The organism is Vibrio coralliirubri (assembly GCF_024347375.1).
In the GTDB taxonomy this organism is placed as follows: domain Bacteria; phylum Pseudomonadota; class Gammaproteobacteria; order Enterobacterales; family Vibrionaceae; genus Vibrio; species Vibrio coralliirubri.
On the sequence record NZ_AP025471.1, the window covers coordinates 1,211,104 to 1,268,774 of the forward strand.

The 57,671-nt window shown below is 43.8% G+C and carries 52 protein-coding genes (1 of these 52 running past the window's edge); 26 read left to right on the top strand and 26 right to left on the bottom strand.

Going from position 1 to position 57,671, the window contains the following annotated elements; translation table 11 throughout:
* Positions 1 to 568: the beginning of a cytochrome c oxidase subunit II gene (coxB, locus tag OCV20_RS22045; RefSeq protein ID WP_086774404.1), read on the bottom strand. The gene continues 635 nt to the left of window position 1, outside the view; only the first 568 of its 1,203 coding nucleotides appear in the window; the start codon lies at positions 566 to 568; its stop codon lies beyond the left edge, outside the window.
* Positions 569 to 1,038: 470 nt separating this feature from the next.
* On the opposite strand from coxB, the gene OCV20_RS22050 reads away from it, so the two are divergent.
* Positions 1,039 to 2,745 (top strand): phospho-sugar mutase, encoded by a 1,707-nt coding sequence (locus tag OCV20_RS22050; protein WP_086774403.1) that lies wholly within the window; start codon positions 1,039 to 1,041, stop codon positions 2,743 to 2,745.
* Positions 2,746 to 2,851: 106 nt separating this feature from the next.
* On the opposite strand, the gene OCV20_RS22055 is transcribed toward OCV20_RS22050, so the two are convergent.
* The 4 genes from OCV20_RS22055 to yegD all read right to left on the bottom strand — a co-directional run bounded on the left by OCV20_RS22055 (position 2,852) and on the right by yegD (position 7,443).
* Positions 2,852 to 3,484 carry a LysE family translocator gene (locus tag OCV20_RS22055; RefSeq protein WP_004730073.1) on the bottom strand — a complete coding sequence of 211 codons (633 nt, stop codon included), beginning with the start codon at positions 3,482 to 3,484 and terminating at the stop codon, positions 2,852 to 2,854.
* Positions 3,485 to 3,634: 150 nt separating this feature from the next.
* Positions 3,635 to 4,267, bottom strand: coding sequence for a fumarylacetoacetate hydrolase family protein (locus tag OCV20_RS22060; protein ID WP_086774402.1), 633 nt, complete (start codon positions 4,265 to 4,267; stop codon positions 3,635 to 3,637).
* Positions 4,268 to 4,556: 289 nt separating this feature from the next.
* Positions 4,557 to 5,597: a porin gene (locus tag OCV20_RS22065; RefSeq protein WP_086774401.1), complete on the bottom strand. Its 1,041-nt coding sequence runs from the start codon at positions 5,595 to 5,597 to the stop codon at positions 4,557 to 4,559.
* Between the two features lie 493 nt (positions 5,598 to 6,090).
* Positions 6,091 to 7,443, bottom strand: a complete 1,353-nt coding sequence (gene yegD, locus OCV20_RS22070; protein ID WP_086774400.1) for a molecular chaperone — start codon at positions 7,441 to 7,443, stop codon at positions 6,091 to 6,093.
* A 159-nt stretch (positions 7,444 to 7,602) separates the two neighbouring features.
* On the opposite strand from yegD, the gene OCV20_RS22075 reads away from it, so the two are divergent.
* Positions 7,603 to 7,911: a DUF1289 domain-containing protein gene (locus OCV20_RS22075; protein WP_082242941.1), complete on the top strand. Its 309-nt coding sequence runs from the start codon at positions 7,603 to 7,605 to the stop codon at positions 7,909 to 7,911.
* A 133-nt stretch (positions 7,912 to 8,044) separates the two neighbouring features.
* Here OCV20_RS22075 and OCV20_RS22080 read toward each other — a convergent pair whose 3' ends face one another.
* On the bottom strand, positions 8,045 to 8,395 hold the full coding sequence (locus OCV20_RS22080; RefSeq protein WP_050644050.1) for a HopJ type III effector protein: 351 nt from the start codon (positions 8,393 to 8,395) through the stop codon (positions 8,045 to 8,047).
* Between the two features lie 195 nt (positions 8,396 to 8,590).
* On the opposite strand from OCV20_RS22080, the gene OCV20_RS22085 reads away from it, so the two are divergent.
* On the top strand, positions 8,591 to 9,250 hold the full coding sequence (locus OCV20_RS22085) for a PilZ domain-containing protein (protein ID WP_086774399.1): 660 nt from the start codon (positions 8,591 to 8,593) through the stop codon (positions 9,248 to 9,250).
* Between the two features lie 59 nt (positions 9,251 to 9,309).
* Here the strand turns inward: OCV20_RS22085 and luxQ are convergent, their stop codons facing one another.
* From luxQ to OCV20_RS22110, 5 genes are all read right to left on the bottom strand, one after another.
* On the bottom strand, positions 9,310 to 11,883 hold the full coding sequence (luxQ, locus tag OCV20_RS22090) for a quorum-sensing autoinducer 2 sensor kinase/phosphatase LuxQ (protein WP_086774398.1): 2,574 nt from the start codon (positions 11,881 to 11,883) through the stop codon (positions 9,310 to 9,312).
* The gene (locus tag OCV20_RS22095; protein WP_048608893.1) at positions 11,883 to 12,977 is read right to left on the bottom strand and encodes an autoinducer 2-binding periplasmic protein LuxP; all 1,095 of its coding nucleotides are present in this window, start codon (positions 12,975 to 12,977) and stop codon (positions 11,883 to 11,885) included. Before OCV20_RS22095 ends, luxQ begins: the two co-directional genes overlap by 1 nt.
* Before the next feature lie 308 nt (positions 12,978 to 13,285).
* Entirely contained in the window at positions 13,286 to 13,600 is a 315-nt protein-coding gene (locus OCV20_RS22100) for a GIY-YIG nuclease family protein (protein ID WP_086774397.1), read from the bottom strand.
* Positions 13,601 to 14,257, bottom strand: a complete 657-nt coding sequence (locus OCV20_RS22105; RefSeq protein WP_050633162.1) for a YceH family protein — start codon at positions 14,255 to 14,257, stop codon at positions 13,601 to 13,603.
* Positions 14,258 to 14,313: 56 nt separating this feature from the next.
* Complete coding sequence (locus OCV20_RS22110) at positions 14,314 to 14,514, bottom strand: hypothetical protein (protein WP_017068647.1); 201 nt, start codon at positions 14,512 to 14,514, stop codon at positions 14,314 to 14,316.
* 195 nt (positions 14,515 to 14,709) lie between these two features.
* Here OCV20_RS22110 and OCV20_RS22115 point away from each other — a divergent pair, with 195 nt between their 5' ends.
* The 3 genes from OCV20_RS22115 (at position 14,710) to OCV20_RS22125 (ending at position 16,259) form a co-directional block, all read left to right on the top strand.
* Positions 14,710 to 15,024 (top strand): DUF496 family protein, encoded by a 315-nt coding sequence (locus OCV20_RS22115; RefSeq protein ID WP_004742367.1) that lies wholly within the window; start codon positions 14,710 to 14,712, stop codon positions 15,022 to 15,024.
* A 205-nt stretch (positions 15,025 to 15,229) separates the two neighbouring features.
* On the top strand, positions 15,230 to 15,856 hold the full coding sequence (locus tag OCV20_RS22120; protein ID WP_048612896.1) for a D-Ala-D-Ala carboxypeptidase family metallohydrolase: 627 nt from the start codon (positions 15,230 to 15,232) through the stop codon (positions 15,854 to 15,856).
* A 166-nt stretch (positions 15,857 to 16,022) separates the two neighbouring features.
* The gene (locus tag OCV20_RS22125) at positions 16,023 to 16,259 is read left to right on the top strand and encodes an SMP domain-containing protein (RefSeq protein WP_048608901.1); all 237 of its coding nucleotides are present in this window, start codon (positions 16,023 to 16,025) and stop codon (positions 16,257 to 16,259) included.
* A gap of 32 nt (positions 16,260 to 16,291) precedes the next feature.
* On the opposite strand, the gene OCV20_RS22130 is transcribed toward OCV20_RS22125, so the two are convergent.
* Entirely contained in the window at positions 16,292 to 18,856 is a 2,565-nt protein-coding gene (locus tag OCV20_RS22130; protein WP_086774396.1) for an ATP-binding protein, read from the bottom strand.
* An 893-nt stretch (positions 18,857 to 19,749) separates the two neighbouring features.
* Here OCV20_RS22130 and OCV20_RS22135 point away from each other — a divergent pair.
* A complete protein-coding gene (locus OCV20_RS22135) occupies positions 19,750 to 21,186 on the top strand; it encodes a glyceraldehyde-3-phosphate dehydrogenase (protein ID WP_048612894.1) in 1,437 nt (478 codons plus the stop codon).
* A gap of 239 nt (positions 21,187 to 21,425) precedes the next feature.
* Here the strand turns inward: OCV20_RS22135 and OCV20_RS22140 are convergent, their stop codons facing one another.
* Together OCV20_RS22140 and hcp are read right to left on the bottom strand one after the other, a co-directional pair.
* Positions 21,426 to 22,481, bottom strand: coding sequence for an FAD-binding oxidoreductase (locus tag OCV20_RS22140; protein ID WP_086774395.1), 1,056 nt, complete (start codon positions 22,479 to 22,481; stop codon positions 21,426 to 21,428).
* A gap of 101 nt (positions 22,482 to 22,582) precedes the next feature.
* Positions 22,583 to 24,244 (bottom strand): hydroxylamine reductase, encoded by a 1,662-nt coding sequence (gene hcp / locus OCV20_RS22145; protein ID WP_050649169.1) that lies wholly within the window; start codon positions 24,242 to 24,244, stop codon positions 22,583 to 22,585.
* Between the two features lie 273 nt (positions 24,245 to 24,517).
* On the opposite strand from hcp, the gene OCV20_RS22150 reads away from it, so the two are divergent.
* Together OCV20_RS22150 and OCV20_RS22155 are read left to right on the top strand one after the other, a co-directional pair.
* Entirely contained in the window at positions 24,518 to 24,748 is a 231-nt protein-coding gene (locus OCV20_RS22150; protein ID WP_017061777.1) for a hypothetical protein, read from the top strand.
* A gap of 53 nt (positions 24,749 to 24,801) precedes the next feature.
* On the top strand, positions 24,802 to 25,965 hold the full coding sequence (locus tag OCV20_RS22155; protein ID WP_086774394.1) for an alpha/beta hydrolase: 1,164 nt from the start codon (positions 24,802 to 24,804) through the stop codon (positions 25,963 to 25,965).
* A 392-nt stretch (positions 25,966 to 26,357) separates the two neighbouring features.
* Here OCV20_RS22155 and OCV20_RS22160 read toward each other — a convergent pair whose 3' ends face one another.
* The 3 genes from OCV20_RS22160 to OCV20_RS22170 form a co-directional block, all read right to left on the bottom strand.
* The gene (locus tag OCV20_RS22160) at positions 26,358 to 26,972 is read right to left on the bottom strand and encodes a LysE family translocator (protein ID WP_017061779.1); all 615 of its coding nucleotides are present in this window, start codon (positions 26,970 to 26,972) and stop codon (positions 26,358 to 26,360) included.
* A 127-nt stretch (positions 26,973 to 27,099) separates the two neighbouring features.
* On the bottom strand, positions 27,100 to 28,020 hold the full coding sequence (locus tag OCV20_RS22165) for a LysR family transcriptional regulator (protein ID WP_017070979.1): 921 nt from the start codon (positions 28,018 to 28,020) through the stop codon (positions 27,100 to 27,102).
* Positions 28,014 to 28,475 (bottom strand): Lrp/AsnC family transcriptional regulator, encoded by a 462-nt coding sequence (locus tag OCV20_RS22170; RefSeq protein ID WP_086774393.1) that lies wholly within the window; start codon positions 28,473 to 28,475, stop codon positions 28,014 to 28,016. Before OCV20_RS22170 ends, OCV20_RS22165 begins: the two co-directional genes overlap by 7 nt.
* 254 nt (positions 28,476 to 28,729) lie before the next feature.
* Here OCV20_RS22170 and yjeH point away from each other — a divergent pair, with 254 nt between their 5' ends.
* Entirely contained in the window at positions 28,730 to 29,995 is a 1,266-nt protein-coding gene (gene yjeH, locus OCV20_RS22175; protein WP_086774392.1) for an L-methionine/branched-chain amino acid transporter, read from the top strand.
* 16 nt (positions 29,996 to 30,011) lie between these two features.
* On the opposite strand, the gene pdxR is transcribed toward yjeH, so the two are convergent.
* Positions 30,012 to 31,469 carry a MocR-like pyridoxine biosynthesis transcription factor PdxR gene (gene pdxR, locus OCV20_RS22180; protein WP_086774391.1) on the bottom strand — a complete coding sequence of 486 codons (1,458 nt, stop codon included), beginning with the start codon at positions 31,467 to 31,469 and terminating at the stop codon, positions 30,012 to 30,014.
* 90 nt (positions 31,470 to 31,559) lie between these two features.
* On the opposite strand from pdxR, the gene OCV20_RS22185 reads away from it, so the two are divergent.
* Positions 31,560 to 32,219 carry a pyridoxamine 5'-phosphate oxidase family protein gene (locus tag OCV20_RS22185; RefSeq protein WP_086774390.1) on the top strand — a complete coding sequence of 220 codons (660 nt, stop codon included), beginning with the start codon at positions 31,560 to 31,562 and terminating at the stop codon, positions 32,217 to 32,219.
* Positions 32,220 to 32,301: 82 nt separating this feature from the next.
* Positions 32,302 to 33,246 carry an urea transporter gene (locus OCV20_RS22190; protein WP_086774389.1) on the top strand — a complete coding sequence of 315 codons (945 nt, stop codon included), beginning with the start codon at positions 32,302 to 32,304 and terminating at the stop codon, positions 33,244 to 33,246.
* 10 nt (positions 33,247 to 33,256) lie between these two features.
* Here OCV20_RS22190 and OCV20_RS22195 read toward each other — a convergent pair whose 3' ends face one another.
* Positions 33,257 to 34,264: an AraC family transcriptional regulator gene (locus OCV20_RS22195; protein ID WP_050621737.1), complete on the bottom strand. Its 1,008-nt coding sequence runs from the start codon at positions 34,262 to 34,264 to the stop codon at positions 33,257 to 33,259.
* Between the two features lie 133 nt (positions 34,265 to 34,397).
* Here OCV20_RS22195 and OCV20_RS22200 point away from each other — a divergent pair, with 133 nt between their 5' ends.
* The 6 genes from OCV20_RS22200 to OCV20_RS22225 all read left to right on the top strand — a co-directional run bounded on the left by OCV20_RS22200 (position 34,398) and on the right by OCV20_RS22225 (position 41,216).
* Positions 34,398 to 34,748 (top strand): MFS transporter, encoded by a 351-nt coding sequence (locus OCV20_RS22200; protein ID WP_017066493.1) that lies wholly within the window; start codon positions 34,398 to 34,400, stop codon positions 34,746 to 34,748.
* Entirely contained in the window at positions 34,742 to 35,965 is a 1,224-nt protein-coding gene (locus OCV20_RS22205) for an HlyD family secretion protein (protein ID WP_086774388.1), read from the top strand. The genes OCV20_RS22200 and OCV20_RS22205 overlap by 7 nt, the downstream gene beginning before the upstream one ends.
* Positions 35,966 to 36,645: 680 nt before the next feature.
* On the top strand, positions 36,646 to 37,884 hold the full coding sequence (codB, locus tag OCV20_RS22210; protein WP_032546874.1) for a cytosine permease: 1,239 nt from the start codon (positions 36,646 to 36,648) through the stop codon (positions 37,882 to 37,884).
* Positions 37,885 to 37,893: 9 nt separating this feature from the next.
* Complete coding sequence (locus OCV20_RS22215; protein WP_017064864.1) at positions 37,894 to 39,171, top strand: cytosine deaminase; 1,278 nt, start codon at positions 37,894 to 37,896, stop codon at positions 39,169 to 39,171.
* A 358-nt stretch (positions 39,172 to 39,529) separates the two neighbouring features.
* The gene (gene cspE, locus OCV20_RS22220) at positions 39,530 to 39,742 is read left to right on the top strand and encodes a transcription antiterminator/RNA stability regulator CspE (protein WP_004740083.1); all 213 of its coding nucleotides are present in this window, start codon (positions 39,530 to 39,532) and stop codon (positions 39,740 to 39,742) included.
* Between the two features lie 457 nt (positions 39,743 to 40,199).
* Positions 40,200 to 41,216 (top strand): GGDEF domain-containing protein, encoded by a 1,017-nt coding sequence (locus OCV20_RS22225; RefSeq protein ID WP_086774387.1) that lies wholly within the window; start codon positions 40,200 to 40,202, stop codon positions 41,214 to 41,216.
* Positions 41,217 to 41,343: 127 nt separating this feature from the next.
* Here OCV20_RS22225 and OCV20_RS22230 read toward each other — a convergent pair whose 3' ends face one another.
* Positions 41,344 to 41,940, bottom strand: coding sequence for an aldolase/citrate lyase/malate synthase family protein (locus OCV20_RS22230; RefSeq protein ID WP_048617024.1), 597 nt, complete (start codon positions 41,938 to 41,940; stop codon positions 41,344 to 41,346).
* Between the two features lie 268 nt (positions 41,941 to 42,208).
* Here OCV20_RS22230 and OCV20_RS22235 point away from each other — a divergent pair, with 268 nt between their 5' ends.
* Positions 42,209 to 43,639 (top strand): DUF3612 domain-containing protein, encoded by a 1,431-nt coding sequence (locus OCV20_RS22235; protein ID WP_048612879.1) that lies wholly within the window; start codon positions 42,209 to 42,211, stop codon positions 43,637 to 43,639.
* Positions 43,640 to 44,156: 517 nt separating this feature from the next.
* Here OCV20_RS22235 and OCV20_RS22240 read toward each other — a convergent pair.
* Both OCV20_RS22240 and OCV20_RS22245 read right to left on the bottom strand, forming a co-directional pair.
* On the bottom strand, positions 44,157 to 45,842 hold the full coding sequence (locus OCV20_RS22240; RefSeq protein ID WP_086774386.1) for a DEAD/DEAH box helicase: 1,686 nt from the start codon (positions 45,840 to 45,842) through the stop codon (positions 44,157 to 44,159).
* 162 nt (positions 45,843 to 46,004) lie between these two features.
* A complete protein-coding gene (locus OCV20_RS22245) occupies positions 46,005 to 47,360 on the bottom strand; it encodes a diguanylate cyclase (protein WP_086774385.1) in 1,356 nt (451 codons plus the stop codon).
* Between the two features lie 283 nt (positions 47,361 to 47,643).
* On the opposite strand from OCV20_RS22245, the gene OCV20_RS22250 reads away from it, so the two are divergent.
* The 3 genes from OCV20_RS22250 (at position 47,644) to OCV20_RS22260 (ending at position 50,253) form a co-directional block, all read left to right on the top strand.
* Positions 47,644 to 48,792, top strand: coding sequence for a DUF3541 domain-containing protein (locus OCV20_RS22250; RefSeq protein WP_086774384.1), 1,149 nt, complete (start codon positions 47,644 to 47,646; stop codon positions 48,790 to 48,792).
* 112 nt (positions 48,793 to 48,904) lie between these two features.
* Positions 48,905 to 49,414: a helix-turn-helix domain-containing protein gene (locus tag OCV20_RS22255; RefSeq protein ID WP_086774936.1), complete on the top strand. Its 510-nt coding sequence runs from the start codon at positions 48,905 to 48,907 to the stop codon at positions 49,412 to 49,414.
* The gene (locus tag OCV20_RS22260) at positions 49,411 to 50,253 is read left to right on the top strand and encodes an IS3 family transposase (protein ID WP_108721729.1); all 843 of its coding nucleotides are present in this window, start codon (positions 49,411 to 49,413) and stop codon (positions 50,251 to 50,253) included. The genes OCV20_RS22255 and OCV20_RS22260 overlap by 4 nt, the downstream gene beginning before the upstream one ends.
* 95 nt (positions 50,254 to 50,348) lie before the next feature.
* On the opposite strand, the gene OCV20_RS22265 is transcribed toward OCV20_RS22260, so the two are convergent.
* The 3 genes from OCV20_RS22265 to OCV20_RS22275 form a co-directional block, all read right to left on the bottom strand.
* Complete coding sequence (locus OCV20_RS22265; RefSeq protein ID WP_086775379.1) at positions 50,349 to 50,960, bottom strand: class I SAM-dependent methyltransferase; 612 nt, start codon at positions 50,958 to 50,960, stop codon at positions 50,349 to 50,351.
* A 45-nt stretch (positions 50,961 to 51,005) separates the two neighbouring features.
* Positions 51,006 to 51,275 carry a hypothetical protein gene (locus tag OCV20_RS22270; RefSeq protein WP_017064869.1) on the bottom strand — a complete coding sequence of 90 codons (270 nt, stop codon included), beginning with the start codon at positions 51,273 to 51,275 and terminating at the stop codon, positions 51,006 to 51,008.
* Positions 51,276 to 51,575: 300 nt separating this feature from the next.
* A complete protein-coding gene (locus OCV20_RS22275) occupies positions 51,576 to 52,784 on the bottom strand; it encodes a NupC/NupG family nucleoside CNT transporter (protein ID WP_017060598.1) in 1,209 nt (402 codons plus the stop codon).
* A gap of 613 nt (positions 52,785 to 53,397) precedes the next feature.
* Between OCV20_RS22275 and OCV20_RS22280 the strand changes: the two genes are divergently transcribed.
* From OCV20_RS22280 to OCV20_RS22295, 4 genes are all read left to right on the top strand, one after another.
* A complete protein-coding gene (locus OCV20_RS22280) occupies positions 53,398 to 53,874 on the top strand; it encodes a hypothetical protein (RefSeq protein ID WP_086775380.1) in 477 nt (158 codons plus the stop codon).
* Positions 53,875 to 54,158: 284 nt separating this feature from the next.
* Positions 54,159 to 54,428: a PTS sugar transporter subunit IIB gene (locus OCV20_RS22285; protein ID WP_017064872.1), complete on the top strand. Its 270-nt coding sequence runs from the start codon at positions 54,159 to 54,161 to the stop codon at positions 54,426 to 54,428.
* A gap of 10 nt (positions 54,429 to 54,438) precedes the next feature.
* Complete coding sequence (locus tag OCV20_RS22290; protein ID WP_086775378.1) at positions 54,439 to 55,695, top strand: PTS ascorbate transporter subunit IIC; 1,257 nt, start codon at positions 54,439 to 54,441, stop codon at positions 55,693 to 55,695.
* Entirely contained in the window at positions 55,692 to 56,141 is a 450-nt protein-coding gene (locus tag OCV20_RS22295; RefSeq protein ID WP_017070990.1) for a PTS sugar transporter subunit IIA, read from the top strand. The genes OCV20_RS22290 and OCV20_RS22295 overlap by 4 nt, the downstream gene beginning before the upstream one ends.
* Positions 56,142 to 56,275: 134 nt before the next feature.
* Here the strand turns inward: OCV20_RS22295 and OCV20_RS22300 are convergent, their stop codons facing one another.
* On the bottom strand, positions 56,276 to 57,541 hold the full coding sequence (locus OCV20_RS22300; protein WP_050644072.1) for an HD-GYP domain-containing protein: 1,266 nt from the start codon (positions 57,539 to 57,541) through the stop codon (positions 56,276 to 56,278).
* Between the last annotated feature and the right edge of the window lie 130 nt (positions 57,542 to 57,671).

Genomic DNA, 57,671 nt, shown 5'->3' on the forward strand with positions numbered 1-57,671 from the left:
CGTCGGAAGTCATTAAGAAACGGACTTTACGATCAACAGGCAGTACAAGCGGCTTATCAACTTCTAGCAAGTAATGCGCGCCTTTCACTTCAATGCCTTCAATCTCTTTATCACTGGTCGCTAGAAGGCTGAAAAATTCGACGTCTTCACCAAAATAGCTGTAATGCCATTTCCATTGTGAACCTGTGATTTTAACGGTCAGATCTGATTGGGAGGTATCTTCCATCGCTATCAAAGTTTTGGTGGCGGGTATCGCCATAGCGATGAGGATGATGATAGGGATGATGGTCCAAAGAATTTCGACTTTCGTGCTTTCGTGAAAATGGGCAGCAACTGCGCCCTTCGATTTCCTGTGCCTCAAAATCGAATAAAACATCACACCAAAAACCACAAAGGCAATCGCACAACAGATGTAGAAGATCAGCATATGAAGTTCATACACCTTACCACTGATCTCAGTGACGCCTTGAGTCATGTTGTAATCACTGCTTGCGTGCACTAAAGGCGATACTAAAAGCACAACAAAACTCTTCAAAAGCCACGTTAGCCTAACCAGTAATCTTTTCAAAAGATCTCTCCTTATCCTTCCTAATTGGATACTTGCGACCTAAATGTCGTTGCGAGCTATTTGTCATTCAGAGCTGGACAACATTCATTGTTATTCCGGCTACACATGAAAAGGCTGAATCTCAATCTACAACTCACATGGAACTAGCCTGTGAGCAGGCTACTGACCTCATATAACCTAAGAACTAATACGGTTCAAAAGCGTTGGAGGTTTCCATGAAAGATTCAAAAACGGCGAATTTGTTAAATTTTGTTATATTTATGTAAAAGGCTAGTTAGTGATATCCAATTGTTCAAGGTAAGTTTACTTACTAAACAGTCAATTATTTGAAGTGGCTTAATCTACGTGCCCTCTTGCCGTTGGAATTTATTTTATATCGAGTTTTACGATTGCTTTCATGGAAATGATAATCAATATCACTTAAATTAAATCAACAGTAAGTCATACAGACATTAAAAGGTTTAGTGATTATGCAAGATGCAATGAATTGGTTAGCGAGAGACCCAGACCCAAGAACTCGTGAAGAACTTCAACACCTCATTGATGAGGGAATGCACGACGAACTAGAAGACCGCTTTACTCAACGATTAGAGTTCGGAACCGCAGGGTTAAGGGGCAAAGTTGGATGCGGCCCAAATCGAATGAACCGTTTAGTCATACAGGAAACAGCAACCGGACTCGGCCACTACTTAATCGAACATGTCGCTAATGCGACCATTCGCGGTGTGGTCATCGGTTATGACGGCCGTTTAGATTCAAAGCAGTTCGCGATTGATACCGCTTCCGTACTCACGGCTTTAGGCGTTAAGGTTTATCTAACCTCGAACGTCGCGGCAACCCCTATCGTTGCCTTTGGTATTGAGCACTTCAACGCCGCCGCTGCCGTTGTGGTGACGGCCAGCCACAACCCACCGGAATACAATGGTTTCAAAGTGTACTGGGAGAATGGCGCTCAAATCATTCCACCTCATGATGCGGGCATTGCCGCTGAAATCGAGACCGCGTCAACTAAGCCGCTCCCTTTAATGAGCTTAAGTGATGCTGAAACACAAGGTAAGTTGGTGTGGTTAACTGAAGGCTATTATCAAACGTACCGCGCTGCGATCAATCAGAGCCCATACGTGAGTAAAGAGATCGAATCGGCGAAAACCACCATCACCTATACCGCAATGCATGGTGTCGGCGCACAAATGGCTGAGGATCTACTTCACGATTCTGGTTTCCATAAGGTGTTCAGCGTCGCCGAGCAAAGAGAGCCCGATGGTAACTTCCCAACAGTCAACTTCCCGAATCCGGAAGAAAAAGGCGCGATGGACCTGGTGGTTAACTTAGCAAAAAGTGTCGATGCCGACATTGCTTGTGCCAACGATCCAGATGCAGACCGATTTGCGGTTGCAGTGAGAACAGATGATGGCTCATACAAAATGCTAACAGGTGACCAAGTTGGTGTACTATTCGCGCATTACTTGTTATCAAAACGTCACACCAAAAACCAATTAGTTGGTAACAGTATCGTATCTTCAACCTTACTTGAAAAAGTGGCTCAATCTCATGGTGCGACTTATTTCCAAACGCTGACAGGTTTTAAATGGTTAGCGAATATTGGCATGCAATTGGAAGATGATCAGAACGAGTTCTTGTTCGCCTATGAAGAAGCGTTAGGCTACACAATTGGTACTCAAGTACGAGACAAAGATGGGCTGTCTGCTATCGTCGTGTTTGCTCAATTGGTTGAGGAGTTAAAATCTCAAGGCCGAACCGTTTGGGATCTTCTCGCTCAGATTTCATTTGAACATGGTGTACACACCAACGCTCAACGAAGTATTGCCCTGGACCCAGATTCACCATCGATTGGTTCTAAACTTAGATCAGCACAGCCTAAAGCAATCAACGGTGTCGCTATCTCTGTGATTGAAGATCTGCAGTCTTCTCTGCGCTTCGTCATTGGAGGCAATACGGAAGCGATTAACCTACCTGCAAGTGACGTACTCACCTATCACCTCGAAGATGGTTCACGCATTATCGTAAGACCTTCAGGCACTGAGCCAAAAGTGAAAGTCTATTATGAAACAGTGACAGAGTTTGAAGGGACAGAAACCTATGAAGACACTCGCCTGCGCGGTGAGAAGTACATGGAGAAACTGATTGAACAGCACCAACAAGAGTTGAATTCATAGCGATTTAGCGCGTTCAACATGTAACGGTTAAATATAAAAATGGACGCTCGAAGCGTCCATTTTTGTCTCAGCGGCTAACCACGAGAAGATGTCTGATTTGATTCGTCTACGAAGTAAAGAAAGAAGACAACATCCAGATAGCCAACACGATGAAGACTCCGCCCATCACTTTCTGTTGATAGGTACGAAACTTAGCATTTTCTACCAGAGACTTACCAATCGTACCCACTAAAGCCACCAGCAAAAAGTTAAACGTTAAGCCGAGAACATTCAGCAATAAACCCAGAACCAGCATCTGCTCACCGGAAGTCGCTTCAATGTTCGTCGACACGAACTGAGGCAGAAACATCACAAAGAAAACCAACGCTTTAGGGTTAAGCAGGTTACTGATTAGCGCTCTTTGATAGTAGGCTTTTGCTGCAAAGTTATCGCTTAACTCAGGCGCGTTACCCTGTTCTGTTCGAAGGCAATCCCACCCCATTTTCAATAAGTAGGTTCCGCCTAAGAGGTGAAGGGCTTTTAGAGCGACGGGGCTCATTGCGATCAATGCTGAAACACCCATCGCTGCCAATACTGTCAGGATGATTCCGGAAGTTGCATTACCTAAACTTGCGAACACACCGACTTTGCGGCCATAACTCATACTTGAGCTCGCGATGAGTAACATATCAGGGCCAGGTAAAAGAAGAAGTGCAACAACGGCTGTCAGGTAAACAGGTAAGATGGCTAAGTCGATCATGGGTTTCAGTATTGATAAAAACGGAGGCGGATTTTATATCAATTACCAACACCATTCCAGATGCAATTAGTTGTAAGGTGGTAAATTGTACGAATTAAAAACTAACTTTAACCATTCAAACCAATTTATTAACTAAACATAGAGTATTAATTAACTCGCTACCCACTCAATCTCAATCAATGTCGTTTCACCGCACTTTAGACGGCCAAGGAAGATATCACCTCGATGGACCTCACCAACACCTTTAGGTGTGCCTGTCATTACAACATCACCATCGAGCAAAGTCGTGTAAGAAGATAACTCTTCGAGAATAGTTTGTGGAGAGTAAAGCATCTGCTCTACATGCCCTTTTTGAACGCGAACACAGTTAATAAATAGCTCTAGATTTAAGTCAGAGAGATCTAAGTTATCAATGGGTACAAAACGGCTCAAGACAGCGGAACCATCAAACGCCTTGGCGCGCTCCCAAGGTAGGCCTTTCGCTTTTAAGCTACTTTGTAATTCACGTTTGGTGAGATCTAGCCCTAAACCCACAGCTGAGTAATGGCCATTTTCAACGATAAAACAGATTTCTGCTTCGTAGTGCAGCGCTTCTTGATGAAAAGAAGACAGAGATGAAGTAACACTGGTACTTGGTTTATTGAAAACCACCATTGAGTCTGGGATTGCGTTATTGAGTTCTTCGATGTGATCGACATAGTTACGCCCAACACACAGCACCTTAGTTGGGGTTGCTGTTCGTTTCGAATTCATCAACTGTTCCTGATCGACAACACTGCTCATAGTTTATCCCTGAACTATTTTTTGGAATGAAGAGTTTAACGCATCATAAAATGAGAGTCTTCGACAAGATGGTTACCAATATCTAAATTCTGATCTTTAGCTCAATTCGATGATTTGAAAGCGTTTATACGAAGGTCGCGACAGTGCGAAATAACAATTCGAGACAAAAGTCCAAAACGAAAAAAGCCCTCTCTAACCAAAAGGCTTGAGAGGGCTTAGCATGGTGTCTAGGACAGTATCCTAAAAGGTAAACTTAAGGAGTAAACACTATGCTAAATCAGTCTGCGACTTATAGGTAGTAACGAGCACCAAGTAGCCATTGGTCGTCAGCTTTTTCTTTGTACTCACCAGAACCTTGTAGGTCGAATTGGTAACCTGCGAAGCCTACGAACTGAGACGTGAAGTTGTATTCAGCTTGTAGAGCGGTTGTGCTGTACACAGTTTCGCTCTTCTTGTCGTCTTCTACAGCTTCGTAGTTAACGCTTAGGTTAAGGCTGTTAGAAAGAGCGTAAGACGCTAGTAATTCAATAGCAACTGACTCTTCAAGAATTCGATTGTTACCAGTGTTCATGTAGTTGTTCATTGCGTAAACACCAGCAAGGTATAGACCTTCAGCGCCGTATGAACCGTAAGTTGCACTTACTACGTGAGAATCAGCAGTTTTTGAACCAGCAACGCCTACGTAATCCACATCACCAGTGTTGTATGCGTAGTTTGCAGTGAAATCAGCAATTGCGTAGTTCAATGCAACTTGACCACGGTTACCGTATGTAGTTACGTCATCAATCTTACGACCTTGCCATGCAACAGCTGCGCTTAGAGAACCTGCGTTGCCGAAATCGATAGCGTTGCCGTAGCTAACCATCTCTTCACCACGACCAGTACCTAGGTTACCATGATCTTCGTAGATGAAGTCGTTCGCGAATGCGATTGGCATATCTGCAACGCCAGCAACGTTGTAGTAAGGTGCCCATTGAGTACCAACTGCAGCACGACCGTAATCGTCGTGAGAAAGACCAACGTAGCCAAGACGAGTTGTGAATGACTCTTCACCACCGTCAAGCATGTTTAGCGCCCATTCACCTTTAGCGTCAGCAGTAAAGCCGTTGCCAAGCTCGTGAGTTGCACCGAAGTTGATACGTGGAGAAACAGACTCTACACCGATGTCATCGCTGCTTTGACGGTCATCGCTGTTTACGTCACCAACTGCAACTGAAACGTGACCACCAACAGAGAATGTTGTGCCGTCTTCGTTGTAAAGTTCTACTGCAACTGCCTGTGTACCAAATACTGCACCAGAAATTGCTAGCGCTAAAAGTTTCTTATTCATTGTCATATCCATTATGTAACTGGGTGAGTTATTCACTAACAACCTCGTGCTTACGGAGAAGTTGTTACCTGCATTTAACAAGTAGCGAAACACTAATATACGAATGACAAGAAAGTTGCATTAAAATATATAAAATAAAAAAAATTGCACCATAAAAAACAAAAAATCATTTAAAAACAAGGGAGTAACTCATAAAGCACTGGTGGTTCTTTTCATTCTTTGAGATGAACACTTTGATTATTTTTGATTTTATAATCACTAAAAAAGCATTAAAAATCTAAACCCATGATAACTCATCAGACCATCTAGAGGTTAACCTTTAACCTTGAAACATTTTGTAACATACAGAACTCAACTGAAATATTTAGCTTTGTGAAACAAATCCCAATTTGAGCTAGGAAAAATCGCTCAATAGAAAGTTCATTAGAGAAAAAACAAAAAAAAGGGCAACCAATCAGCGACTGGTTGCCCTTCATAACTCATCATTGGCCTCTTATTTGAAGCAAACCTCGGCCCAACGAGCTAAACCTGCAGTTACTGAACCGAAGTAATTACCACTCACAATCGGTACGTTCGGCACAGATTGTTGTACGGCTTCACGAAGTATCGGTGAACGAGCGGAACCACCCGTCATGTAGATTACGTCTGGCTTTTTCTGGCCTTGTTGAATCGCTTCTTTAACCAACTCAACCATCTTAGACTTTGGTGTTTCAATCGCTTCAACCATCTGTTCGACTGAGATATCTACCTCGACCAGTTCAGAGGCAACATTAATCGCAGCACGATATTGAGAGGATTCTGCCAGCGCAATCTTGGCTTCTTCCGCTCTACGCACAATACCGTAGCCCAAGGTGTCGTGATAAACCTTCATCAAACGTTCTAGCTTTTGAGGCTCTGACGCTTCTTTACGAAGTAATTTCAATGCTGCTAAGTTTTCTCTTGAATAGAAATTCTTTTGAGCTTCAACATTATTAATCGCAATTGGATTCCAGAATTGCGTCAATGGCATATCGATACCCGAAATACCTTTGCTGCCCATACCAAAAGGTGACATTAGTTGTTTGAACGCGAGATAGATATCGAGGTCATTACCCCCAACCCTTTGCCCACTGTGTGCGAGCAAACTCTGGGTACGATCTGCCTTACCAGACCAAGTTGGTCCCATTTCTAATAATGAGCAATCGGTGGTACCACCGCCAATATCGACAACCAATACCGTTTGGTTTTCAGTTAATGTGCTTTCGTAATCAAGACCTGCGGCTACGGGCTCAAATTGAAAAGCGATATCAAGGAAACCGGCACGCTTAGCTGCTCGAGTGAGGATATCTTCAGCTTGTCTGTTCGCCTCTTCACCACCTCGACCGTGGAAGTTAATTGGTCGGCCGATAACAGCTTGCTTGATCTGTTCTTGAGTCGTGAGTTCGGCTTGATGCTTGATATTTGCCATCATGGCACACACTAAATCTTCGAAGAAACTCACCTGCACATCATGCAGTCCACTCGCGCCAAGGAAAGACTTAGGAGACTTAACGTAATAAACATCGCGAGGGTCTTCTAAATATAAGTCCAACGCAGCCTGACCAAATGCCATGTCTTCTGGCACTAAGTCGATACTCTCTTCTCTGTTCAGCGCAATCGCACGTCGTAAAACTTGCTCACCAATCGCATCACTCGGCTTGATATTCAAATGACGGAATAGGTGTTCAGAAACACTCTCACGAGTAGGCGCAAACACGGTTGAGGGAATATAGTGGTTGTTACCTTCGAGCGGTAACAGGCTTGGCTCTCCATTAACCATCGCCGCGACAGAACAGTTCGCTGTTCCATAATCAAATCCAATAAACATAATATCCCCCACTCAACAAAAGGGGCGAGATGCTACATGAAAAGCCTAAAAATTACGAGGTCATTTCTAAATTTAACTGAGTAATTTATTAGCCTAACGGCTCTTCAAGACTAAACAAATATGCTACATTTCAGCCCAAATGAATCACAGGTTAGATAAATGAAAACACCTTGCCGAGCGGCTTGTAAAAATAATGGCGGAATGTGTAGTGGCTGCTTTCGAACAATGGATGAGATTATAGGCTGGAAAGGCTTGTCTGAAGATGAGCGAGTCTCTGTCATGGATAATCTTAGTGGCGCGAGTTCGACTCACCAATGTCCACAGTGTAATGAGCCTGCTCAATGCGATATCAGTGCGGGCAAAGAGACGTGTTGGTGTTTTGAGCTAGAAAAACGAGATACTAGCGATATTCCAAAGGCTGGAGTTTGTATGTGTCGTAAGTGCTTATCTGCCCTGCCTGTTCAGTAGTTTAGATCCTATTCAGCCAGTTACTAGTTAACAAGTTACGAGCTGGTTCAACATAGACAAAAAAGCGAGAGGTTGTTTTCTCGCTTCAAAATACTGAGATTAAGTTTCGACCTGATCGCTACCTCGTTAGTGTCTACTTCGCTTTTGCAACCAGCGCAGGCTGAGAAAACTGGATACCATTCCAGCCATGAACCATAAAGTTACGAATATTTTGATGGTCGCTGTTATCAGGAAAACCTAACACGTCGTTACGATAAAATTGACCAAAACAAGCAAGTGTTTGCTCCGCTGATAAACCTTGCTCTAAACCAAAAGCAAAAATCTTACACGAACCATTATTCTGCCCTGCAGCGTTCACTACCTCACCATTGCGAAATTCGCTTTCAGAAAAATCATAGTGAGCTTCAATTACTTGCATTGTATCTTCAAATTGCACGGCTTCTGGGGTTTCAGCCAGAGTATTCAATAAGGTTTCCAGTTCCATTTACTATTTCTCCATCAAGTATATATCTGACAGCAGTGTATCTTGTTTTACGACAAGAGTAAGCCGTTGTTTACTTAAGACAGCGATTCACTTTTTTTGTTGTAGGCTGCTAATTACTTCAATGAAACTAATGACATAGTTTTATCAGGACGTTATATTATTTTATCAAACGATTAACATTGTTCAGTAACGAATATGCATAAAGATAAAAACTTAGAACTGTTCAGATACCTAAAGCCAGGTACAAAAACAGCAGGTGTATTGGAATTTGGCCCAGACGACTCAATCCAGATCAGTACACTTTATATCGGACACAAAGAAGATCAGTACCTTATCCTAGAGCTTACGCAAAAAGCGACAGAAGCACTGACGCTGAGAAAGCTCTCAAACGTTGATATTATTGTTCGTGCGATTACCGACACCGAACTTGGGCACATTGTCGCCTTCAAAACCAATGTACTGGCTCATATCACCTCACCGGCACATCTTATCTTCCTTCGCCCACCCTCAAACTTTGCAACCAAGCCTATTCGTGAACACGAAAGGTATAAGGTACGTCTCAGCTGTGAAGTCACCTTTGATACCTTGTCGCTGGATGCCACACTGGTCGATTTTTCAGCGTCAGGCTGCGGTATCTATCTTACCCAGCAATCAGATATCGATGTCGGCTGGAAGATAAAAGTTAATTCTGACTTAAATGAGTACTTAGATGACGATCTGGTCTACAAGGTGGTGAGTAAGAAAAGGCAAAGACAAGGCTGGCTGTTAGGTATCCAATTCCCTGAACACCTAGATATGAGTGATGAGTTGAAAACGCTACTGTTGGAACAAGCCTTTGTCGCTGGCTCGATATAAAGGCAGCAAATTAGTTACTTCTCTTCAATAGAGCCCATTTAAGAGCACTAAGTTAAAGCCTAGTGCTCTGTGTCATTCCAGTATGAGTTTTTGAAATGAACAAATGCTTGGTGTAGTGAATCTTCTTTAATCGGTTTTACAATCACGTAATTCGCCCCTGCGGCCATAAAGCTGTCTCTTGTCGACTCTTGAGCATCAGCGGTACACGCATAAATTGGGGCTGACACACCAATCTCACCTCTTAGTTGCTGAGTGGTTTCAACACCTCCGAGATTAGGGAGTTGGTTATCCATCAAGATCAGGTCATAGGTTATCGTCTTAGCCATCTCAATCGCTTCTAAACCATCTTTTGCCCAAGTGACGACCATGCCATATTTCTTACAGAAAGCCTGCGCAATAAAGGCGTTGGTGTGATTGTCTTCCACCAGCAACACATTCAAAGGTCGACTAAACAACGCCTCTGGCTCAACTTCAGCCTGTTGCTTAGCATCGACTAATAACGGCTTGGCGTGTACAACCACTGGAATTTCTATCGTGAACTCTGAGCCTTGACCTATCACGCTGCGGACTTGAATGTCCCCTTCCAGCATATCGACCAAATTTTTTACAATCGTAAGCCCTAGACCAGTACCACCATATTCACGAGTGGTGGTCTCTTCGGCTTGAACAAAAGGTTCAAAAACAGCATCAATCTTGCTTTCATCAATACCAATACCGGAATCTTTCACTCGAACGATTAAGCTCGCGTGATCAGAGTTAAAGATACTTTCGAGTTCAAAGCTGACGGAGATACCGCCTTGATGAGTGAATTTAAGAGCGTTGCTCAGCAGGTTAAACATGATCTGGTTGAGGCGCACTTGGTCGGTGTTGATTTCGATGTCATCAACCAAGTGGTTCACAATGGTAAATTCGACGGATTTATCTTCACACAGCGGGCGATAGATGCTGTCTAAGGTATTAACTAACTCCCCTAAACGGAAGTCTTTCTTTTGAATATTAAACTGCCCTTGCTCAATTTTTGAGAAGTCCAAGATATCGTTAAGTACCGCCAGTAAATGTTCCGCACTATTACACAGTACATCCACCTGCTCGCGATTATCTTCATTGTGCATAGAGCGCTTGAGCAACTGAGACACACCGAGAATACCGTTGAGCGGCGTGCGAATCTCGTGACTCATCTTAGCTAGGAAGTCTGCTCGCACATTCGCAAGATGCTCAGCTTCTTCTCTTGCTCGATCAGCCTGTCTTTCCGCCTCGATAAGCTTAGTAATATCTTGCCCTTGTACCACCACACCTGTGATGCCGTGTTCTACGCGAATAGCAGACATGTTCCAACGAAACACCTTTTCACCAATGGGTACGTTGATACCCGTGAGTTTAGAGCCTTGAACCACCATTTGAATATTAGGCAGCATACGATGCTCAAACTCTTGAGCAATTGGACCATAGTTGTCATCAGCATCGAACAGCGCCATACGTGCGGCGGGGTTCATCTGAATCAAGTCGCCTTTTTCAGACCAAACCAAGATAGGTGAATGAGCAAAGTTAAAGAGATCTTGGAACTTTTGATTCTGTTCCGATAAGCGCTCAAAGGTGTCTTCAAGGGTGCAACCAATATGGTGGAATTCGAAAATGTTAGAGCCATCAAACTTGTTGTACTCTTCACCATCACTTGCAGAGCGAGTGAAATCCATTAGCTTATCTAGCTCAGCAGCAACCCTTCTTTGAATCCAAGTTCGCGCAAAGAAAGACATCAATATAATCACCACAATCACCACGATGATCGCGCGCTGATAATTCTCTTCTAACGCAATGAAGTTATTGTTCTTTTGAACGGCTCGAATGATTAAAGGGGTTTCAACCGCGTTGATCTTAATGGTTGCGATGGTGACGAAATGACGCGGCAACTGTTCGTACATTTGGTAATTGAGGATGTCAGTAATGGTGTAGCTTTCATCACCACTGAATGTCGATGTCACCGGTGTACCGTGCGCTTCAATAACGATATTTTCGCAGTTACTACCTTGTTGGATTGACTCAGCCAAAGAGAAGTTATTATCAAGCACAATGGCGATATAGAGCTGACCAAGCACTTCCCCGGTAGCATTATCAACGATAGGAGTACGGCGAGCCAACAAGTGACGCTTACCTATATCTGTCCTCAGTTTAATAAAATGCCAATTACTGCTGAACGAAACCTCATCAGAAATATGCTTTAAGTTGGACTCATCCAAACCATAAAATTGACTGTTGCCGTCTTCCCAAGCCAAACCATCGTGGGTAGAGACAAAGCGCAAATCTGGCGCATGATCAGGTTCACGTTGGTCAACACCAAAGAAAAAGTAGCTCAGAATCTCGTCATTACCCGTATCAAAATACTCTCTGAGAGTTTCACTGTGTGAGCTGCTGTCTTGGTGGATTTGCAGCACCGACAAACGATAATCAAACATGTTTTGGATCAGGCTAGAGGTTTGCTGAACTGTTCGATTCGTCTCTTGCTGTACGATGTTACTGCTGGTTTCATAATTATGAATAAGTACGCCAAGTGCCATCACGCCTATCACCAAAATAACGATACGCGTAATGAGTCTAGCTAAAGTGTTTCTAGGTGTACTGGCGTAGCTTTTTTTCATTATTGACCTGAGTACCTAAATGCTCGCTGTTTAAGTTCTGAAATACGTTCTGGGGAATCTTCCTTGGTCACAATTTCAAATTCACCAGAGTAAACGGTAGGCACTTCCAAACCGGCTAGATCCCACTTGATAGCCTCTGCCATCGCAATGCCCGTATCGTCGTTCATACGCATGACAGTAACATCTAGGTCACCCCTTGCAATGGCTTCAAGTTCAGCAGAGCCGCCTCCCCAGCCATTCACTAAGATGTCTTGCCCCGATTCACGAATCGCTTCCATTGCACCAAGAGCGACGTCCGTTGAGCATGCATAGATAAAGTCTAGATCCTTATCGTTCTCTATGCTGATTTTAGCCGCTTGGTAGCCACTGTCTTTGTTTGATTTTGTGTAAAACGAAGACTTAAGGGTAAAGTTGGTATCCGTATTCACTTCGTGGATAAAAGTATCCCCACGCGCATCACTGATATAGCCTTGGGAGTAATACAAAACAGAATACTTACTGTCTGGTGGACTTACTTGTTTAAAATAGTCCGCCAGTTTTAAGCTGCCTGTCGCATGGTCAAAGCCCACATACATAAATGGCTGTCTATCCGCCCAAGCTCGCACTGGCGTCGTGATATTTTGAAGGATCAACTTAGTATCTGTAGAGGTCAACACGTGCTCAATAAACTTGCGGTGGCGCGTGGTATCTAACGTGAAAATCAAATAATCCGTCTTGTTTTCAATCGCTTCTTGCAATGAAATGCTCTGTTGCGCGAGATCGGCATTAATACGGGTAAACACTTGATTTATTTGATAGCGGATCTTCAGCCTATCGAGACGCTTCTCAAAAGCTTGAATATTACGAACCCAGTAATCCGAGATCTGCTGACCCGGATACACCACGGAAATCGTGATCGGCTCGTCTTGGATTCTTCTCAATGGCACAGGGTGATTTTGTACAGCCTCGACCATTTTATCGGTCAATGCTCTTTGTTCTGGAAAAGTGGAAAGATAATCTTGGTATTCCCAGTACCCATTGAGGACATGAGTACCATGGGAGAGAGCGGACGCAGAAAATACGGCAAGTCCAAACAACATCAGTAAACGTTTCATATTTTTCTCGTTTTATATGAGCTACTTTGGCTCATTTTTTAACCTAGCATGACACCATCTCTTTGTATGGCTAATGGATATTATGTAGGACAACGATGATAAATGATAGCGCCTAACACTAATTAGAACGACATTCTAAATGAGCAATATGTTAATTTGGAATGGAGATTAACAACAACGTGTTCATTCATAATTTCAGCCCATTCACGGTAAGAGTAATTACCATTTAAATTCATAAGCTTAGCTAGAATTATTATAGCCACTTACATTATTAAGATTTAATCAATAACAAACATTTTGGCTATGAATTATGAGACTTCGATATATTGAATTTTGTCTTTTTGCCACTCAATAATCAGTTTGAGTGATACCAGTTTTTCTTTGCGGGATTTAGGCAATTGCTTGATCGCGTATTCGGTTTTCAATGCTTCACTTTTTGAGCCAACATCAAAACTCCAAACCAGCTTAAGCGGGCCTTTACCTTTTAAAGCTTTGGCGCCTTTACCGGTTTGATGTTGTTCAAATCGACGTTCTAGATTGTTCGTTACGCCACAATAAAGGGCATTGTGGCGATTGCGGATCAAATACACGACCCAATCCGCATTTTTCTCAACGTCTGACATTTAAAGCAGTGATTCAACCAGAGCTTTAAGCTCTGCCACTTCTGCTCTTAGGCTTGCAACTTCAGACTCAAGTTCTTCAAACTTTTCACTCGTTGCAGAGGGGGCAGTCGCGCTTACTGATGCCGTCGCAAACGCTTCAACATCCACTTCACCGCTCAACAAGTGCTGGTAGCGTGATTCACGTTTACCCGCTTCACGTGGCAGCTTAACCACTAAGGCACCAGCTTCTCTTGCAGCTAGCTTATCTAATGTTGCTTCTACTTCTTTCACATCACTAAAGTTTGCAAGGCGACCCGTTCGAGTACGAAGTTCACCCGGTGTTTGCGCGCCGCGCAGTAACATACAACAGATGATTGCACGCTCTTGCTCTGTAAATTGCAGATCACCGAACTCAGTGTTGCAGAAACGATGCTGATACTTATTAACACGGCTATTGAAGCTGCTCTCATCGCTCACCATGCGACGTCCGATTAAACCATCAACCGCATCTAAAACATCTGACTCAGAAAGAGAGAGAACAGGTTCACGGTTACTCTTTTGATTACATGCCGTGGTTAAACTGTTCAGTGTCAGTGGGTAATGATCGGGAGTAGTGACTTCTTTCTCGATCAAACAACCGATAATTCTCGCTTCAATTGGGGAAAGTACTGTGTTCATCGTTTTTCCTTTTTATTATTTTGATAATTCCATCTCAACACCTAACAATGCAGTAACTAGTGTTCAGACAAAATTGGTACTCGTTTCTTTCTGCCCTGTTCATCAATCATTATGATCTTAGAACGGTTTAGCTCTATTTCCACGACTTCCAAATAAGTACGCTCTTGTACATACGCATCACGAAGCTTGTTTTGTTCTGCTGAAGATTCAGTGACATTGTCGTCCAATTCTTCGTTTTCCAATTGTTGTTGATTCATTTCACATTTCGTATCAATGCAGTATCTAAATGGGATACTAACTTGAACGGTAAGATAAAAACAATCACACATCAGCGAGAGTGACGAATAATTAAACAACCTTACTTTTGCTTTGATCTAAAGACTGTTACATCATCAATTGATGTGCTTTAATCAGAACCAGACAACGTATTTGACGAATAGGAAAAGGAATCTATGAGCAGCGTATTTGAAATTGTTAACCAAGCACGACGTAAGAACAAACTTAAGCGTGAACTTTTAGACAACGAAAAGAAAGTTCGTGACAACCGCAAGCGTGTCGACCTTCTTGATAACCTACTTGATTACATCAAGCCAGAGATGACTCACGACGAGATCCTAGGCATTATCAAAAATATGAAAGCTGACTACGAAGACCGTGTTGATGACCACATCATCAAGAGCGCCGAGATTTCTAAAGCTCGCCGTGACATCAGCCGTCGCATTCGTGAACTGACAGAAGAAGACAAGCAAATCCAAGGTAAGAAATAATCTCACCTAGTTGATTAACTTGTAATAATGTTAGTAACCCACTCTTTGTAGTGGGTTTTTTTGTACCTAAATTCTAGCGTCTATACTTAAGCGTAGCTAAGTAACCGCATGAACTGAACAACTATAGAACACTGAACCATTAGAGAAAACAGAGCAACCGTAGGAAGAAAAATAACTAGGTGAACATCAGCGATGGAGAGACCGTATGTACGCAAGTATTCTGATTACCTTAGCCTTATCAACCGCACAACCCTACCCTGAAGAATTTGAACGACTGTATACCGAAGAGACGGAAATTACTTATGACGATCTCGTGGTCGATGTTCATGGCTACAAAGTCCCGACTCGTTCAGCGTTTAGAGGTTGGATGCTTCTAAATCACGCAGAAGACCAAGTAAGAGAGATCGGCCAGCAACTCAAAGACGCCGGCATTACGCAGAGTATGCCTTTGCATCTCGTTCTGCTGCAAGGGACAGACTGGGCGATGAGCAACACCACCTTGTTTACCCTGCCCGATAACAAAAACGTACCCAACATGATCAAGACGTTGAATTACATACAACAATACATTGAACCTGAGATTGGCGTCGTGATCCCCGTATCTGGTGAACGTTCTAAGCTCTATAACCAACAAGCTGGCGGTGCACTGCGAAGCAAGCACTTAGAGTTCTGTGCCTTAGACCTGGTGCCTGCAAATGACATTACTCGTGAAGATCTACACGTGAAACTTAAGAAGATTCATTCGGAATTCGGGCAAAAAAATAACGTTGGGCTGGGTTTATATTCTGGTGTTCGATTCCACATCGATACGTGTGGGTTTAGACAATGGTAAAGAAACACGATTGAGTCATAAAGACTTACAACTAGTGCGTGTCATTTAGACTCTAAAAATAATTGAAATTACATAAGATTATGATTTAAAATGTAAATTAAAACTGGAACGCTAATTGCTATTAATAACAAGTATCATAATTATTAATAGCAATTAGGAATTCAATATGAAGACGATGACTCAACGCTTTCAAACTCTGCTTTCTGTTTCAAACTTCAGTCTAGCTATCACAACTTTACTTATGCTTCTCAGTATTATCGTTGCTTATCCAATGGCCGATCACTTCTCACTGCCAATTCAAATAGTCGCCCATATCAGCACCATCTTAGTCGCAGCCTTGCTGAAAATCAGCTATGTCGGTCGTTGCCTTGCACAATACAACCTTGGATTAGAAGTTCGTTAAGTAGCGCCACGCTAGCCTTGATACGAGTGCCCTTAGACAATATCAAGGCTACTGAAAAGATCGTACAGCTGATGAGATTTATAGGGTTTCGGTAAGTAGGCGTTCATACCGGCTTCAAAACAGTCTTTGATGTCTTCTTCCAGAACACTGGCGGTTAAAGCAATGATGGGTAATGGTGTGACTTGTTGATCGGCTTCCCACTGACGAATCGCACGAGTCGCCGTTATACCGTCCATAACAGGCATCATGCAGTCCATTAAGACCGCATCAAACTGAGCTCCCTGAGTAATGACATCCACCGCTTCTTGGCCATTACTGGCAATCAAATATTCATAACCCGCTTGCTCAAGGAAGAAGCTCGCTATTTTTTGATTCATCAGATTGTCTTCAACGATCAAAATGCGTCGATTCAGAGAGCGAACCTCTTCATCTTTTGCTGCCACTTGAGGAGTTTGCTCTTCGCCGACATCGAGAGATTGTAAGCTAGTTAAGAAACGTCGGCCCAAGAATGGCAAGGTATGAGTCGAGTGGACCGTTTCTGTGATTAGGTTGGTTTTAAATAGGTGATGCTGACACACGATGACGCGAGCAAGAGGATATATCGCCTTCAACGTCGCAAGATCTTTCTCCATAGAGTGATGCAAGGTATGACAATAAAGTATGAAGTCGCTTTCTTTTACACTTTCACTAAGGGCTGCAATGGATGACACCACATTGGCTCGAACATTCAAACGCTCACACTCTTTAACAAGTTGATCAAGGTAATTGAAAGAGTTCGATATGATGGTCGCTCGGCTCAGGTTATCAAAAGTTTGAACAGGCGCTTCTACAACATCGACATACAGACAAAACGTGAATGTAGAGCCCTCTCCTTTCACTGAACGCGCGGTAATGTAGCCCCCCATCAAATCAACAAGTTGTCGACAAATTGCAAGCCCTAGTCCCGTACCACCAAATTGGCGGGTAATGCTGCCATCTTCTTGGGTGAAAGGTTCAAATATGGATTCTAACTTCTCTGGTTCAATCCCAATCCCGGTATCAGACACGCTGCATTCAAGCTTGCCCCTGCCCATAGACATGGGTGTGTAAGCAATGTCAGTGGTAATTGTGCCCTTGGACGTAAACTTGATCGCATTAGAAAGCAGATTGGTCAGCACCTGTCTCACGCGGTACTCATCGAAAAACAGTTGTGACGGCGTTTGATAGTCGATATTGATGTCGAGCTCGATGTCCTTACTTATCGCTTTCGACTGAATCACGCTTACAGAATCATAGACCGCTTCTCGCAAATCAGCATTGTGTGGTGACAACATCAAGTTACCCGACTCGATTTTAGACAGGTCGAGGATGTCGTTAAGCAGCACCAGTAAAGAGTGAGAAGACGATTCGATATCTCCCAGTACTTCTTGTTGATTTGGGCTCAGTTGGCTTTGAGATAAGATCTCAGCCATGCCAATAATCCCGTTAAGTGGCGTGCGTATTTCATGTGACATATTGGCTAAGAATGCGCTTTTGGCTTTGTTAGCCGAAATCGCATCTTCTTTTGCTGTTATCAACTCTTTGTTGTGAAGATAGTTACGCTCCATCACTCGGTTTAGGGTTTCAGTGAATTCGGTAAGCTCATCGTTCCCTTGGATATGGATCACCTTTGGCTGACCGTAGCTATCAGCGCATTCCGACACGCCTTTCAAAATAATCGACAGGTTTTTGTTTAAACGTAGAGACGTCGCGACCCCAAGCCACATCAGAACCCCAGAAGCGATGAGTATAAGCAACGTCATGACCAAGGTTTGCCTTTTCTGCAACGCGATATTCTTGGTCAGTTCAAACTGTATTTGATTAGTGTAAGCGCCAATCGCGTTTGAAATAGCGCGTTTTTTAACCTCTAAGCTTTTCAAGTGTTGATATATTTCGGGTGATGAAAAGTCCCCTTTGAGGATTCGAGATGTGAACTTGTCTTGGAATTCATCTTTGGCGACAGCGTTTAGCAACTGTCTAATGTTTGGAGAACGCGTATCCGAACGGAAAAAGGTATCTAATAGCTGTTGCTGCCTCTCTAGAGCACCGACATAGCTAAGCAAGTATTGGTTTTTCAACTCTGGGGAGCGATACAAGCTGAAGCTTAACCACGCTTCTCTCTGAGTCCAAAACACGTAATGCGTAAGATTGATAAACATCGCGTCCGCTTGACCGATATTTTCATCGACTAAGGCCATACGATATTCAGACAGCTCTATTAACACGTCTTTTAATAAGTCGAAAGCGCGCTCTGTCAATTGTCTGCTGTCTGTTGTTTCAGTTGTACTAGCAAGGCTCATCAACAGCTTTTTCAATTCAGTTAACTGAGGATCAATACTCCAATTGCTGTCGAACTGTTGAAGTCGCATTCCGTACTGAGTGAGTCTATCCAGTTCTGATTGCAACGTTAAAAGCAACTGACCTTTCTCAGGGGAGTCATTAGACAGCACCAACCATCGATAAGCATCACTTGAAACCGTATTAAAAGATTGAAGCGCTTCGACCTTAATACGCGTTGTTTCAAGGTGATTCATCTTCTCATCGTTCTTAAGCACTTCATTCACTGTAAACCCAAACATAATGAGTACAGAAACCGTGGAAAGAAAAATAAGACGCCATCTAATTGACATGTTTATCATTTTTATAACTACTCCCTTCCCGAAAGTAATTTACCTAGCCCAAATTAAGAATAGGACATTAACAGGGGGTTATTGATCAAATTGGATATGAACAAACGATACTCTGAGCCCAGAACGAAAAATTAGAGCCAACTGGTATCCAGAAAAGTGCTTTAAAGCGGAAAGGCGTGCTTTTATTAAGACTGGTTTAAACAAGCGAGGTTTCAGTGAGCAAAATGTAAACAAAAGACGTTTTCTCCAGTTATTATCACCCGCATAACAAGTGAACATCCACATTCTACGGCTCAACTAGACTGTGAATAATGACTCTGCGCGCTAACAAAGCGGATAGTTAGGTTAAAATTGTGACATCCAATCGTTTGCGTGATGCACTTTTCACACTCAAGCTAGGCTTATTCAAAGGTCGAACAACAATACTCGTTAATTCCCTTATTTGTCGTTTACTGTTTACGTGTAACTTGAGTTAGCGATCACACCTTTAATGTTTATTATGACATGCATTACATATTATCTTTTGAATTGAGTATTTTTTGACGAAAAATAAGTGCTACAGATTGTTAAAGTCAATAGCCTTTATCGTCGTTCAAATCTTGACTTATGGCTAATATAACGCCAATTTACAGATATTTTGTCTGCATTTATTTTTCCTAGCAGAATAACCCGTCGTACCTTACAATCCTGCCACATAAAAATTACAAGTTACACACAAGGTATATCAGCACATTTAAGTGGCAATAAAGACCACAGCCTGATGCCTCAAATCCCCTATGCTGATTGGCTTCCCTACAACCGCCATGAATGCAGAAACTTAACGTGAAAGGTCCCGAGTAAAGATGAGTCCCGAAAAGCACCTCCTAGATTGGCAAACTAGTCAAACCATTGCTGAATCCATCGCTCCAACTTTAGGTCAGTTATACCGCCAAAAAGGTGTAGAAGTTATCCTCTTTGGTAAGACCCTAGTTAACGCGACAACTATCGACATCATCAAAGCTCACCGCATCGCAAAACGTTACACTGGTTCTCCTCTTACAGCAGAACAGACTCAACCTATTATTCAACACCTTCTCTCTATGGACCTATCTCCATGTCGTATTGATGTTGGTCGCCTTGCGCATTCATTCTGGCAAGATCGCGAAGACACACACGGGTTGGATGATTTCCTACAAACTGCACTCATTGAATCGCTTGAAGGCGATGCAATGACAGAACCTCGTGACGTTGTATTGTACGGTTTTGGTCGTATTGGCCGACTGCTCACTCGTCTGTTGATCGAGAAAAGTGGCCCGGGTTACCCACTGCGTTTACGTGCAATCGTTGTACGTGGCGGCAAAGATGGCGACCTAGAAAAACGTGCAAGCCTGCTTCGTCGTGACTCTGTACACGGCCAATTCAACGGCAGCATTGTTGTAGACCAAGAACGCAAAGCGATCATCGTTAACGGTAACTTCATCCAAGTTATCTACGCAAACAAACCAGAAGAAGTGGATTACACGGCTTACGGTATTGAAAACGCACTTGTGGTTGATAACACAGGCGTATGGCGTGACGCGGAAGGCCTGAGCCAACACGTTGCGTGTAACGGTGCGAAGAAAGTTCTACTGACTGCGCCAGGTAAAGGCGACATCAAGAACGTGGTATTTGGTGTAAATGAAAATGTTATTCAGCCAGAAGACACCATCATCTCTGCAGCAAGCTGTACTACTAACGCAATCACACCAGTATTGAAAGCGGTTCACGACAAGTTTGGCGTGCTGTCTGGTCACATCGAAACGGTGCACTCATTTACCAATGATCAAAACCTAATCGATAACTTCCACTCGGGTGATCGTCGTGGTCGTGCTGCGTCACTGAACATGGTTCTGACATCGACTGGCGCTGCTAAAGCAGTATCAAAAGCGATGCCGGAAATGGAAGGTAAGCTAACAGGTAATGCGATTCGCGTACCTACGCCAAACGTTTCAATGGCAGTTGCGAACCTAAACCTTGAGAAAGGCACAAACAAAGAAGAGTTGAACGAGTACCTGCGTGAAATGGCGCTGTCTTCTGCTTTGTCTGCACAAATCGATTACACAGACTCGACTGAAATTGTATCTACGGACTTGGTTGGCTCTCGTCACCCAGGTGTGGTTGACGGTGTGGCGACTATCGCACAAGACAACCGTGCCGTGCTGTACATTTGGTACGATAACGAGTTTGGCTACAGCTGCCAAGTTGTTCACTGTATGGAACAGATGATGGGTGTACGCTACAAGACATACCCAGAAGTTTAATCAACTTCGCTCTTGTAGATACGTCTATCGCAACAAGCTCCACAACATAATAACTATATCTGCGAAGTCTGTATGGGCTTCGCAACCCCTTTTGTTTTACTCCCCCGTATAAATAAGAGGGTTGCCACTTAGATCTGCTCTCTCTAACTGATCTAGGTGGCCTTTTTATATCTAGCGCCCTAACTTTTATCGCTATGACAAGACCTTGTCTTCATCACTCTTGCACAGCTTCACTTCTGTTATAACTCAACCTCAACATCCGACTTAATCGAACTTGAACATGCAAGCACGTACCCCTGTTCAATCTGGTCTGGCGTCAATGTTTCTTGGCTGCTTGATTCCACAGATCCTTTGGTCACTTTGCATTTACACGAACCACAAATCCCACTACGACAAGCGATAATAATTGGAACGCCTGCTTTTTCTAATGAATCCGCCAATGCTGTACCAGTTTCCGCTTCAACTTCAGCGCCGAACGCAGGCACAAATACCTTAACAGCACTATTCGTATCGTCAGCAACTTCGGCTTTTGACGCTTCTGATTGAGCATTCTGAGTAGCAGGAGTAAAGCTTTCTTGATAGAAGTTATCCATGTTGAACTCAAGTTCTTTCAGATAACTCTCAATATCTTGCATGAAGCCGACAGGCCCACATAGGTAAACCGTTCTGTCTAAGATATCTGGGCTCAGTTTCACCAACCAGTTTTTATCTAAACGGCCTCGAGGAGCCATTGTTCCTTCATTGTCTTTCAGCAGCAGTTTTAAGTTGAAATTCGCATGTAATTCATCGAGCTGATGAAGTTCTTGAAAGTAGATAGTCTCAAGCTTGTTGCGTGCCATGTGGACGAAATCAATCTCGATGTCACTGTCTTGAGACAGCCAATACTTTACCATCGCCATGACTGGTGTAATGCCACAGCCTGCACTCACTAGAGTTACTTTCTTTGTTGCCGTTGGCATGCAATCAATACAGTTAAACGAGCCTGCCGGCTTCAACACAGAAACCTCGTCACCTTCATCAAGCTCATCAACAATAAAGTTAGAAACCAAGCCACCTTCCACACGCTTGACCGTCAACTTCAGGCGGTTTTCTTCGGGGCAAGACGCTACTGAATAAGCACGGTAATCGGTTTTCGTCGGCATATCTAAACCCAAGGTGATGAACTGACCGGGCTTAAAATTGAAATGTAAGTCTTGTGGAATACTGCCAAGCTCAAAGCTGACCGTATCTGGCGTCTCATGCCATTTCTTTAAACACACTAAATTGATTGAATCGCTATCCGACCATGCATACATAGTTCACACACCTTACTGATACTAAAGAATTAAATCTAAAAAGCCCCGCCGCTGCACGTTCCTAGAGAACAGCAACAACGGGGCTTGGGAGTGGGCTTATATTAAGCCGCTAAGATTGTTTTAAGATCTTGCTCTGGCGTTGAGATAGAACGCATGTCGAACTCGTCTTGAATAATCTTTAGTAGGTTCTCTGTTAGGAAAGCCGGTGCTGTTGGGCCGGTGTAGATGCCTTTCACACCAAGAGCAAACAGAGTAAGCAGGATAACGATCGCTTTTTGCTCGAACCAAGAAAGAACCAGTGTTAGCGGTAGTTCGTTGATGCCACAATCAAACTCTTTCGACAGCGCAAGAGCCAGCTGAATCGCAGAGTATGCATCGTTACATTGACCAACATCTAACAGACGTGGAATACCGTTAATGTCACCAAATTGGTTTTTGTTGAAACGGAATTTACCACACGCCAATGTCAGGATTACTGAATCTTCTGGTGCTTGAGCTGTGAAATCTGTGTAGTAGCTACGCTCAGATTTGTCTCCGTCACAACCACCCACTAGGAAGAAGTGCTTGATGTTGCCTTCTTTCACTTGTTCAACAACCGCAGGCGCAGCTTCCATCAAGGCATTACGACCAAAGCCGACAGTGATCATTTGCTCGATCTCGTCATGCTTGAAGCCTTCTTGCGCAAGAGCACAATCGATCACAGCACTGAAATCGTCACCTTCAAGGTGAGCAACACCCGGCCAGCCTACGATGCTACGCGTAAATAGGCGGTCAGCGTATGAGCCCACATCAGGATTAAGCAGACAGTTCGATGTCATTACGATCGCACCAGGGAAGTTCGCAAATTCTTTTTGCTGGTTCTGCCAAGCACTACCGTAGTTACCCGCAAGGTGTGGATATTTGTTTAGTTCAGGGTAGCCGTGTGCAGGTAGCATCTCACCGTTGGTGTAAACGTTAATGCCCTTACCTTCCGTTTGTTGAAGGATCTTTTCTAGATCATGCAGGTCGTGACCAGAAACAAGGATACAGTGACCTTGCTTTGTCTTCACATTCACGGTTGTTGGTTGAGGGTGACCAAATGTATCTGTCTCGCCTTTATCCAACATTTCCATGACTTTGTAGTTCATTAAGCCAATCTGCATAGACGTATCTAACAGTTGTTTTAGGTCTGATGGATCCGTACCCAAGAAAGCCATGATTTCATGGTATTCAGCAAAGATAGCATTGTCAGTTTGACCAAGAACACGAGCGTGCTCCATGTATGCTGCCGCACCTTTTAAGCCATATAGGCAAAGAAGGCGAAGACCAATCACATCTTCGTGTTGAGAATCGTGACCACGGTTTACCGCCGCTTGAGGAGCTAGTGCCAATAACTCTGAAGAGTCCGTTGGAAGGTCGAATTGAGCAGCAGCAGAAAGCGCTGGGATCTCAAAACCAATCAATGTCGCTGCCGCGCGAACCTGTTGCTCTAAACGCTGCTTAAACTCATGAGATTGCTGTGCAAATTCAATGATACGAGCAGGATCGAAGTTAACGTTGGTTAATGTTGCGAAAAACGCTTTTGGCGCCCACTCGTCGATTTCAGTATCAATAACATCACAAGCACGGCCTAAATTGGCCCAAAAAGAAACACCTTGAAGAGAATGCACCAACACGTCTTGAAGGTCGGATACTTCCGAAGTTTTACCACACATACCTTGTGCGAAAGAACAGCCTTTTACGGTTGGGGTTTGAATTGTTTGTTCACATTGAATACAGAACATATAAGGGCTCCAGTAATTTTTATTAACTGTAAGTACTTTGCTTACAGTGACTTATTCCAAACCCTATAGAGCATCAAGCGTGCCAACTTTTAACTTATTGATTTTATTAAACTTAGTTTTATTCCATATTTTTAGTGCGTGATTATGACTACATATAAGCTCCCTAACAGCACACATCCGTGTCATAGTGACTCTCAGAGATTTATTAACGGCGTTCATGTTTCGTTCAGAATAGAAGCGATAAAGTAACAACATAAAAAAAGAGGAATGAATATGAAAAATATATTAGTTACGATTGTTGCATTGTTTACTGGCCTTTTGGCTTTATTCACAAGCTTGATCCTTGCTATTCCTTTAGCTATTGCAGCTTTAATTACTGGCAAGCGCATTCAGAATCAAATGAAGAAACAAGGTTTCGCAGCTCATATGAACACTCGTCAGTCATCAACCAATGATGCTGGTGTTATAGAAGGTGAATACGAAGACCTTTCAAGCAAAAAGTAACCTAAACTTTAGTTTCAGATATAGTGAATGCACAACAGAGACAAGATTACATAATGCAAAGAAAGCCCCTCCTAGCACTGCTGGCCTTAACGACTTTAAGTCTCGTTGGTTGTTCCAACGAGACACCGATACCCGCTTACGAAACATCTCCAGACTTGCCTAGCTATCAGCAAGACAGCTTTGATGCCTACGTCAATGACACCCAAGATTGGTTATTGAAAAACCGTGTGTTCATGACAGAAGACAAGCAACTCGAGATCCAACTCAATTCACCAACCGAGTATCAACCAACCTCGCCAAACGGCAAGGCGGTGCTATTGGTTCATGGACTAGGCGACTCACCTTACTCATTTAAAGACATCGCTACCCATTTAGCAGAGCAAGGTTACTTAGTGAGAACCGTATTACTTCCGGGTCACGGCAGTCGCGTGGGTGACTTAATGCAGCCGAGCCTAGAAGATTGGCAAGGTGTGGTGGCTCATCATACGAAGTTACTTGAGCAAGAATATGATTCGGTTTGGCTAGGCGGCTATTCAACCGGTGCGAACCTCGTGACTTCACAGGCGATGAACGATCCAAAGATCTCTGGGTTACTGCTGTTTTCTCCTGCGTTTCAACCAAGCTCGTCTGCTGTTCAATACGCAGGGCTAGCAAGCTACTTTGTCACTTGGGCTGATCAAGATCCTGAAGACAATGTGTTGCGTTACAACTCATTGCCAATGAACGGTGCCTCGGTTTACTACGAAACATCAGAAGTCGTACGTGATGACTTACAAGATAACCACTTCGACAAACCAGTGTTTATTATGATGAGTGAAGGCGACAGCGTGATTGACACCAACTACGTTCAGCAAGCCTTTACTGAATCGATGCCGAATCCAAATAATGTGTTGGTTTGGCAAGGAGAGACGACTCTCGAGGATCCTCGCGCTGTTCAGTACAGCATGAAAATTCCAGAGCAACGCATCTCGAACGGCTCTCACATGGGCTTACTGTTCTCACCAAACAACCCTTATTACGGAATCAATGGTAGCGAGAAGATTTGCTCCAATGGTCAGGCAGAAGGGTTTGAAGAACAATGCAATGCAACCAGTGAAGTTTGGTACTCAGCTTGGGGCTATCGTGAAGAAGGGAAGAACCATGCGCGTTTGACCTACAACCCCTACTTCTCAGACTCGATGGCGAAGTTAGATGCCGTGCTGAACTCTGAAGGTTAACAAGCTAAAGCCTTTCGAAACCAATCCATAGAACTCAAAAAGGCTCACTAGATAACGTCTAGTGAGCCTTTTTTAATAAGTGTCGTTTCTGGTGAACGTCTAGGGTCTGTTGACCTTTAGAGCTGATTTTTGCAGCACTTTGTGGGAAATTTCTACAAGGCAGAGGCTTTGAAGTGTAGCTAGCCTACATGAGAAGCCGATAACGCAGTAGAAATGAACCACAAAGGCTGCCCGAAGGGTTCGGCTAGAATCGTTTTATGCTTTGTTAAGAAGTATTAACTTAGAATGACTAGGCTACATACTCCTTGCCGCGCCTAAAACGATTCTATCTCGAACAAAATTTAACCACTAAAAGTTAACAGACCCTAGTTACTTATTCTTATCGCGCACTGCTATATCGTCCACACCACACGAACAGCAAGAAGGATCAGCACCACGCCAGATAGTCGATCAATCAACTGAGCTTTCGAGCGAATACGTTCAACAATCAACGGGCTAGACAATACCAAGGTGATAAAGGTGTACCAAAGGCCGTCAACAATCAGCGGTGTTGAAACAATAATCACTTGATTGGTCAGCTCATTACCCAATGCAACAAATTGGCTAAACAGAGCGATGAAGAACAACGCGATCTTTGGACTCAAGATAGAGATCAAGAAAGCCTCACGAGCAGACTGCATGTAACTCATCTTTTCACCCGCTTCTAATTTCGCGGCAACACCACCTTTCGAACGCAACGCATTAACGCCAAGATAAAGCAGATAAGCAGCACCCGCTAAGCTAATACCTTTGAACAACATTGGGGATTGCTCAAGCACAACGGCTAAACCGACAATGGTTGCGAACGCATAAATACCGATGCCAGCAGCGTGTGACCAAGCTGCGATAAGCCCGTTCATACGGCCACCAGCCAAACTGTGTTTAGCGATCATCGCCAAGCTTGGGCCCGGAGACATTGCACCCAACAAGCAAATCGCTAATAAAGAAAACCAAATTGTTACTGTCATCATTCCATTCCTAATAAAATAAAGCGTTCCAGCTGAACGCTCTACGCTTAATACTCAATACTTGTCACTTACCATAATTCGCAGGAGGTATTATTTGAAATCAAAGATAATCATCACACCTATGATTTCAAGTCATACTGATATTGTAACTCGACTTTTGCATGGCTTGGAATGCTTTTTCTCGCGCCCATTTGTGGGCAGAGTCGTTGTCATATTTAGGGTGCCACATTAACCAATAGGTATGCATTTCCGTATCAAATGGCAACGAAAAGTAGGTAGTATCGAGGTGTCGACCTAGGTTGTAGGCGATATGTTCTGGCACGATCATCAGATAGTCGTCTTGCATTAGCACAGTGCCAGCGGATGAAAAAAACGGGACCTGTAAAGCCACTCTTCGCTTCAGCCCTTGCTTCTTCAATGCTATGTCCGCGTAGCTGTCTTTATCTCCACCCCCCGTCACTTTGATGTGAGAGTAGTGAACAATATCTTCTGCACTCAACACCGCTTGCTGAGCCAATGGGTGCGACTTGCGCATCAAACACACCGACTTATCTTCGCCAAGTTTGATGCTTGAGACATGTTCAGGTTTTGTGGGAAACATACTGGAAGCCAAATGAATCCCCGACTCGTTCAGTGCTTCAAGGTAGTTTGGCTGCCACAATCGATAAGCCAAATTAATGTTCGGCGCTTCAGCGGAAACCTCTGCCACAATCACAGGAAGAATATACTGAGCCACATAATCACTCGAAGACAACACCAATTCACCCTGCCAGTCTTGCGGTTCGAAGGGTTTATCATCTAACAGGTGGTCAAACTCGCCAAGCAGGTCGTCGAGTTTGCCTTTAAGCAGAAGTGCGCGGTTGGTCGGCACCAGTTTGTTGCCGTCACGAACCAGCAAAGGGTCACCACACAAATCTCGTAACTGGCTGAGCTGACGGCTCACCGCGGATTGTGTGATATGCAAACGTTGGGCGGCACGGCTTACGTGACACTCTTCAAGAAGTACATGCAATGAACGCAGTAGGTTTAAGTTGATATTGCCTAACATGAACGCACCGTCGCATTCTGTTTGTTGAAAAATTCGGTCAAAACCGTATGAGTCATTAAGTGACGCAGATCTGGGTAGCTTTGCAGCTGATCGCGAACTCGGTTCAAGCTCTCCATACTTTCCACTTCAACATAAAGCATCATATCTGTCTCACCGCTAATCGAGTGGCACCATTGCACCTCATCAATACTCTGGATTTGTTTCGCGTAAGACTCACAGCTATGGTCACTACTCGACATGTCGAACTTCAACAAGATATAAGCGCACACATTCTTCGTTTGGTTGGGTTCTGCCACTTGAGCGCAGTAGCCCGTAATCACTTTGTCGCTTTCCACTTTCTTGATTCTGGCGTTCACTGCCGAGCGCGAGAGGCTGACATCTCGGGCGATATCGCTCACTGAGCATCGTGCATTGGTTTTGAGAATATCCAAAATCTGGCGATCAAATTTATCCATGCTTCTGATTCTTTCCATTTATTGTTCTATTTATAACGCCTAATTTGACACAACTTTCCGACTTATAACAGCCATTCTAACAGCCGACACTTTCACGCTTAATCGGATTAATACCGTTAAAATGACGGTGTCTTACGACGTTTCGCTAGCTGTATTATTGATATCGACAATGTATGCTCTCAATCATAACTTCACACACACCAGAAGAAAGTTACTGGAAGACCGTGACCAGAATTAAATAGCTAGGAGAGCGAATGACACAACTCAAACAAGAAATCACGCTTATTTCAGGAGTCGGACAGCTCTCGACGACCTTGCTAGGCACGGGATTATTTATGATCCCTGCGATCGCAGCAGGCATTGCGGGGCAGTTGTCACTACTCGCGTGGTTAATCCTGTTTATCGCTATTTGCCCCATTGCACTGACCTTCGCAGCATTAGGAAAACGCTACCCGAATGCAGGTGGTACAGCCTACTTTGTGCGTCAGGCGTTTAGCGAGCGATTAGAAACAAGCGTGGCGTGGTTGTTTGTAAGTGTTATTCCTGTCGGTATTCCAGCGGCCATTGCACTGGCAGGAGGTTTTGCTCAACAGTTGTTACCTGCACCTCTCGATACACCACTTGGTGCTCAATCCTTTACCGTCGCCCTGCTTATTGCCGTCAATTTGATGGGCAGTAAATCTTCTGGTCGCCTACAAACCGTCATCGCATTGTCGATTTTCGCCTTGGTTAGCGCTTTTGTTTGGAAAGCCGACATCACGGTAGCCGATGTTGCTCTTCCTACCATCTCATCCGATTCGATGTGGTCTATCGGCGCTGCGTTGGCTGTCATGTTTTGGTGCTTTGTCGGAATAGAAGCTTTTGCCCACATGGGAGAGGAGTTTAAAAATCCACAACGTGACTTCCCAATCGCCATCATTGCAGGCTGTTTTGTTGCGGGGTTAGTGTACTGGGCTTGTTCAGTGGTGATTCTTAAACTGGGTGCTTTCGGTTCACCTGAATTCGATGCAGCATCCATCCCTTGGGTAACAGAACAACTGTTTGGCAATGGCTTCAAAACCGTCATAAGCGTGCTGGGGTTCTTTGCTTGCTTTGCTAGCCTCAACCTTTATACACAAAGCCTATCACGAATGATCTGGGCTCAAGCTCGCCAACACAGTCCTTCAAGTCGAATGGCTCAACTGAACAGCCACGGCGTACCGCTTTACCCAACGTTAGCAATTGGTTTTGTCGTGCTTATTTCGTGTGTGATTGGTGAGCTGTCTAATTTAGACCTTGAGTTCTTTCTCAAGCTCGCCAACGGTATTTTTGTTCTGGTTTATCTGCTCGCGATGTTAGCCGCTTGCCGATTACTGACAGGCGCATCTAGATACACAGCCATGCTCTCGCTAGTCATCTGTACCTTGGTGTTTATCTGTTTAAGTTGGTCGATGCTCTATGCCGTGACTATTTTTGTGACATTGTCACTCCCTTGGCGAAAGTGGTTGGGTAAACCCACCATTTCTGTCGACAAGCTGTAAACGATACCTACCAATATCACTGATAAAAAAGCCGTGCGATCTGTTTGATCTTCGGCTTTATCTCAGCCAAACGGATATTTCCAAACCCCAGCACCGCCCCACTCCAATCACGAGCATCACTCGAACCGTACTCATAAAAATCAAACGGACGAATAATGATATTTTCAAGCTCAGCTCGTCGGCTCCACTCATGTTCAGATATACCTTGATACCACTTCACGGTCACATGTAGCCCTGCCGCCTGACTGATCACTTCAAGATCACCGTTAAACTCGCTTTCAATCGCTTCTATCATGGCTTCATACTTGAGTTTGTATGACCGACGCATCTTTCTAATATGACGCAGCAAATCGCCTTCTCGAACAAAATCCGCCAAAGCTTCCTGTGTGTGGGATGCCGTGTCTCCAGTGAGTGCGTCTTTGATCTCAAGACACTTCGCCACCAAACTTTCTGGCACCACTAAGTACCCTAATCGAAGGCCATTGAACATCACCTTACTCAGAGAGCCAACATAGATGATGCGATCATCGAATCCTAACTTTCCCGCCAACCCTTGCATGCTGGTATAAGGGCGATGAGCAAACTGGAACTCACTGTCGTAGTCATCTTCAATGATCCATGACTGATGTTGATTGGCCCAATCGATCAGTTTAAGGCGTTGCTCAGTATTTAAAGTCGTGCCCATTGGGTATTGGTTACTCGGTGTGACATACAGAGCCTTAGCATTACTGGCCAACACTTTCTCAATATCTAGCCCCACCTTTTCACGCACACTTACACCGTCTAACTCAAGTCTCAACAGATCGATAATTTTATGCACTTGTCGATAACCGGGTTCTTCCACGAGGATTTTGTCGCCCATCTCTAACGTTGCCATCAAACCAATTGAGATGGCTTGCTGAGCACCTGCGGTGATGATGACTCTATCCGTACTGCAATGAACTGAACGACTGCTTGCGAGATACCCACTCAATGCTTCTCTCAAGGCTAAACTTCCCTGAACCTCTTGATTGCCTGCAATGTTCTGACGTGTAGAGTGACGTTGCAGCAGCCTCTGCCATTTCGCAAAAGGGAACGCATCTAAGTCAGGGACTCCGGGGGCAAAGCTGCGGTTAATGTCGTTAGGTGTCGCTATGTTTGTACTCGGTTGACTGACTGTTTGTTTGACCTTCGGATCCAGAACACTGTCTGGCTTAGACAAACTTAGAAAGTGTTCTGGTTGTTCAACCGAGACATAAAACCCTGAGCCTTGCTTACTCTCGATATAGCCTTCAGTGACCAGTTGTTCGTACGCATAAATCACCGTATTTCGACTCACCGATAACTCGACGGCCAACTTACGTGTTGAAGGTAACTTACTGCCCTTGCTCCATAAATCTTGAACGATTTTCTCTCTTATCGCGTGGAACAAGGCGGTTTGACGCGTGTCGTGTTGTTCGTCTAACTGTAGATCACCGACATCGATAGGCTGCATAACTGGATCCAAATAGTGTTTAAAAGTGGCTCTATTTAATAGACCAGTTAATCGCTACATTAATCAAAAGGCAATGATTAAGGAGCGATTATGTTATCTAACACGAAAAGAACCACGATTAAAAAAGGGGCTCACAAAGCCGTATTTGAACAAGAGAAACTGCACCAAATTATTGATGAGAGCTTAATCGCACACATTGCATTGCAGGGTGAACAAGGTCCAATGGTTATCCCGATGCTCGCGTGGCGAGTGGATGATATGGTCTACATTCATGGGGCTAAAAACAGTCGCCTACTAAAAGGGCTAAAAAAGGGAGAACCAACCTGTTTAACGTTCACCTTGTTCGATGGTTGGGTGTTGGCTCGTTCGGCATTTCATCACAGCGCGCATTATCGTTCTGCTGTGGTGTTGGGGTCATTTTCAGTCATCGATGACAACCAAGAAAAGGATCGCTTGTTGAATATCTTTATTGAGCAAATAGCACCGGGCAGAACCGATGAGGTCAGGCTCAGTAATGAAAAAGAACTCACCGCAACCGAGTTATTAGCGATCCCTTTAACGGAAGCCTCTGTGAAGATTGGTAAACATGGAGTGAATGATGATAAAGCTGATATGGATATCCCAGTATGGGTTGGCGTATTACCGTATCGAACCGTCGTTGGGCCATTAGAAACCGTTCCAGAACAAGAAGGCATCATTGAAACACCAGATTACCAACAAGCTTATGGTGAACGCTGGTATCAGAATTAACACGCGAAGATGGTGAACTTGATAAAATTGTATACAATCTGACTTACAAAAATTTAACATGACTCAATAATGTAATCAGACGATGAAAACGAACAAGGGTATTCTGCCACTTCAAGGCTTGCTCAATGGCATTGGGCAAGTCTATTTTACACCGTCTGTTATGACGTCGACTTTGCTGTTGCTTGCCATTTCTATTGAGTCACTTGCACTAGCTTTTCTTACCTTACTTGGCGCCAGTTGCAGCTTTGCATTGGCCTTCTATGGCTATATGTACACCAACACCAACACCAACACCAACACCAACACCAACAAATCAGTTGACGACATTGATAGTGGAATGTACGCGCTAAATGGCGCTTTAATTGGCTTATTTATCGGTAACTTTTTTGGTGTGACACCATTATTGGCTTTAGTGACTGTGTTAGGTGCATTACTCACAGTGCCGGTTGCCCACATCGTATTCAGTTTTAAGAAATATCGCGGTTACACTAGCGCCTTTATCCTCACCACTTGGTTGATTTATATTATCCAATCAACCTTTGAGCTGTCAGCATTTTCGACATCTGATTCCGCACTGATACCACTCATCAGTATTGAGGCTAGCTCATGGTTCAACCTACCGACAATGGTGATCCCGTTGTTAAAAGGGATAAGCCAAGTCAGCTTCATCGAAAATGCGTTGTCGGGGCTCGTTATCTTAGTCGCCATCGCACTCAACAATATCAAGCATGCCATTTGGATTATGCTCGCAATAATAATTAGCACCGTATTTAGCGATTTGATTGGCGCTTCTAACGAACTGGTAGCGCAAGGACTTTACGGGTACAACGCCATCCTTGCCACTCTAGCACTTGTGATCTATCCGCGAATCCCTTGGCCGTTAACCCTATTAGGCATGCTGTTAAGCTGTCTCATCACACTTGGTTTTCATGAACTGTCACTACTGCCACTCACCGCCCCTTTCATTTTGAGTACTTGGGCTATGGTTTACTTGTCCAGCCTACTCCATAAGCGAACCATAAGTTAGCTCAGTATAGTTACAGGCCGGTTTTTAAGCGCTCAACATATTGCTTGGGTGTCAAACCTCGATGTTTCTTAAACATCCGATTAAAACTCGCGACATTGGTATAGCCGAGCCTCGTCGCGACTTCACCTATTGGCACTGAATACATCAACAACTCCACGGCCACGTTACTTAACGCATAGCCCATAATGGTAGAAAAGTTGATGCCTAAGTTATGCAATCGACGTTGAAATTGCTGTTCAGATAACCCAAGCAAACTCGACACTTTATGCAGTGTTGGCAGGCCGAAATGGCGACTGTAATTGATCATCTCATAGGTCACCTTATGCTCATCCGCGGCATCCGGCATATTGAGGTAATTATCTAAGTCATGAAAGTTCATTGCCAAGCTCATCTTGCCGATCGAAGGGGCTTGATTACTCGATAACCTCAACTGGCTTGGTATCCAGATTTCAGTTCGTGGCTGGCCCCACTGAATATTGCACCCAAAATACTCTTGATAGAGTTGAGTGTTCTCGCGATAACCTGCGATAGAGACGGCTGCGGGAGTAAAGTCGTCTCCCAAGTAACGTCTTAATATCTTCATCATAAATATGGCAACTCGGATCGAGTCATGAACCTTACCAGTCTCAGAATACGCAGGATTGTCGTAGCACCACTTGATGAAATTACCGACTTGGGCACCATACAGGAAAGCCCCAGACTGCAAACAGTGCAACCCGATGTTCACTCGGCGTATGGACGACGCCAGATCGTGCCCCGAGAAAAACCAGTTAGAGAGAGGACCTAGCCTTTCAATATCGACCCTATCAGCCAACTTCAAGATAATATCGGGGTCACCGGCTTGCTGTTCAAGCAAGCCATACCATTTGTCCACTTCACTTACGGGAATAAGGTTCATCGGGTTATTAAACACCGATTTAGGAATACCTAATTGCTCAGTATTCACTGCCTTATTGGTCGTTGCGTATTGGTAAATACCCAAAATACCCAATGCTCTTAAGAAGTTACAATTGTTCATTAGCCACCATACTTACAAGTCACTATTACAGATCAAATCATAATGACATCATTATTAAAGTAATTGGTAAATTTTCAACCTCTAAATCTGATATCAATCACACTCGGCGCTCAATTTAACCTAGGGTATATCAATGAGTTTAGTTAGTGTCCCATTTGTCGGAACCGGCGCAGATACCGCACTACACGTAGTTGCAGGCGTAGTGTTGGTCGCAACCATCGCTGCTGCATGTTACGGCTTCTGGCGTGTGCATGAATTACCAATCAACAAGGCTCACAGTAAAGAGCATCAGCAACTCGGTTTGATCACCGCATTAACATGGATTGGTTTTGTATGGCACTGGGTATGGGTACTAGCAGTAATTTTGGCCTTCGTTGATATGGAAAAAGCCATCATCAATCTAAGAGACACATGGAAGTCACCGACCACAACCAAGGAGCAAACAACTTCCGACAAGCAAGATGAGGAGAGCCAAACATGTTAGAAGGCTTGGCAATTTGGGCACTGTTCATTTACCTACTCAGACTTGTTGGTATGCCTTGGAACAAAGGCACAAAGACGTTTGCGTACCTAGGGGGTACATCTTGGTTGCTGTTTGTATGGGTTGGCCTACTCAACTTTACTCCGATGGATCTATCCGGAGGCTCAGTGGTTCAGTCTCCACATATTCAGTTGCGTCCAGACTCAACTAATGTGTCGGGAAAAACTTCCAAAGTCCACATCCACCCGAACCAGAATGTGACTGAAGGACAGCTAATTTACGAAATTGATGACACCAAATATGTCATCGCAAGAGACAAAGCCAGCGTTCAACTTGAGTCTGCAGAAGTCGCTTTAGACACAGCTCGCCAAGAAGTGAGCATTGCAAAAGTCAGCTATCAATCGGCGCTTGAAGACATCAAAGCTTCAGTTGCACAAATAGATTCGGCTAAAACAGACTTGGTACTGCAATCAAAGACGCTTGATCGTTACCAGAAGCAAAACAAAGTGGTAGAGCATACGATCACTGAAACTGACATCGACCAACAAACAGCAAAGGTAGACTTAGCGACGTATAACGTTACGACGCTGGAATCTCAGCTAAGCAAGAAAGAAGTCGATGCCGAGAATGCGAAATTAAACATCCACAAAGCTGAAACCAATGTGAGCAAGAAACAGACGGAGGTCGATTCAGCAAAGGGAACACTGGCACAAGCACAATGGGACTTGAACAGCACCAAAGTCACGGCACCGACTGACGGCTTTGTAACGAACTTTATTCTTCGTGAAGGTCAGCGCGTTTCAATGATGCCTCGTATCCAGATGTATACCGAAGAGAAGTACGTACTGATGCGCGTTAACCACCAAGCGATTCGTAATATTAAGGTCGGTCAACCTGCGGAATTTGCGACAGCGGTATACCCAGGGAAAGTGTTCTCTGCAACTGTAGAAGGCATTGTAGAAGCCACTGGTGAAGCGCAAGCAAGTTTGCTGGGTATCGATGAGCAGGTTCGTGTTACCACAGGCAAAAACCTTCAGAACAAGCACCACTTTGTTCGTTTAAAAATTGATGAGGCAGAGGGTTACGATATTCCTGTTGGCTCTGTCGGATTAGCGTGGGTAAGCGGTGAGAAGCCTATCAGCTTTATGGCGTTCCTAGACGTAATACGCGGGATCATCATTAGAATGAAGTCTCAACTGTACTTCTTCTACTCCATCTAATACTTCCTATTGGTGAAGCAATACCCAAGCCCGTGCGCTCTTAGATCGCACGGGCTTTTTGTTTATTTCACTATTCGTCGCCAGAAAGAACACAAACCCGAAAAACGAATAAACACTCTAAAGTTGCAAATCGCAATTGCACTTTGCAACTAGGCATTGCAAAAACGCAAATCAAACGCTCAAATACGCACCAGATTGCTATAAAACTGCCGTTTTACGTGGTTTTAAAAGTTGGCACACTAACTGCAATGTATATATTGACCCTTCTTAAGCCGAGGGTCACCTAGCCAACTGACGTTGTTAGTGAACCTATTCTTGTTCACAAAATATATAAGCCAATTGCGATTATTGCGATTGGCTATTTTTTTGCCTGCAGTTTGGCCGACCGCCCTCCTCTTCGATACAGACACCCATTCAAACGTATAATAATCAACATTCATAGCCAACCAAGAACAGCAGATAACCAACGCGTTATAGAAAACGTTTTCTATTTATTTTTTTGAAATAAATGCAGAAAATAACCTTATGTTTTACAAGATAATTACTGTAATAACTGATTTTAAGTCGCCCTTATTGACAAAATTAGCATTGACTATGTGATTTATATCACCATAATGCGCACGTTTGCCTGCAATACGGCGACCGTTAATTTTAATTTTGATCATTTGCGGAGGTAAAAAATGGCTGCTGATAATAACTACAGTCTAGGGCCGGTTCCTACATCGGCTAGGAAAGGAGTAGCTTCACTCACCATGGTAATGCTTGGACTCACTTTCTTCTCTGCAAGTATGTGGACAGGTGGTTCACTCGGGACAGGTCTTTCATTCAACGATTTCTTCCTCGCCGTTCTCATCGGTAACCTAATCCTCGGTATTTACACTTCTTTTCTTGGCTACATCGGCTCATCTACTGGCCTCTCTACTCACCTTCTTGCTCGTTTCTCTTTCGGTACTAAAGGCTCATGGCTTCCTTCTGCGCTACTTGGTGGTACACAAGTCGGTTGGTTTGGTGTGGGTGTTGCGATGTTTGCTATTCCAGTACAAAAAGCAACGGGTATTGATACCAACACCTTGATTATCGTATCTGGCTTGTTGATGACGGGTACGGTGTACTTCGGCATTAAAGCGCTAATGGTGCTTTCAGCGATTGCAGTACCTGCGATTGCGATTTTGGGTGGTTACTCAGTGCTAACAGCCGTAGACAGTGTTGGTGGATTAGAGCAACTGCAACTTATTAAACCAGAGACGCCAATGGACTTCTCAATGGCGCTTGCAATGGTTGTTGGTTCGTTTGTAAGTGCGGGTACGTTGACAGCCGATTTCGTTCGCTTTGGTAAAAAGCCAGCAAGCGCAGTATTGATTACTATGGTTGCGTTCTTCATCGGTAACTCGCTGATGTTTATCTTCGGCGCTGCTGGCGCAGCAGCAACAGGTCAGGCTGATATTTCAGATGTGATGATCGCGCAAGGTCTACTGCTTCCAGCCATCATCGTGCTTGGCTTGAACATCTGGACAACCAATGAAAATGCACTTTATGCATCGGGTCTGGGTTTATCTAACATCACTGGTCGCTCAAGTACTACAATGTCTATCATTAACGGTATTATCGGTACGATTTTCGCGCTTTGGTTATACAACAACTTCGTTGGTTGGTTAACCTTCCTTTCGCTGGCGATTCCACCAATTGGTGGCGTAATCATCGCCGACTTCTTCGCGAACCGTAAACGTTACAAAGATTTTGCAAATGCAGAGTTCCAAACCGTTAACTGGGCTGGCATTATCGCGGTAGCAACAGGCGTAGCCGCTGGTCACTTCCTACCTGGCGTTGTTCCTTTGAACGCAGTGTTAGGTGGTGCAATCAGCTACCTCGTGCTTAATCCTCTATTGAATAAAAAAGCTCTGAAATCTCAGGCCGCTTAAGGACACACTATGACAACCTTATTAATCAAGAACGCGAAACTTCAAGACCAAGAGGGCTTGAAACAGATTCTGATTGAAAATGGTCAATTTTCTCGCATTCTCGATAATGACGCGCAAATCAATCATCAAGGCGACATCCTCGATGCTGAAGGTGGCATTGCAGTTACTCCTTTCTGTGAACCGCACATCCACCTAGATACGACTCAAACTGCTGGTGAGCCTAATTGGAACATCTCTGGCACTTTGTTTGAAGGTATTGAGCGTTGGGCTGAGCGTAAAGAACTGCTATCAATCGAAGACGTAAAGTCTCGTGCCAAGCAAACACTGAAATGGCAGATAGCTAACGGTGTTCAACACGTTCGTACACACGTTGATGTGTCAGACCCAACACTCGTTGCGTTAAGAGCGATGGTTGAAGTTCGTGAAGAAATGAAAGAGTGGGTCGACATCCAGATCGTTGCATTCCCTCAAGAAGGCATTCTTTCATACCCTAACGGCAAAGAGTTGCTTGAAGAAGCAGTGAAGATCGGCGCTGACGTTATCGGTGCTATCCCTCACTTCGAATTCACTCGTGAATACGGGGTTGAATCTTTGCATTACGTGTTCGAGCTTGCACGCAAGTACGACTGTCTGATCGACGTTCACTGTGATGAAATCGACGACGAACAGTCTCGCTTTGTGGAAACATTAGCAGCCCTTGCTCATAAGTTTGAAATGGGCGAAAAAGTAACCGCTAGCCACACCACTGCAATGGGCTCTTACAACGGTGCTTACGCATCTCGCTTGTTCCGTCTATTGAAGATGTCTGGTATCAACTTCGTGGCAAACCCGTTAGTGAACATTCACTTACAGGGCCGTTTCGACGATTACCCGAAACGCCGCGGTGTAACGCGCGTTAAAGAGATGCTAGCAGCAAACATCAACGTTTGTTTTGGCCACGATGATGTGTTTGACCCATGGTACCCACTGGGCACAGCGAACATGCTTCAAGTTCTGCACATGGGACTGCATGTGACACAGGTTATGGGCTACGACCAAATCAACAACTCACTTGATTTGATCAGCAAGAACTCTGCTCGCACATTGAACATCCAAGACAACTTCGGCATCGAAGAAGGTAAGCCAGGTAGCTTGCTGATTCTTCCTGCTGACAATGGCTTTGATGCAGTGCGCCGCCAAGTACCAGTGCAGTACTCAATACGCCACGGTAAGGTGATTGCAGAGACTCAACCAGCGAAAACAAAAATAAATTTAGATCAAACTGAAGATATCAACTTCAAGCGTTAATATCGTCTATACTAATGATCAAAAGGAAGCTGAGATGCTTCCTTTTGTTGTGTTGGACGAAGCGACAAAACTATCACTAAATCAGTGTAAATCTTGTACATTCGCACGGTATGACAAAAAAAGCACAAATTTCTTAAGCAATGCGTGTACATCTCAAAAGACTGTGTTAACATGCTCTCGCTCTGTTAGCCGGAGTTATTTAAGTTAGATGAATAGTAAAAAATTGACATGTAAAATCGTTACCCGTTTTTGTAAGTAGTTTTTCCTTATTTCTTAGCAATATTAAATAATTCAATTATCAGCGCATTGCATTAAATGCAATCAACAACTTAGAAAATTTATGAATAAGGGACAAATTATGTCTAACACAAATACTGGCACTGTAAAATGGTTTAACGAAGAGAAAGGTTTCGGCTTCATTTCTCAAGACAACGGCGGCGCTGACGTATTCGTACACTTCCGTGCAATCGTTTCTGAAGGCTTCAAGACTCTGAAAGAAGGCCAAAAGGTTTCTTTCGAAGTTGAAAACGGTCAAAAAGGCCTACAAGCAGCAAACGTTGTTGCTCAATAATTAGCTCTTAGCTAAAAAGAATTTTAAAGCGCTGATTTTTATCGGCGCTTTTTTATGCCTGCTCATAAACATTTCCCCTCTCGATACAAGCTTCCCCCGTTAACTCTGAACAACTGAAAATCACCTGCAAAGCCCCCTCAATCTAACCTCTCGCAGTTAAAGCTCTACGATCAATCTACTTCACTTTTTGTATGCACTTCCCTAGACAACAACACTCATTTCTCACTAATGTTTTGATACGAACTCACTCTATGCTGAAAGTTTGATAAGCCCAAATATGGTTAAAGAACAATCCATTAGATTGCACTTATGAATACGCAATCGATATTCATAATAAAAATGAGTTATTTATCCAATCCTCATCCATTAATCATATAATTTTTAAAGCAAAGACCTTCGAAATCCGCTAACCTTGTTCGCAAGTGGCTTAGTTGTTTTGGTATCTGCAGTAAAAATAATGAACAAAGACGAATTTCAGAAATCCACCGCAAATCTAAAAAAAGCGGTGCCTCTTATGATGAAGAACAGGGTGTCAACGACACCTGCAAATTACGCACTTTGGTACACCTATGTCGATAACGCTATTCCCCAGCTGACTCAAGACATGGATGGTGTTTTAGAACACTACGGTATTTGTCCTCCTGCCGTGGGTGAGCAGCTATACAACAATTATGTTGCCAGCAAATCCGAAACCAATATCAATGACCTTCGCGCTAATTTGGAACTGTTAGTTTCTGAAGTTTCCAATTCAATGAATGACACCCTGACCGACACCTCCGCTTTTTCTGACATGATCGATAAAAGCTTCGAGGACTTGGCTCGTGTTGATAATGAAAGCTTATCTATTGATGAAGTCATGTCCTTGGTTCGACAGCTGGTGTCTGAATCTCGTCATATTCGTCACTCTACTCAGTTTTTAAACTCTCAGCTAAACTCTGCAACCTCAGAGATCACCAAGCTCAAAACTCAATTGGTAGAAGTGCAGAAAGATGCGCTCTTCGATAGTACAACCACACTCTATAACCGTCGCTCTTTCGACCGTGACATAGAAACCTTGTGTGAAGCACAACAGTCTTTGTGTCTGATTCTTCTTGATATCGACCACTTTAAAAATTTCAACGACACCTATGGCCACTTGTTTGGTGATATGGTTCTTAAAGGGATCGCTCGTAAGCTGAAATTAAGTTGCCGTGAAGGTATTTCTGCTTATCGATTTGGTGGTGAAGAGTTCGCGCTAATTGTGCCTAACAAGTCTTTGCGTATTGCTCGTCAACTCGCGGATACCAATCGTCGCTCTTTAGAAAAGCTGTCGATTAAAGATCGCCGCAGTGGTGAACAAGTCGGCAGTATCACGGCATCGTTTGGTGTCGCTGAACTTGAACCCTGCGAATCAGCTCAATCGCTGATCGAACGTGCTGATAAACTACTTTACGAAGCGAAATCACTTGGCCGTAACCGAGTCATGCCTTTGTAAGACAAACCAACAATGCTCTTATCGACATATTAGTCGGCTCGTCTTTAAACTAGAAAGCCCCAAAGAAATTATCTTCGGGGCTTTTTCTTTAGCTGTGTCAATTGATTTAGCTACCTAGGGTTCACCGTTAGATCTGGAAGCAGTAATTCAGACAGTAGTCTTCACCACTCTTTGCTCTGAACTCTTTATCTTCACTGCACGCCTTTGGTTTACCCTTTGCGTCACCTTGAATCAAACTGATCCAGTGGCGCATCGCTGCAATGGTCTCTTCACGCATTGTAGTTGTTGCTTCCATTGATGATTGGCCAAAGGTGGTGCATGATTCCAACTGAATATCATCAATTTCTACTAGCTCAATACAACCTGTCCCTTTATGGCAGCCAAACATCACCTCTAGGTGACTGCCACTACCATCTCGGAACAAGATAGAGTCAGGGTCGTTCTTCTCACCCATGTAAGCTACAAACTGCTTAGGGTGCTTCAGACCACTGTGCTGACCATCTTTAAAGTAAGCCATAATATGACGGTAATCGACTACGTAGCTGGTTACGTCTTGATGTGAGCCATTCTCTAGTGGGAATAGTCGATCAAGCAGCTGCTTTGCTTTCACTTGCTTTTCTGTTTGCTGATTGGCACTGATTGTCTCCACGGCAAAGACAGCTTCAGCGATAAATGGCTTTGATTGTTTTTGGATTTCTGTTTTATCGAATGTAAGCATATTCATAGTCTTTCCCTCTTGACCAGTCCGGTGATAACCACCGATTTCTACAGCAAAAATGTGTCCTAGAGCAATTATTCCAAACTAACGTTTAATTTATTTGTCATTTTGTGAATTGCTTAGTTTGTAGATTAGCGCTTTTTTACATACAATTTCACAACAAAAATTTTACAATGTGAATTTTACAAATATGGCCTTGTCAAAAAGTTTAGTTCGTCAGTCACATTTCCTAGGTACGAAAATACGTAACCTAAGAAAACGTAACCATTTAACGATGGAAGATCTGTCTGCGCGTTGTATTAGAATCAACCCAGAATATGCACCTTCCGTTTCTTACCTTTCAATGATTGAACGTGGAAAGCGGGTTCCGAGCATCGATATGCTGGAAGTGATTGCACAGGTCTTTCAGAAGAATCCGACGTGGTTCCTCGACGACGAATCTGAACAACAAGCCATTGCTCCTGATAAGGGGAATCGTGGTGGGATAAGTGGCATGGCGCTCGAGCCGAGCTTCCTATTCTCAAACGACATCCTGCAAATTGCGATTCCTGAGATGCTGTCACAAACGGGCATTTCAGGCCGCCAGTTTGCGCACCTCTTGATTCGAGCACACCAAGAGAGCAACCAGAACCACTTCCCTGACCTTGAGCGCGCTGCGGAAGAGGTAGGCTTAAAACGTCTTAACCTCAGCGTAGAAGACCTGATAGACATCGCTAGAAGCCTAGGAATCAACATCCGCTGGGTGACGCGCACGCCGCAAGACGTCGTCGATGAGCTCGGAATTAACGCTAAGCAGTTAGTGACCTCCTTCTTTGAGCCTCCCGGTACTATCTTCTTAAACGAGATTCTTAAAGAATACCCAACTCGTCTGAAATACGACCTTTCGGTTTATATCGGCCATTGCATTCTGCACAGCAAAGAAGGCCTAAAGAGTGTGTTGTCGGTCGGTAACAACAACACATGGGATGACAACCAGATATCAGGCTCTTCGCAGCTCAACTCCCAAGATATTCTTCAAGCATGGCGAGACTTTGAATCCAGCTTCTTTGCTGGCGCCCTTCTGTGTCCGAAAGTCCCATTTAGACAGCTACTCGACCGCACTGGTTACGAAATCGACGTTCACAAAAGAGCAGGGGTTTCCCCCTCTGTTGCGATGCGCCGAATGACTGTAGTATCGCCCTACCCTCACTGGCACTACTTTGATGCTTATGGGCCGGGGAAACTCAAGGCGGTATATCGCGGGAACGGGATTCCACTACCTTGGGGAAATATGAGAACGGTCGCTGACCCATGTCAACATTGGGCTGTGTTCCGTCGATTATCAGAACCTCGAGCGGGAAGCTCGGCTCAAATCTCCATTTTGAATGTGGGTGATGAGCCAAGGATCTACTGCTGTGAATCCATCAATATGACGGATCCTGCGGGTAACAATCGTGTGTTGTGTGCTGGTATAGATCTCAACCCTGCGATTGATGCTCAAGGCGGTAATTCAAGAGACATAGCAGAGCAGCTAAAAGCGTCATGCGTTAACAATGGTGGCTCTGTGGCAATTCCGCGTAACATCAAGAAAGATCTCACGACAATAGCCAAGATTCTAAATATAAATTGGATTGAACGTGGGATTGAGACAGAAGCGAGGCTTATCTGCTCCAGAGGTGGAGAATGCCCACGCCAGCCAAGCTGTTACTCGAAGTGTGGTGAGTAAAAAAGTAATAACAAAAAATAGAACCTAAAATTCAGGCAAAAAAAACCAATCACAATAAGGGTGATTGGTCATATATTTTGTGTGAACAAAAAAGGTTCACTAACAACGTCAGTTGGCTAGGTGACCCTCGGCTTAAGAAGGGTCACCATTACTAGTGCAGCATACGTGCCAACTTTTAAAACACGTATTTACTACGCATCTGGACACGTATTGGCCGGATATCCTTGTTTGTTTTGCAAACTGGAATTGCAAATTGCGAAAATCAACAAAAACGCTAGTGATTATGTTGTTATTAATGAATCATTAAAGATTCATTACCCTTCCCCAAAATGCTATATTTCCCTTAGATTCAATCACTTTAAACAGCAATAAACCTCTCCCTAGGTTACTCAACATAAACAACGCCCATAAAAAAACGCGAACATTGAGATCCAATATTCGCGCTTATTTGAGTTAGACAGTAAAAAGTCACTAATCAACGAGAACTCTCCTGTGAGACATTCTCGTTATTAGACCTCTATGGTCTATCTAATAGACTCGACTTCTGAGGAGCTGGCTTAGAGCGGCTTCGAGACGGTTTGTTTGTCGAAGGCTTGCTTCCTGCTGGCTTGTTCGATGACTTGCTTGGGCCATAGCTGCCACCGTAACCCGACTTCTTAGGTTTGCCTGCTGGCTTGCCTGTATTGTTTGACTGACCTGAGCTTTTTGGCTTGCCAGAACCGTTTGCTTTACCCGCACCACTTGGTTTGCTTAAAGTATTTTGGTTACCTGCTTTGTTCGCAGAAGGCTTATTGCCTGCACTGCCGCGCTTGAAGTTGCTGCCGTTGTTTCTTACAGACTTATCTTCGCCCGCTGCTGCGTTATTTTCGGCAGGTTTCTTACCAGATGTCGGCTTACGCTTTGGCGCAGAACCTGTACCCGGTACGTGACGCTTGTTCTTACCTGCTGGCTTGTGCCCGCGAGCGTTATCACCAGAGCGTTGACCATCAGCATGCTCACGTGGCTGTTTTGCTTTCTTCGGTTTCTTAGGCTTGATTGGACGTGAATCCAAGCGAGACTCAGGTAACTTATTTACTGGAGAGAAACCTTCCAGTTCACGACGCTCTAACACTTGTTGAATAAGGCGTTCAATACCGAACAGCTCACCCACTTCATCAGCACAAACCAATGAAATCGCTTTACCTACTTCACCAGCACGGCCAGTACGACCGATACGGTGTACATAGTCTTCTGATACATGAGGAAGATCGAAGTTAACTACTTGAGGCAGTTGCGGGATATCGATACCACGAGCGGCGATATCAGTTGCAACAAGTACTCGTACCTTACCTGTTTTGAAGTTTTCTAAGGCTTTAGTACGTGCACCTTGGCTCTTGTTACCATGAATAGGTGCAGCAGTGATGTCTTGCTCTTCAAGGAAGCGAGCAAGCTTGTTAGCACCGTGTTTCGTCTTGCTGAACACCAACACTTGTCGCCAATCGTTATCTTTGATTAGCTTCGCTAGCATTGCGCTCTTTTTCTTTTTGTCTACAGGGTAGATGCTTTGCTCAACCGTTTTTGCCGTTGAGTTTGCAGGGCTTACTGAAATCTCAACAGGATTGTTCACCAAGCCTTTCGCTAAGCTGCGGATATCATCAGAGAACGTCGCTGAGAACAGTAGGTTCTGACGCTTCTTAGGCAAGAAAGCTAAGATCTTACGGATATCGCGGATGAAACCCATGTCTAGCATGCGGTCCGCTTCATCTAACACTAGGATTTCTAGTTGGTCAAAACGCACTGCATTTTGGTTGTATAGGTCAAGTAGACGACCAGGTGTTGCCACCAACACGTCACTGCCTTTACGCAGTTTTTGCATCTGAGGGTTAATCTTCACACCACCAAACACTACCGTCGAAGTCAGCGGTAAGTTAATACCGTACTTCACTACGCTGCCATTCACTTGCGCAGCAAGCTCACGAGTTGGTGTTAGCACGAGCGCACGAACTTGGTTCTGACGTACGCGAGTACCTTTCGATAGCATTTCAAGAATAGGTAGCGTGAAGCCTGCAGTTTTACCTGTACCTGTTTGAGCAGCGGCCATAACATCTTTGCCCGTTAGGACAGCTGGCACGGCTTTCTCTTGTATTGGTGATGGCTTATCGTAACCTTGTGCTTCAATAGCTTTAAGGATCGGTTCAGAAAGGCCAAGGGAGGTAAAACTCATAGATTATTTTCTCAGTTGAATAACATTTAGTATGAGCAACACGTTAAAAGTGCGTTGCTTCAGCTTTTGCTCATCAAATACATTGATACGGAGCAAAGCGCGGTATTCTGAGGCTTTTCCCCACATTCAGCAACTAAATTCTAATCGCAGCTCAAATTCAACCTAGATAACTTGTCGCTTCTGTTCGTACATTTTTTCATCAGCGGCTTTTAAGAGCGCATCGACATCATTGTAGTTGTTATTTTGAATAACCCAACCCACACTGATTCTGAGATAAATAGAGTGCGCCTCGTACACAACTGGTGCCGAGCATATCGCCTTTCGTAGTTTAGTCACGATCGACGATACGTGTTGATCATCGATGATGCGTGGCAACAAGACCAAGAACTCATCACCGCCTATCCTTGCGACGATATCTGAAACACGCAGCTCACTTCTGATGCGGTTAGCACACTCGATCAATACCTGATCGCCTGCCGCGTGACCATAAGTGTCGTTGATTGCTTTAAACCCATCGAGGTCGATATTTACAACGGCAAAGGTTCTCGCTCTCTGTTTTTGAGTGGTTTTGAAGGCCTGCTTGAGGCTATACATGAAGTATCGACGATTCGGTAACATCGTTAGCTCATCATGCATAGAGCGGCTATCTGCAATCCGGTACAGGCGATAAATAGTAAAGAAGGCAAACGCCAGCACTAATATTATGGAGTAGCCCACCAGCCTTACCGCTTGGATTCGATACCAAGGCTCATCCATCAATACATGTTCGTTACCGGAGAGAGCAAGGTACCACCCCCCGTATGGGAAACTCACCTGTTCAGTGGCAAACGCATTATCGAACACATCCTGAGTACCATAAAAGACAGCGCCATCTTTACCTGAACTGTTTGCACCACGAATTGCTAATTCATACTTGTTCTCTATCTTGCCGATGCCAACATCTTCAAACAGCTCATCTAAACCGATAACAGCACTGGAGACACCCCAGTAATCTTGATTGAAAGGCGGGTCTCGGAAGATCGGAGTGCGCGTAATGAGGGCTTGCCCACCTTGGAACAACTCAAAGGGACCAGCAATAAAGGTGTTGCCAAGATTACGGGCTATCTCAACAGACTCCCATTGATTTGGGTGATCACGATAATTAATACCGAGAATCTGCTCATTACCTTCCAGCGGGTAAACAAAGTTTAGAATGTCGTCTTTGGCGAGTCCGATAAGTCGAATATGGAAGCCATCTTGAATGATATTCTCAGCAATCTTGTCCCAATTTTTCACCTCACCATCGGGGTTGATGGTCACTAAGGTCGAGAAGTTATTGAGGATATACATATCTGACACGATCGCGGCTTCAATCCGAGAACGAATAATGGATAGTTGCTTTTTTGCCTCTGAATACGATTCGTTTTTAAGAAAAGTTAATTGCTTGGCATGGAAGAACTCAATTGCGCTTACTATCGCAAGGAAAAAAAGAAAAGCTACTACTCTGGCAGACCACTGCTTGCTAGAACCACTTGGCATTTACGAACCTCTAACACTATTGTTCTATATACTGCCTTATAACGGCTCATTTCTGGCTTATTGCTCCAGTATGCCGCTAAGTCATTAAAAATCCATACTAACGTCGACTATCTATCAAATATTGAGTGATCCATCACTTCAAAATTCTTTACTAAACGAATGGTTTAATCAAAAAGGGTTAGTGAACCTTATAAAGCTTACATTGTATTGACTCAATGCTTACATTAAAGGATTCATCAATGTTATTTTACATAGACTAATAATCAGCTTGGTATCTCACGACATGAAGTTAAAAACTATCACACTGTGTACATTGCTATCAGCCTCGGTTGCCGTTGCCGTTCACGCACAAGAAAACGTTCAAGCGCCAACCGCAGCGAGCGTTCAATCCCAAGCAGATTCGCTCAATTCTCAAGAACAATCTTTCAAGCAATCTGCTGACCTCATTCGCACCACCTACGAAAGCCAACTTTACACTCTGCCTGCATTCAAAGAAGGTCACTACGGGCTGCGCATGTATCGCCAAACATTAGACGATAAGTATTCGGCTGCGGTGTGGAGCGACATGGCACGAGTGGCAAGCAAGCTCAGTACCCTGTCGAATGACGTTCAAACGATGGAGCAAATCGTACTCTACTCAGAGAAGCGAGTTGCATCTTATATTGGTGATAACGATGAGCGCAGTGTTCGACGCTACAACATCACCAAGCACATGCCTGAATACCTTTACCTTGGTGTTGACCTTCTAGGCTCGATGGCTCGTGCTAATGAATACGGTTTAGAACACAAGAACGATGCTAAGCTGCGCGAAATCATTCGTCGCTATGACTTCTCACGATACGTGACCAATGAAGACATGGTGAAAGCGTGGGCCGCTCAATTAGCGAATCAGGTTTACTGGTTGCGCCAACTGGGTGAGCAGGATGTCGTTGATGAGTTCGTAGATACCTTCAAAAAAGCATACCCAGACGATAAAGACAGAAAGCTTTCAAGCCAGCAATACGGCAATAAGATCTATGGTATGACGCATGTGATCTTTGGCGACTCCGAGTACTATCAGCATCAAGTCAGCGAACAAGATCATCAATGGATCTACGATTACTTCAGAGAAAACATCGATACGATTTTGCTTCGTGCAAAAGAAGATGTGATTGCTGAGGTTGGATTAACTTTCTTATTGGCAGGTTTAGAAGATGACCCAGTTGTAGAGAAAACTCGACTCGCGATTCAAGCTTCAATCGATGAGAAACAAGGCATGATCCCTTCAATTACCGGCGATTTTGACCTTGAGTACGGTGAACACCGCAACGTGCTAGCAATCATGCTACTCGATTGGCAACAAGTGAATGAAGCGCCGACTTATGAAGGCAACCCTAAGGTGTTTACTAACATCCCTTACGGACTCATTAAAAGCCAGCCGCAGAAGAACTAGCAACATACCTAGGCTGGTCTTAGATACTTAGGTTAGTCTAAGAACCCAAAAAGCCGCATGCCTTTCTGAACTGACCCCCAATAGTTGGACACCAATTATTGGGGGTCTTTTTATGTCCAAATATAGCCGAGAGCTAAAATGTATCATTGCTAAGCAATACTTAGATGGCACGTCATCTCTCTACTTAGCAAAACAATATTCAATTTCTTCAAGGCAGATACGGTATTGGGCTCAAGTCTTTGCCATCCATGGTACTGATTCATTTTTACCAACTAATCATGCCGCGACTGCTCAAACAAAACGAAAAGCATTGAATTTAATGTGGACGAATGAATGGTCTCTCACGCACACTAGCGCTGTATTAAACCTCTCATCCCCTGGAATACTCTCTGTCTGGCTTAAACGATTTAATGAGCTCGGTATCAAGGGGCTCGAAATGCGCCAGAAAGGAAGACCCTCAATGAAACAGCAACCTCAACGTACCACTAAGCCTGATAATGAAATGACACTTGAGGAGCTAAAAGAGGAGTTGGTCTACTTACGAACCGAGAATGCCGTTCTAAAAAAGTTGGAAGAGTTGGAGCAGAAAAAAAACCGTCGAACAAAGAAAAAGCGGTCATAGCTCTAACTCTTAAAGGCAAGTACCCATTAAAGCACTTACTGCACACTCTACAGTTGGCAAAAAGTGTCTTTTATTATCAGGCTCAAACGAGCAAGCGCCAAAATAGCTACGAACGTGAGCTGCGGTTGATAAAGTCAATTTATCATGAACATAAGGGGCGATACGGCTACCGCCGTATTCACTTGGAACTAAAGAATCAGGGGTTCGTGCTTAATCACAAAACGGTTCAAAGGCTTATGGCTCAGCTCAACCTTAAATCGACGGTCAGGATTAAAAAGTATCGTTCATACCGAGGAGAGTCAGGAAAAGCTGCTCCCAACGTTCTTGAAAGAGATTTTAGTGCGACTCAACCCGATGAAAAGTGGGTAACTGATGTCACGGAGTTCAAAGTCAAAGAGCAGAAAGTATACTTATCTCCCGTTGTCGACTTGTTTACTCAGGAGGTGGTTGCTTATAGAGTGGCCAAAAATGCCTGCTTGCCGCTTGTCACAGATATGCTGACGGAAGCTATATCAACGCTTAAACCCAACTCAAAGCCAATTATACATAGCGATCAAGGTTGGCAATATCGCCATCGACAGTATCAGAAAAAGGTAGCGGAGAGTGGGTTAACGCAAAGCATGTCGAGAAAAGGTAACTGCTTGGATAATGCTGTTGCTGAAAACTTTTTTGCTTTACTCAAAACCGAGATGTATCACAACCAAAGCTTTGAAGATGCAGATGCTCTGATAGAGCAGATTAAAGAATACATCGAGTACTACAATACCAAACGTATAAAAGTGAAACTAAAAGGCCTGACTCCGATAGAATATCGAACTCAGGCCTTGAAAGCCGCTTAACAGAAATGTCCAACTTTACGGGGTCACTTCATTCAAGGCCTGCGGCTTTTTTAATTCTAACGACACCATCACTTCGTTCTGGCGTAGGTTTGAGTTCAGAGGCAGACTTTGTTCATCACTATCGTAAAATCCCCTTCTGCGTAACCTTCTATTAAAGAAACATCCTCACAAAGCGTTTTACAGAAGCGATACACGCCCTGAGGGTGATAACTCATCAAGGTATTACGTGAAGGATATTGGCTTGAGTTGAGAAGATTAAAAATCACCGTCTGATTCGCCAATTCATACATGCGAGTAATCATGTTTGTCAGATAATCAGAATCACGAGAGATATAGTTCAGTGAACCACTCGCGATGACAATGTCGTGCGCCTCAAGGTTCATCTTGCTCATATCACCCGCCAAAAACTGACAACGACCTTCTGTGTAGTTTTGCTTCGCCTTCTTAAGAAAGCCTGCGTGTTGGTCAACGCCGGTATAAGATTGAATACGATAGATGCTGTCGAGCAGTTCAAATAGCTCGCCATAGCCACAACCCAAATCTAAAACACTCTTCTTTTCGAAGTCCGCCGCACGAGCGATCACTTCAAAGCGACATAATTGGCTCTCTTCGCTAGTCCAACCTAAAGCTTTAGCCTTGTCGCCATTCGAGCGGTTAGTTTGTTTTCGATGATAGCGATACACCTTCCAACGATCGAGCCAGTGCATTCAAATCAGCCCTACTTCAATGAACATCAGCACACCTTGATAAGATTAAGCTTTAGAACTTGAAGAAAAGAGCCCACCGATTTTATAACCGATCGCATAGCAAACCACGGCGACAGTGACAAACACCAATGCCGAGAAGAAATACGCTACAGACGCTGCGACACCAGCCCCCCACACGACGCTGAACACCAAACCGAGATAAGCCTCTTTTGGCCACTGGTAGATAGGAAACTGAGCGCCGCCGGCAATTAGGTAAACCATCGCAAACAAGCCAATGAAGGTAACAATAAGACCGATGAGAACGCGAATGTTCATGGAGAGACCCTTGATTAATTTAGCTTGGTTGCCATTGTTCCTAGTCGAAAGCGGATATTCTTAATCGAAGCCGAATGTTATTAATCGCAACCTGATGATATTCAAGTATATCGGATAAAAGGAACTGGCTCTATTACTCTTCCGAGTGAGCTTTTACTCACTATAGACAAATCACAGTCGACGGCCAAAACCTGATTTCGCCTGATTAACAGGCACAAAAAAGCGGACACCCTCCTTACGTTAACTCCGTAAGCAAGATATCCGCTTTTACTCAATTTAGGCGCTTTAACTGAATCTAGCTTAAAGCAGGATGAAAATACCCGCTAAGCATGCACTCATTAGGTTTGCTAGCGTACCAGCAGCTACCGCTTTCAAACCTAAGTTTGCCACTTCAGCACGGCGCTCTGGTGCCATAACACCGATTGAACCTAACTGAATCGCGATAGAACCAATGTTAGCAAAGCCACATAGAGCAAAAGTCACGATTACTTGGCTGTGTTCAGAAAGTAGCGCTTTGTTCTCAACGAAGTCGATGAAAGCAACAAACTCGTTCATAACGATCTTCTGACCGATGTAAGAGCCTGCCATCAATACTTCATCACTCGGGATACCGATCAGCCATGCAAGTGGCGAGAACAGGTAACCGAAGATAGCTTGCAACGTAATGCCCGCAAAACCAAACGTTTCACCTAGGCTTTCTAGGCCAGTGTTGACCATCGCAATCACACTCACGAAGGCAACCAACATAGTACCAACCGCTACCGCAACCTTCATACCGTTCATCGCACCGCTTGCCAATGCATCAATCACGTTGCTTTGGTCAGCTTTATCTAGTTCGATATGGTCGTAATCACTTGGTGTGCTGCGCTCAGGAACGATGATCTTCGCCATTAACAGGCTGCCCGGAGCCGCCATAAAGCTTGCAGCGATAAGGTATTTAAGCTCAACACCAAGGCCAGCATAACCACCAAGTACACTACCCGCTACCGACGCCATACCACCTGCCATTACAGCAAACAGTTCCGAACGAGTCATAGACTTTAAAAAGGGACGAATAAGAAGAGGAGACTCACCCTGAGAAAGGAAGATATTACCTGTAGCAACCAGAGATTCAGCTTTACTTGTACCTAGCAGTTTTTGCACCGCTCCGCCCAAGATTTGAATCACTTTTTGCATGACGCCTAAGTAATAAAGCGCAGAAATCAAAGCACTGAAGAAGATAATGATTGGAAGCACGCGAACCGCGAAAATGAAGCCTTCAGTAGCAAGGTCACCGAAAAGGAATGCGATACCAACGTCTGCAAAACCAAGCAGGCTAGAAACACCATTACTTAGGCTTGTTAGCGCCAATTGTCCCCATGGGAAATACAATACTAAGGCTGCAAAACCGATTTGAAGTAATAGTGCACGAGAGACCGTTTTCCAGTTAATTGAAGAACGACTTTCAGATAACAGGTACGCGCAAGCAATCAGTGCAAGAACACCGACAAAACCAAATAGAATATTCATAATGTGTCCTAGTAATCCTTAAAGAGTGAACATGAGCCAAGCAAATGACATCAAAGGAACAGGACAAAGAACCGCAAGCAAAACGCTACGCGATGAAGGAGCTAACAGGGTTAGCGAATGTAACAACGAGTTGTTCATGTAAAAAATCACCTTATACAAGCAGTGGAACGTAGCTGGTCCGGTCCGTGGGGTCATTCACATATCCATGTGACGGCTTGTATTGGCTAAGCACCGGCTTAAAACCGGAAGAGAAGTATAAACAGTTAAGTGAGACTTTCATCACATTTTTTAACGCAAACGATCGCGCGGTCAAGGATTAGCCAAAACGTATTGTTTATCGTCGTTTTCGTGCTTCAAAACTGTAAACAATCTGTAGGGAGTTGAATTTGTAATGTTAAGTCTTTAAGTGTGTGAGCGTAATCACTCGGTTAATTCTGTGTGATTCTTACTACTTTTCTGTGCTCTGCCTCATTTCCAGAGACTTCAAGATTCATCTTAAGTTTAGATGCGTATATACTTTGTGTGATCTCACCAAATAATTATCTATAAAATACCAATAGAGCTGATTAGATATAACAGCCATCGAGACTAAGAGAGGAAACACGTGAAGAAAATGGAAGCTCCGCACGACATGAACAATGGAGCTAGATTCAAAACAAATAGACACGGCTATGTGACAGTAGTTGAATATTATAATACCTATACTGTTATTGTCGCGTTTGAAAATACCGGAAATATCCGCGCTATTAGTGCGGCGAAATTACGTACAGGTCAACTCACCGATCGTTCTGTTGCGCCTGAATCAATTATGATTGGTGAAAAGGTTGAATCGGTTAAACACGGGATATTAACCATTACCCAAGTTGAATCTGAAAATATTGTGGTACTGACCAATGCCAATAACGAAGAAATTAGAATGTTATTGCCAGCCGTACAGAAAATGAAAGATAAAACTGAAGAAGTCGACAGTGAAAATATTACCTCCCCAAAACCAACCTCTCTTAGCCAACTGACTAAAAGAAATAAAAAGACCAAAGACGTTAATAGCATGCTTAAGAAAATGCTTACTGACTACGGTCGATACGATTAATTCTCTATTTTCTACAATAAAGCCTCTTTAGATTTATATTCTGATATAAAAATTAATTAAGCCCGCCTTTCTCAATAAAATACGTTGCATATTCGAGTGAAAAGTTAAATTTGATCAAAGTCTCACTCTGGATCTTTACTACAAATTAACGAGATCTCCGTCACAATCTCATTTTAGCTTTGTGATGGAGATCTTATTGAAATCTGAATATTTCCATTACTATGCTCTCACACAATAAGAGAACGAAGTTTCTCAACCCCTAAAATCCAATTGAGACAAATATTATGAAAAAGATTCTTGTAGTTTGCGGTAACGGCCTTGGTACTTCTCTAATGATGGAAATGGCAGTAAAAGAAGTCGCTAAAAAAATCGGTTTCGAAGCAGAAGTTGATCACGAAGATCTATCATCTGCAGCATCAAGCAATGCGGATATTTGGGTTGCAGCAACAGACGTTGCAAACCAACTAAAAGACGCTGGTAAAGAGAACATCATCAGCCTTAAAAATATTTTTGACAAAGCATCTATTGAAGAACAACTAAAAACTTTCATGTAAGGTCAAAATTATGCAAAACTTTTTCGAGTTCATGCTCGGCTTATTAAAAGAGCCAGCGATCATGGTAGGTTTAATTGCTTTTATTGGCCTGGTTGCACAAAAAGCAGATGTTTCTACCATTCTAAAAGGCACAATTAAAACCGTAATGGGTTTCCTAATTTTAGGTTTTGGTGCTGGCGCTCTTGTTGGCGCACTAAATAACTTCTCAATTGTATTTACTGAAGCATTCGGCGTAAGTGGTGTTATTCCAAATAACGAAGCAATTGTTGCACTAGCACAAGAAGCATTCGGTTATGAAATGGCTCTAATTATGTTCTTCGCATTCGTTGTGAATATTTTATTGGCTCGTATTACTCCTTTAAAATATATTTTCTTAACGGGTCACCACACAATGTTCATGTCTATGCTGGTAGCGGTAATCCTGTCTACAGCTAACATCGAAGGCACTGCTCTAGTTGCAATCGGCTCGATCATTGTGGGTTCACTGATGGTTATCATGCCTGCACTTGCTCAAAAATACACAGAGAAAGTGATGGGTACTGATCAGTTGGCGATGGGTCACTTCTCAACGTTCTCATACTTAGTATCTGGTTACATTGGTAGCAAGTTTGGTGACACTTCAAAATCAACAGAAGACATCAACGTACCTAAGAGTCTAATGTTCTTGCGTGATACGCCCGTTGCTGTAGCAACAACAATGGCCATCTTCTTTATGTTTGCTTCAATTGTTGCTGGCGGTGACTTTGTTGAAACAGTATCAAACGGTCAGAACTGGGTAGTATTCACCTTCATGCAGTCTCTTGTGTTTGCCGGTGGTGTTTACATCGTACTGCAAGGTGTGAAGATGCTGATAGCTGAAATCGTTCCTGCATTCAAAGGTATCTCTGACAAACTCGTACCGGGTGCAAAACCTGCTCTAGACTGCCCTATGGTATTCCCTGTAGCACCAAACGCGGTACTTATCGGTTTCCTTTGTTCTTTCGCTGCTGGCCTACTAGCAATGGCAGTTCAAGGTGCGCTAGGCTGGACAATCATTGTAGCTGGCGTCGTTCCACACTTCTTCGTAGGTGGTGCAGCAGGCGTTTACGGTAATGCGACAGGCGGTCTACGCGGTGCAATTCTTGGTTCATTCACGCAAGGTCTGTGTATCTCTTTCCTACCAATGCTACTGCTTCCAGTACTGGGTGGCCTTGGTCTTGAAGCGACAACATTTGCTGACTTCGACTTCGGTGTTGTTGGTCTTATCCTAGGGTGGATTGTTTCATGAGCTTATTCGATTTAATTGGTAACCAAGGTGTTATCATCAACTCTGAAGAAAACCTAACGGTTGATGCTGCGATAGATGTGACCTGTTCAACACTGCTAGCGAGCAACAAAATCGAAGCAAGCTATGTTGAAGCTATCAAGCAAAAACACAAGGACATTGGCGCGTACTATGTTCTAGCACCAAAGATTGCGATGCCTCATGCTCGCCCTGAAGATGGTGTGAACGAAGCATCACTGCAAGTAACGGTATTCAAGAAGGGTGTTGATTTAGAGTCAGAAGACAACGGTGACGTTTACCTTTCGATTACTCTGGCAGCGATGGACTCAGATAGCCACATCCATACGATTATGGCGTTATCAGAGTTGTTCCAAAATGATGATGACATTGATGCCATCATCGCAGCGGAAACTGAGCAAGCGATCATCGAGATCTTAAAGCGATACTAATCTCGATATAAAGATCCTGATAAGCCCCCATTAAAAAAGCGATAGCCTCGGCTATCGCTTTTCTGTTTCTGGTGCTTGGTCATATCTCATCGAATATGAGTGAAGGCATCACACCTCAAAAGGACTCACTTGCACTAAAACGCGTACATTCGTTTATCTGTCGATAATTCAAAGCAATATTGCGCGTGTTTATTAAGGCACTCAAACACTTCTCGATCTAACTTAAAGTTATCAACATAGTCCGTCAAAATAGCGAGTGTTTCTTCTAGTGTCATACCTGCACGATAAGGGCGAGACTGAGTTAGCGCTTGAAACACATCCACCACAGCAACAATTCGACTGGGTTGATCCAACTCTTCCGCCGTTTTGCCCATTGGGTAACCCGAGCCATCTAACCTTTCATGATGATTAGATGCCCACTGACAAACCTGAGGTGAACTGAACAACTCCTGCAGTGCGAATCGAGTGTCCGTTGCATGGCGTTTAATACAGCAATACTCTTCTTCGGTCAGCAAATCCGGCTTATGCAGAATGTCATTAGGTGTTTGCAGTTTGCCGATATCATGAACTAGCCCTGCTAAATAGAGTTTACGCTGAGTGGTGTATGAATAACCCAGCTGTTTGGCGAGGTATTCTGAAAGCTGCCCAACCTTCAAAGAGTGCTTAAAGGTAAACGAACTTTTGGTATCAACGACGTTGGCAATAAATTCGGCAAAGGCCACTGTTTCATCCAACGACATCTGTTGAGAAAAGAATGGCACAGGCTCAAAATTATCCCTCATGTTCTCGATGTAAGGGATTTCCATCGAGAACCAAAAATCATCCAGATCGACCAACTCACACATGTGTTGAACAAGGTTGGTTTCGAACATCTCATCGGCTTGTTCAGTCAAACGTTCAATGATGCTCGCTTTACCATCTGGTGTGAGGTTTCCATAACGATCAGAAGAGGTTATACCGTATAGATAATCGACTCTGTCGGCAAGCATCACGATGGCGGCCAGTTCTTTTTCTAACTCGCTGATATGAATAGCCTTTAGTTCAGACCACGGAGTGTGATGATAAAGCACCGGCTTAGCGAATATAGAAAGAACCGGGCACTCTTTTAAAATTTGATAGCCCTTTTGACAATGGTGATAGCTCGAGTCGGGTACAAACCCAGACGTTAAGCTGAGCTGTTCATCAATTTGCGAGACACCACAATCGTGAATCAAGCCTAACGAAAACGCGAGCTGCGCTTGCTCTTCTTCCCACCCCACACTCAGAGCACATCGATACGCGATGTAGCCCACTCTCTGTCCATGATTTTTACTTTCGAAACCGACGTTATCAAGCGCCTTAGCAATACCGAATAGAGCCTTCCTTAGGTCCACGGTCACGTCCTGGCAATGTTGATTCATTATTTAAGCCTAGCATTTTTATAGTTTTTATATATTTAGGCCGCTAATACTAATGCATAGCTAATGATTATATACACAACTATTGTAAGGTTTAATGAGTTTCGTGATAGAACTAACGTATCACGAAAAA

Excerpts from the sequence above, each read along its gene's own strand:
- OCV20_RS22050 (WP_086774403.1), top strand. The coding sequence starts at position 1,039 with ATGCAAGATGCAATGAATTGGTTAGCGAGAGACCCAGACCCAAGAACT.
- OCV20_RS22055 (WP_004730073.1), bottom strand. The coding sequence starts at position 3,484 with ATGATCGACTTAGCCATCTTACCTGTTTACCTGACAGCCGTTGTTGCA.
- OCV20_RS22060 (WP_086774402.1), bottom strand. The coding sequence starts at position 4,267 with ATGAGCAGTGTTGTCGATCAGGAACAGTTGATGAATTCGAAACGAACA.
- OCV20_RS22065 (WP_086774401.1), bottom strand. The coding sequence starts at position 5,597 with ATGAATAAGAAACTTTTAGCGCTAGCAATTTCTGGTGCAGTATTTGGT.
- yegD (WP_086774400.1), bottom strand. The coding sequence starts at position 7,443 with ATGTTTATTGGATTTGATTATGGAACAGCGAACTGTTCTGTCGCGGCG.
- OCV20_RS22075 (WP_082242941.1), top strand. The coding sequence starts at position 7,603 with ATGAAAACACCTTGCCGAGCGGCTTGTAAAAATAATGGCGGAATGTGT.
- OCV20_RS22080 (WP_050644050.1), bottom strand. The coding sequence starts at position 8,395 with ATGGAACTGGAAACCTTATTGAATACTCTGGCTGAAACCCCAGAAGCC.
- OCV20_RS22085 (WP_086774399.1), top strand. The coding sequence starts at position 8,591 with ATGCATAAAGATAAAAACTTAGAACTGTTCAGATACCTAAAGCCAGGT.
- luxQ (WP_086774398.1), bottom strand. The coding sequence starts at position 11,883 with ATGAAAAAAAGCTACGCCAGTACACCTAGAAACACTTTAGCTAGACTC.
- OCV20_RS22095 (WP_048608893.1), bottom strand. The coding sequence starts at position 12,977 with ATGAAACGTTTACTGATGTTGTTTGGACTTGCCGTATTTTCTGCGTCC.
- OCV20_RS22100 (WP_086774397.1), bottom strand. The coding sequence starts at position 13,600 with ATGTCAGACGTTGAGAAAAATGCGGATTGGGTCGTGTATTTGATCCGC.
- OCV20_RS22105 (WP_050633162.1), bottom strand. The coding sequence starts at position 14,257 with ATGAACACAGTACTTTCCCCAATTGAAGCGAGAATTATCGGTTGTTTG.
- OCV20_RS22110 (WP_017068647.1), bottom strand. The coding sequence starts at position 14,514 with ATGAATCAACAACAATTGGAAAACGAAGAATTGGACGACAATGTCACT.
- OCV20_RS22115 (WP_004742367.1), top strand. The coding sequence starts at position 14,710 with ATGAGCAGCGTATTTGAAATTGTTAACCAAGCACGACGTAAGAACAAA.
- OCV20_RS22120 (WP_048612896.1), top strand. The coding sequence starts at position 15,230 with ATGTACGCAAGTATTCTGATTACCTTAGCCTTATCAACCGCACAACCC.
- OCV20_RS22125 (WP_048608901.1), top strand. The coding sequence starts at position 16,023 with ATGAAGACGATGACTCAACGCTTTCAAACTCTGCTTTCTGTTTCAAAC.
- OCV20_RS22130 (WP_086774396.1), bottom strand. The coding sequence starts at position 18,856 with ATGTTTGGGTTTACAGTGAATGAAGTGCTTAAGAACGATGAGAAGATG.
- OCV20_RS22135 (WP_048612894.1), top strand. The coding sequence starts at position 19,750 with ATGAGTCCCGAAAAGCACCTCCTAGATTGGCAAACTAGTCAAACCATT.
- OCV20_RS22140 (WP_086774395.1), bottom strand. The coding sequence starts at position 22,481 with ATGTATGCATGGTCGGATAGCGATTCAATCAATTTAGTGTGTTTAAAG.
- hcp (WP_050649169.1), bottom strand. The coding sequence starts at position 24,244 with ATGTTCTGTATTCAATGTGAACAAACAATTCAAACCCCAACCGTAAAA.
- OCV20_RS22150 (WP_017061777.1), top strand. The coding sequence starts at position 24,518 with ATGAAAAATATATTAGTTACGATTGTTGCATTGTTTACTGGCCTTTTG.
- OCV20_RS22155 (WP_086774394.1), top strand. The coding sequence starts at position 24,802 with ATGCAAAGAAAGCCCCTCCTAGCACTGCTGGCCTTAACGACTTTAAGT.
- OCV20_RS22160 (WP_017061779.1), bottom strand. The coding sequence starts at position 26,972 with ATGACAGTAACAATTTGGTTTTCTTTATTAGCGATTTGCTTGTTGGGT.
- OCV20_RS22165 (WP_017070979.1), bottom strand. The coding sequence starts at position 28,020 with ATGTTAGGCAATATCAACTTAAACCTACTGCGTTCATTGCATGTACTT.
- OCV20_RS22170 (WP_086774393.1), bottom strand. The coding sequence starts at position 28,475 with ATGGATAAATTTGATCGCCAGATTTTGGATATTCTCAAAACCAATGCA.
- yjeH (WP_086774392.1), top strand. The coding sequence starts at position 28,730 with ATGACACAACTCAAACAAGAAATCACGCTTATTTCAGGAGTCGGACAG.
- pdxR (WP_086774391.1), bottom strand. The coding sequence starts at position 31,469 with ATGCAGCCTATCGATGTCGGTGATCTACAGTTAGACGAACAACACGAC.
- OCV20_RS22185 (WP_086774390.1), top strand. The coding sequence starts at position 31,560 with ATGTTATCTAACACGAAAAGAACCACGATTAAAAAAGGGGCTCACAAA.
- OCV20_RS22190 (WP_086774389.1), top strand. The coding sequence starts at position 32,302 with ATGAAAACGAACAAGGGTATTCTGCCACTTCAAGGCTTGCTCAATGGC.
- OCV20_RS22195 (WP_050621737.1), bottom strand. The coding sequence starts at position 34,264 with ATGAACAATTGTAACTTCTTAAGAGCATTGGGTATTTTGGGTATTTAC.
- OCV20_RS22200 (WP_017066493.1), top strand. The coding sequence starts at position 34,398 with ATGAGTTTAGTTAGTGTCCCATTTGTCGGAACCGGCGCAGATACCGCA.
- OCV20_RS22205 (WP_086774388.1), top strand. The coding sequence starts at position 34,742 with ATGTTAGAAGGCTTGGCAATTTGGGCACTGTTCATTTACCTACTCAGA.
- codB (WP_032546874.1), top strand. The coding sequence starts at position 36,646 with ATGGCTGCTGATAATAACTACAGTCTAGGGCCGGTTCCTACATCGGCT.
- OCV20_RS22215 (WP_017064864.1), top strand. The coding sequence starts at position 37,894 with ATGACAACCTTATTAATCAAGAACGCGAAACTTCAAGACCAAGAGGGC.
- cspE (WP_004740083.1), top strand. The coding sequence starts at position 39,530 with ATGTCTAACACAAATACTGGCACTGTAAAATGGTTTAACGAAGAGAAA.
- OCV20_RS22225 (WP_086774387.1), top strand. The coding sequence starts at position 40,200 with ATGAACAAAGACGAATTTCAGAAATCCACCGCAAATCTAAAAAAAGCG.
- OCV20_RS22230 (WP_048617024.1), bottom strand. The coding sequence starts at position 41,940 with ATGAATATGCTTACATTCGATAAAACAGAAATCCAAAAACAATCAAAG.
- OCV20_RS22235 (WP_048612879.1), top strand. The coding sequence starts at position 42,209 with ATGGAAGATCTGTCTGCGCGTTGTATTAGAATCAACCCAGAATATGCA.
- OCV20_RS22240 (WP_086774386.1), bottom strand. The coding sequence starts at position 45,842 with ATGAGTTTTACCTCCCTTGGCCTTTCTGAACCGATCCTTAAAGCTATT.
- OCV20_RS22245 (WP_086774385.1), bottom strand. The coding sequence starts at position 47,360 with ATGCCAAGTGGTTCTAGCAAGCAGTGGTCTGCCAGAGTAGTAGCTTTT.
- OCV20_RS22250 (WP_086774384.1), top strand. The coding sequence starts at position 47,644 with ATGAAGTTAAAAACTATCACACTGTGTACATTGCTATCAGCCTCGGTT.
- OCV20_RS22255 (WP_086774936.1), top strand. The coding sequence starts at position 48,905 with ATGTCCAAATATAGCCGAGAGCTAAAATGTATCATTGCTAAGCAATAC.
- OCV20_RS22265 (WP_086775379.1), bottom strand. The coding sequence starts at position 50,960 with ATGCACTGGCTCGATCGTTGGAAGGTGTATCGCTATCATCGAAAACAA.
- OCV20_RS22270 (WP_017064869.1), bottom strand. The coding sequence starts at position 51,275 with ATGAACATTCGCGTTCTCATCGGTCTTATTGTTACCTTCATTGGCTTG.
- OCV20_RS22275 (WP_017060598.1), bottom strand. The coding sequence starts at position 52,784 with ATGAATATTCTATTTGGTTTTGTCGGTGTTCTTGCACTGATTGCTTGC.
- OCV20_RS22280 (WP_086775380.1), top strand. The coding sequence starts at position 53,398 with ATGGAAGCTCCGCACGACATGAACAATGGAGCTAGATTCAAAACAAAT.
- OCV20_RS22285 (WP_017064872.1), top strand. The coding sequence starts at position 54,159 with ATGAAAAAGATTCTTGTAGTTTGCGGTAACGGCCTTGGTACTTCTCTA.
- OCV20_RS22290 (WP_086775378.1), top strand. The coding sequence starts at position 54,439 with ATGCAAAACTTTTTCGAGTTCATGCTCGGCTTATTAAAAGAGCCAGCG.
- OCV20_RS22295 (WP_017070990.1), top strand. The coding sequence starts at position 55,692 with ATGAGCTTATTCGATTTAATTGGTAACCAAGGTGTTATCATCAACTCT.
- OCV20_RS22300 (WP_050644072.1), bottom strand. The coding sequence starts at position 57,541 with ATGAATCAACATTGCCAGGACGTGACCGTGGACCTAAGGAAGGCTCTA.